The sequence below is a fragment of the Pseudomonas sp. Root562 genome (assembly GCF_001427125.1).
In the GTDB taxonomy this organism is placed as follows: domain Bacteria; phylum Pseudomonadota; class Gammaproteobacteria; order Pseudomonadales; family Pseudomonadaceae; genus Aquipseudomonas.
The window spans coordinates 1-57671 of the sequence record NZ_LMGK01000021.1 but is presented as its reverse complement, the minus strand read 5'-3'; the positions used below and the strand labels follow the sequence as shown (position 1 = coordinate 57671).

The window sequence follows — 57671 nt, the reverse complement described above, 5'->3', positions numbered from 1 at the left end:
TGACCTACACGCAATTCATCACCCTCGTTGCGCTGTGGGAGCAGGATGACCAGACCGTTGGCAGCCTCGGCGAAAAGCTGTTCCTTGAATCCAACACCCTCACGCCGATTCTGAAAAAACTGGAAGCGATGGGTTATTTGCTGCGCCAACGCGACCCGGAAGACGAACGCCAGGTGCGGATCAGCCTGACGAAAGAGGGACGAAAACTGCGTGAAGAACTGAGCGAGGACGGCTTCCCGCAAACCGGTCTTGATCCTGACGATTTCGTGCAAATGCAGCAGGCCATTGTGAAGCTGCGCAACAACCTTATCCGCACGACAAAAGATCGTCACGAGGCTGAGTAGACGACAACTTCAAGCCTGACAAAAAAAGGCACTGCCGGTAATCGACAGTGCCTTTTTTCGTACCGCCAGAATGCTTCAGCGCGACAACATGAAGGTGTCGTACTCGAGGTCTTCCAGCGCTGTGGACAATCGATGCAGCCCCAACAACACGCACACCAGCAGCGAGAGAGTAAAGCCGTAGCCAAAGAAGCTCGGGCCAAGGTGCATGCTCAGTAGCGTCAAACCGGCGTTCAACACGGCGAAGATCACGCACAGCTCCAGGACCACGGCGCGCTTGTCGAGGTAGAAGAACACGTTGAGCAACGCCATGAACACCACCTGGATGCTCACGCCGATAAGGTCAATGTAGAACAGCGGCAGGTAATAGCTGGAGATGCCCAGCCAATCCAGCAAACGCGGAGCAAACAGGAACAGCAGTACCACGGTCAGCCCCTGCACCTTGCAGATTTCCAGCAGGCCTTGGCGAATGGACAAGGTCATCTCGGTCTTCAGCGAACTGATGTGCTGCAGGGTCTCGCCTTCGCGGATAGCCCGGAACAGCCGGTCATACCACTCGGCAAAATCGGTTTCGATGCGCACCAGAAACACCGCCATCCCCGGAATGATCGCCAGGTATGCGAGGAAGATCGGCAAGTCGTACAGGATTGACGCCCGCAGTGGACCTATCACGACGTTCGAGGTGCCGGGGTTGAACCAGAAGATGAATTTGTCGATCCAGATACCGAAGTTATAGAAAAACCCGGTCACCAGCAGGCTGACAAACACGTGGCGCCGATCAAGAAAATCGAAGGCCACCAGTTTCTCGGCCCGGTATTCGCGCAGGATGTCGTAGAGAAACAGGAACAGCAACGTACTGTGCCCGATCAACAACGCCAACAGCAGGCCCGCTATGCCCAGGAAGCTCAGCAGATACGCACTGATGACCATCAGTGTGTAGCCCACCAGCATCACCAGCAGGATGCGGTTATAAGCTTTCATCCCCGAGAGGAAGATGATCACCATCCACAGATTGCACAGCACCACGAAGTTCGACAGCACCAGCAGCCGGTACATCAGCGGCTGGTCGAACAGCACGCTCAGCACGACGATACCCAGGACACCGGCACCGATGGTGACCATCAACAGCACGCCCACCAGGTTGGGCAGGATCTGGTCGTGCTTGTTCTCAAACAACCGGTCGGAAACGAACCGGGTGAAAAACAGCTGCAAGCCGCCCGTAATGATCAGCGAACTGGCCATCAGGTAGGTCACCGTCACCAGGAACTGCCCCACCAGCGTATTGGGCACGACACGGCTCAGGCTGATGATACCCACCAGCATCACGCTGATGATCGACAGCACCCAGGGACCGGAGCTGATCAGCCCGGCATAGACGTAGGCATGCAAGGTCGCGGTATAGGAATCGCGCGACAGGATCTTGCGAAGTTCGAAGCCAATCCCGGCCATTTAACTGTTCTCCATGGCGGCTTGATACAAGTCGCGATAACGCTGCAGCATCAAGGCTTCGGTGTAGTAACGGTTGACCCGCAACAAGCCGCTGGCCTGAGCCGCCTGCCAGCGTTGCGGACTGCGCAGCAGTTCGAGGATGGCCACGCTGGTGGCCTGCGGGTCGGCAATGGCCACGACTTTGCCGGCCAGGCCCAGGTCGCGGTCCTCTGGACTGCCACCTTCGATCATTTCCCGGCACGAGCCCACGTCACTGCTGACCACCGGCGTACCGGCAGCCCAGGCTTCGAGAATCACCAGCGGTTGCGCCTCGCTGATCGAGGTCAGGACCATCAGCCCGAGCTGGGGCAGGATCTCCTGGATGCGCTGGAAGCCAAGGAAATGCACCTTGCCCTCCAGCCCCAGGCTGGCCATCAGGCTGCGGCATTCGCTGACGTATTCCGGGTCTTCCTCTTCCGGGCCGACGATCCAGCCTTCGGCCTCGGGCATGGCGCTGATCACGCCGCGCATGGCCCGCAGGAACGTCTTCACGTCCTTGATCGGCACCACACGACCGATCAGCCCCACCACCGGGGCAATGCCGGGCGCACGGGATTGGAGGGCGGTGGTCCACTGCGGCAAGTCGATGCCGTTGGGAATGACCTGGGTACGGACCGGGTCGGCGCCGTCCTTGATTTGCCGCTGGCGGTTGCCGTCATACAGCGAAATGATGTTGTCGGCGCTGTTGTAGGTCAGTTGGCCGATACGCTCGAAAAAACGCACCCACAAGGTCCGGATATAGCCCGAGCCGGCATCAAGGCTGCGGTTGAGCGCCTGGCCGGAGCTCTCGGCGATCCAGCTGGCCTGGGCCAGGTCGATCTTGCGTTCCTTGGTGTAGATCCCATGCTCGCTGAGCAGGTAAGTGCAGTTCCAGCGCTGCTTGAGGATGCACCCCAACAACCCGGCGTAACCGGTGGAAATCGAATGCAGCACCCGCGCCCGCGGCATCCGGCGCGATGACTCGGCGAGCATCAGCAACGGTGACTGCATCGAACGCAGGGTCCAGAAATAGTTGATGAACGACGGGTCGGCGCAATGCAGGCGATAGCCTTCGCTCAACGCCTCCCAACTGGCACGGCTGCGCAGCACGTCGTCGAGGGTCAAGTGGCCTTGCGCGATACACTCGAGCAGGTTTTCGCCCAGTGCGGGCTCGGGCGCGTCCGGGTGATGCAGGAAGCGATACAGGTCTTCCAGTGTTTGCAGGTCGGCCTCGCGCGGCGTGCCCCGGGTATTTGTCGTATGGGTCGCGTCCTCGAGGAACACTTCCTCGATGTGCAGCACGTTCGACGGTACTTGATAGCGGCGTTCGGGATAGGCTGAACGTTGCCCGCCGATGAACATTACCGAGAACGTCAGCTCCGGCAGGCCGAGGATCATCTGGTGAATCCAGCTCGACACGCCGCCACGCACATAAGGCCAGGTACCTTCGAGCAGCAGGCAGATGTCGGCGATCGGCGCCTCTTCCTTGTGACTCATGTCCAGCTCCTCACCAGATCAGCGAAGGGGGGTCGCTGGCGGGTTTTCTCGGGAAGGCTTGCAAGCAACCCCGGAATTTCATGGTAGCGACCGGCCTCGAAAGCCAGTTCGGCGTGGAACGGCAGAATCTGCGCCGCGCCCATGCCGTTTTCCTGGGCCTGGGTCAGCAACACTTCGGCGCGCTCGATGTCGCCGCGTTCCAGGGCAATACGCCCGGCCAACAGAAACAGCTCACCGCCCTCACCCGCCTGCAGACCTTGTTCGGCATGTTCGCTGGCCTGGTTGAGGACGTGTTCGAGCACACTGCCCTGCGCCAGCCCCAGGTACGCCAGCTCCCAATACCAACGCGCCAGGGTGCCATGCAGCACACCGGCGGCCTTGGTCGAGGCGCCGTGCAGTTGGCCGAGGGCAATCTGGATACGCAGGTTGATGTCGCTTTCCTGCTTGTCGAGCATTGAGTAGGCCAGCAGCCGCACATCGTCGCTCGGGTCGCCCAGTGCCAGTTTGAGAATCGGCACCGCTTCCTTGCCAGGCATGCGTTTGGTGGCCAGCAATGCAGCCAGACGTTGATCCGGATCCGGTGCATGACGCAAGACATCCTGCAAACCGCCATCGGCGAAGATCGGCGAATGCAATTGCATCTGCGCCCGATACGGCAGGCTCGGAATGCCCACCGCTTGCCAGGCCTGCTTGTCGCGTTTGCGTGGCAGGTACAGCGCCGGGAAGATCGCCGCGACCACGCCCACGGTCCCGAGCACCGGCACGAAGAACGCCAGGCTGAAAATGAACAGCGGGCTCCACGGCAGGGGCGAACGGTAACGCGCCGGCAACAGCAACCAGACCGCGCCACACAACAGCACGCTGGCCAAACCGTGAGTGAGGGTGAACACCAGCAATTGGTGCGCCTCGGGCGCGTCGACCCACAAACTGGCCCAACTGCCCGCCTCTAACAACAAGGCTCCGCTAAACAGCCACTTGCTGATCATTCAGACCACACTCGTTGAACAGGAAGTTACGCAGCCCGTTGTGATCATCAGGCTCCAGGTTGAACGGCATGACCCGCACGCCGAGGCTGTCCAAGTCACTTTCAATGCCGAAGTGTTCATGCACCAGCAGGTTGATACGCGACAGATAGCCCTCGGTGCCTTGCGGACTGGTCAACGGCAGAAGCACCAGCAGCAACTGGTGATCGCGGTTGTTGCGCAGCGGCAAGTGCAAATCCAGACCGCGCTGGCTGCGTTCCAGCAGGCGCGTCAGTTCTTCGTTGGAACGGGTCATTTCGAAGGCGAACAGTCCGGCAGACAACTGGTGCTGTTCGACGTCGACCAGTGAACGCTTGAGTTGCAGTGTGAAGTGCTGCGCGTCGGCATCGACCAATTGCAGCACTTGCACGTCACGCAACAGCAGGTCGGCGATGTGACCGGCCAACAGCGCCAGCAGGCTCAGCGTGCGATCCTGGAAGGCAAAGAACGGCATCTGTCGCACCGCCAGCACCGCCAGCAGACGCCCTTCGGCATCGATCAACGGAATGCAGGCCTGCAGCGACGAGAATTGCGCCGAGCCACCGGCATCGATCAATTCCTGACGTACGCTGACCAACTCACCGCGCTCCAGGCACAACTTGACCAGTCCGTCCTCGGTGTCCAGCGAGCCCATGACGCCGATGGTTGCCAGCGGCGCCGGCAACACTCGCTCACCGCGCTCGTCGACTCGATACAACCCGGCCACCCGCAGCGCGCCGTACTGTCCAAGCACGGCAACGATCGGGTCGGCCAATGCCGCCAGGGCATCGCCATGCTCGGGCATCACCCGCAGTTTTTCGCGCAGGCCCAGCAGCGAGCTGCGCAAGCTCTGGTCGCTACCCGCCACACGCTGTTCCAGGCGGTCATGGGAGACCCGCAAAATCTGATGCGCACGGGTGAACTCATCGAGACGGTACTGACGATAATCGTTGGCCATCTGCAGACGCTCCAGGCGTCGCTCCCACAGATCGCGCACCTCGCCCACCAGCATGCCGCATACCAGCACGCCGACTATCCACGACGGCTCAAGCTGCGCATAGCCGGCATGGCCGCTGTAGCGCAGGGCGAAAACGGCCAGAACCAACAAACCGGCGCTGAGCAGGCCGCGCACAAAACCGTAACGCACACCCAACAGCAGCGGCGCCAGAATCGGCCAGGGGAACCCGCCGTGCATCTGCATCGGGTCGTCCGGGGTCAACCAGAGGCCGAGGCCGATGACCAGGCCGGTTACCAGGAACGTTTCCAGCCAAGACACCGGGCCGCTGGCGCGAGGCGCCAGGCTGTAATCCATGTGTGGAGAATTCATTGCGATCACTCGAACGTAAGGGCGCCAACAAGTTTGTCGAGCACCTTTTGCGCGGTACCCGCGAGGCTTTCACGAGACCAACCGGCACGCGCGCCGCTTTTGCTCCAGAGCACCCGGCCGCTGTCGGCATCCAGCACGCGCAGGCTGATGCCCACCGCCGGTTCGCCGTCCAGGCCATTCTTGTACTGCCATTCTTCGACGCTACCGGCGACCACGTAATCGAGCTTCTGCTCACGCGCCCAATCCAGGGCACCGGCCAGACGCTCGTTATCGTCCATCAGCGCTTGCTCACCCTGAGTGCTGGCTGGGTAAACCCGTGGCTGCAAGCCATGGCTGCTGAGGACGCTGAGCAGGATTTGCTCGCTGCGTTCACCGGCCTGCGGCGTCTGCGAATAGTTGACCATCGGCACGATGCCCCACTGCGCAGTGCGCGGCAGGCTCGGGCTGCTTTCGTCGGTGAAACTGGCACAACCGGCGACGACCAGGACCGCCAGCGCCAGGCTCAGATTACGAATTGCTTGCATACGTTTTTCTCCCGTAGAAATTCCATGATCAGCGTCCGAAACGCACGCCGTAGCTCACACCCAGTGTTCCGCCGGCCTTGCCGTCCCCGCCTTGTGGCGCGGATTGGTAGCCGAAGGTCAGGGCCAGTTCGTCGTCACCCAGCACTTCAACGCCGATCCCGGTATTGATGCCGTAGTTGAATGTTTGATCGGTCCATTGCCAGCCTGCCGTCAGGTCAACCAGCCAGGTGTACTGCGGCCTGGTCCGCACCAGCGCGCCAGGTATGCCGCGACGCCAGGAGCTGCCGACATACAGTTGGCCATAGCGACTTTGCAGCAGGTCGCTGGCGGTGACGGTCTCGATATCCAGTGGATTGATCGGGTCGGGCAAACCGGTATCAGGGTCGAACGTCTGCACAGGCGCGGCTCTGATGACCGGGCCACCAAAGTTAGTCGACAGGTAATCCAGCGACTTATCCTTGACCCGATTCTTCTGGTAGTCGACACCGCTGCGCACGGTCCAGTTGGGACCGGCGAATTCCAGCGTGTGGTTGTACTCCATTTTCAGCGCATGGCCATCGCCCAGATCGTCACCGGCCCGGGTGGAAAACGACCGCTGCGCGACTTCCCAACTGACCTGATCGCGGGCTGTCAAACTATGGCGGCCACCCAGATACACGCGGTCCTGTTGGCCGAAGGCGCGCATCAAGCCGCTGTCTTCGTTCTTGCGATGCCAGTCGACGCCGGTTTCCAGTTCATCGCTCACACCCAGCTGCCAGGTCCGGGACAGGCCCAGGCCGTTGCGGTCGTCATCGCTGCGCTGGCTGGTATCGGCGAACAGTTTATAGCTGCCGTCCTCCACCGCACGTTGCAGGGTCAGGGCGGCGTTACGCTCCTCGCCGATGCGCGATGATTCGATTTCGTCACCACTGTAGTCGCCCTGCTCCAGCTCAAGATCGGCGTACCACTTATCGCCCAGGTTGTGCGCAATCTCCAGGCGTGGCGCGTTGAACTCCAGGCCGCCGAAGTCCTGTTCATGCCACGACAACTGCGCACCTTGCGGCGTGCGTTCGTGGATCTCCACAGCCTGGCGGCGCAGCTGTTCGCGCACCGCTTCCGGCTGCTCATCACCGAGCGCCGTCAGGCTGGTGTCGAGGGCTTCATTCAGGCGACCCAGACGACTGAGGGCCTGAGCGCGTTGCGCCGGGTTGAGGTCGCTGCTGGCCAACAACGTTTCGACCTGCGCCTTGTTGCGGCTGCGCAGAGCTTCCTGAATCTGCTCATAACGCTCGACCTTCAGGCCCTGACTGCGCGCCCAAGCCAGCCATTGGTCTTTTTGCGATTCCTGATTGGTCGCATCAAGACGCGCCAGCAAACGCTCAAACCACAGTTGCAACATCGCCGGCGAGCCGTCCTTCCATTTCAGGACTTCCTGCTGGGCCTTTTTCGGTGAATAGCTGCTGGCCATCAAACGCAACCAGGTGCCGTAGCGTTGAGACGACGGCTGCAGATTTTCGCCTTCGGGGCTGCGCAGCAGCTTCAAGCGCAGACGCTGGGCCGCATCCTTATAGCCGGCACTGTCCAGCGCATCGGCGTAGGCCGCTTGCACCAGCCAGTCCTGAGGACTGCTCTTGAGGTACATGCGATACCAGGCCAACGCTTCGCTGTCGCGGCCGAGCATCTGACTGGCGCTGGCGAATGGCAGCCACAGCAGACGGTCTTCGCGCGCCCGGGCTTTCCATTGGCTCAGCAAAGGCTTGAGTGCGGCGGTGTTGCCCTGATCGACGTACAGCCACATCAGGCGTTCGCGGAACAGGTTGTCGTCAGGGAACCGCGCGAGGCCTTCCTGATACAGGCGCAGCGCTTCGTCGGTCTGGCCCTTCTGCACTGCCAATGCACCGCGTACTGCCAACACTTGAGACTGGCCATAGGCATCAGGGTATTGCTCGGCGTCCTTGAGCAGCGACTCCACTTGCGGCCAGTCCTGCAATTCCTGGGCTTGCTGCAAGGCCTCGACCAAACGCTGCTGGTCGTGGCTGCGTTGCCAGCTGGCGACCATCAACTGCAGAGCGCGCTGTGGATTGCTGGTTCGATAAAGGGTGATCAACTGACTCTCGTCGCCGCTGTTGAGCGAGCCCTTGAGCGTCAACAGCTTCTCGAGCGACACCTGCAATTCATCGTCCCGCTCCAGGTCCCAAGCCAGCGAGGCCCGGGAACGCCAGTAGTTCGGATCAGTGATGGTGCGGTTATCGACTTGCAACACTTGCCATGCCGACGTGTTATCGAACAACTTGAGATAGGTATCGACCCAATCGACGCGCTCGGTGGTGGTCAGCGCAAAACGTTTCGAGTAGTCCTTGTAAACGTTGGCCTTGGCTGCATATTGCCCGGTGTTTTCCAGGTTTTGCAGCAGGCGCGTCCAGGCCAGGCGATGCTTGGGGTACTTGCGCAAATACGTGCGCAGCCAGGCTTCAGCCTCTTTTGGCGTACCCCGCGATTCGTGACCGTAGATCAGCGCATCGAGTTCGATGTCGGTCAGCGCACGCTGCTCCATGATCTCGGCAAGCAACGGAATCGAGCGGTCGAAGTCGAACTGCTGGCTGGCCAGGCGCCAGGCGTGCTCACGGGTTTGCGCACTTTCGCGCAGCTTCAACAGACGAATCCAGTAACCGAGCGCCGCTTCGTTTTCACCCTGCCATTCGCCGAGGTGGGCCATCTGCTCAAGCAACTGCACATCTTCGGGATGTTTTTCGAGCAGTTGCTGGCCACTTTCCCAGGCGCCCGGCAAATCGCCGAGGGCCAGACGCATGCTGAAATCCTTCTGCAGGATCTGCGGGTTGTCCGGTTGCAGGATGCGCCACTGTTGCAGGAAGCGCTGCGCCAGATCGAAGCGCTTGCTGGCGACGGCTACATCGACACCCTGCTGGACCCAGGCCGAGTCGGTTTGCGGGTTGATCAGCGAGTCGATTTCATCTTCAAGCACCTGCGCAGCCTGGTCGCCCTGACCGGAAGCCAACAGGCTGTTGTAGGCCAACTGGGCGTACTCACGACGCTCGCCCGCCTGATCAGTATCCTTTCTCAACTGCAGATAGATTTCTGCGGCGCGCCCCGGTTGCTCGCCCGCCAGGTACCATTGCGCAGCGGACTTGAGCGCCGCGCTGCGCTGCTGCGGGTCGCGAGCAGCAATTTCTTCATAGACACTGGCGGCAAACGCCGGTGCCTGCAAGGTCAGTGCGAGCTTGGCCAGGTTCTGCAATTGCGGCAATGGCAGCATCCGGTGATCGAAGCTTTTCAGACGCTCGACCAAGGCCTGCTGGGTGATCAGGTCACTGTCCTTGGCCGCTTCCAGCGCATCCAGCTCGAGCCGGTAATACGCCTGCAATTGCAGGTTCGGCTTGGGCCAATTCTCCAGATGCTGGCGGGCCTTGGTGTAATCACCGAGGCGAATCAACAGGTCGACCAGTTGCAGACGCAGGTGATCGTCTTCCGGGTGAGCGGTCAGCAGCAGTTCGGCATAGTTGGCGGAAACCGCATCCGGTTCGCGGCCGTCAGGCTGGAATACTTCTTCACGCTGGAAGGTCGCCCACAGCAGACCGCCCACGGCAACCGCCACCACCGCCAGCGCCCACGGGTTGAGCAGGCGGCTGTTTTTGCTCGCTGAAGAATTAGTTGCAGAAGAGCTGACCATTACTCACCTGCTTCATTGGTAATTGAAAAGTCCACAGACCGGCCGATGCCTTGCCTGCAAAACGCTGTCCATCCACTTCGACCCGGCAGGCACTCGCCGACCGTACCGAGAAGGTCAGATCAAACTGCCCGGCAAACGAAAAACTCACGCGTTGATCATCCAGGTACTGCCAACTCAGCAGAGGCAAATTGGCTTCCTCCAATGCCGGGCGGCTGTCCCGATCAGGTCGCAGCACCAGCAGTGCCCGGTCGCTGCTCAGTGCCACATAGCGCCCTTGCGGTATGTCTCGAACACCGGCAATGCCTTGCGATCGCAGCAAATCCGGCCAGCCCATTTGCGGGTCCAGGCGCACGGTGCGCAATGCATCCATGCCGCGAATCTGCCAGTTGCCATCGGCGGTCCGCGCCAGGCTGGCCTGATACAAGCCGTGCAATCGATCGATGTAGTCGCTCATCCACAGCGACATCGGCTGTTGGTCGCGCATGTAGCCGTAGATCTCGTGCATGGCCTTGATCGAAGCCTGCTTGGTGCTTGAATAAAAGTGGTAGTAAAGGTGCAGGCCACGCAGGCGGCGCGGGCTGTCGGTCAGCTCGAAGGTGTCGATCACTTCGCGGAAGCCGTAATACGGACCTTTCCACAGGTTGGTGTAGAGGTTCTCGTTGATGATCGGCGCGTAGTACTGCAAACCGCCCTCGGTAGGGCGCAGTAGCGGGTTCAACCCGGTCAGCGACGGATCGGCCTTGGTCATCATCGTTTCCGCGCCGTTGACGTTTTTCAGACCGGCATCGTAGGCAATCTTCAGCGTCGCTGCCGAAGGCAAGGCGTCACCTGGCCAGAACACCATTTTCACCGGTTTTTCCGGAGTGGTGAGCTGCTGGTTGATGTAGTCGCGGGAACCGACAACCTCGCGATAAAAATCAATTTTGTCGTAGCCCGCAATAGCCATGTTCAAACCATATTCCGGTTTGAAATTCTCACGTTTAGTGGCCTTTTCCGGCTGCATGAAAAACGGATGGCTGAAGGTGTGGGTGGCCACTTCGACTTTCGGATTGGCGAAGATCTCGCGGGCGATGGGCTCCAGTTCGCGTGCCAGGTGCGGGAACATGCCACGTGGCGAAATTTCACCCTCGACGATCGACACCGACGTCAGGAACGGGTTGGGCTTGATGTAGTCATCCAGCGTGTGACGGCCGGCATATGGCGTGCCACGCACTTCGGCGCGGGAGGGAAAGCCATCGCCGTCGATGTGTACGGTGGCGATTCGACGGCCGTTTTCTGTGGTGGTGTCCGGCCGTGGTTGCTCAGGCAGACGCAGGCTTGCCTTGAGGAAAGCGAAGGGGTCGAGAATCCAGCGACTGCGCTCGTTGTTCACCTCAAGAATGTAGGGTGCCAACGCCAGACCGCCCCAATCGCCAATGACGACCGGGTCGAAGGTTTGCCCTGCAGCATTGCTCAGCGAAAGTGCCGGTGTCGGCCCCTTGGGCAATACCGAGACCGCCGTCAGGTCACGGGATCGGGGCTGCATCGGTGCTTCAAAAGCGCCGAGCAGCGCCTTGTCTTGATGAGTCACTGTCAGTGCTTGGGTACCCGGCGGGGCTTCTCGCTTCAGGCCCATGCGCTTGAGCAGAACCTGGTCTTCAACCGGCAGGCCGGAGAAAAAAACCACCGGTACCTGCTCGTCCAGACGTGCGCTGATGAAACGGTTGAATGCCGGAGCATCTTGCGGCGAACCGCTGGTCATCCACGTAATCACACCGGCATACAAGCCACTGAAGCGATAATCCGGCATGGAGCTGCTGGCAGGCAGGTAGTCAACGCGATAACCCAGGTATTCGAGCAGCCCGCCCAGATAGGTGTGACCGGCGTTGTTGGCCAGGTCACCTTCGCGCGGGTCGTAAACCAACGCGACACGCCGCGGCTGCACTTCGATGTTGCTGATGCCCATCGAATTCAGTTCCGGGGTGCTGATGAAAGGAATGAAACCTTCATCGCGCAAACGCTTGGCCAGCTTGCGGGCCTCCTCGCGTCGTTCCGGTGGCAAATAGTCGATCGCCACCAGTGGAATGCCTTTGGCACGCAACGGTTGCAGCTGGCCCAGCAGCCATTGGCGGTCCGCCTCCGGCACTGGACGGTATCGTTTGGCGGATGCGTCCCAACCAGCGTAGAGCGACTCGAAAGCTACCGCTGCAGCCACGCCGTCAAGCTCCGGCAGCACTTCAAAGCCACGATTGAAAAACAGCTTCAGCTTTGGCTGCTGCTTGTGCAGTTCCCGCAGAAAACTGGCAAGGCCGGCACGCTGGGCTTCACGTGATGCCTCTGGCAGTAGAGTGAAACTGTCGAGAGTATCGAGAAAAAGTCCGCCATAGCCCTGGGCTTGCAGCTGCCTGGCACGGCCGAGCAAATGTTCGCGCCAGGCCGGTGCCGTGAGGTCCATGACCTGGCTGTTCCACGAGTCGTTTCGCACCGGAGAGACAGCCTTGTCCAGGCCAGCCTTGGAGATATCCGCTTTTGAACCGTCGAACTCGCCCACAGACATATAGGCAAACGGTTCGCTGCCCAGCTTGCGCAACGTTTTGACATCGTTCGCCGTCATGTGCCCGGGTTCGACGACAGCCCAGTCAAACTGCGCCAGCTCAGAGATCGGCGGCTCGTCGGCATACCAGAAAGTCACGCTTGAGGGAGGCGTCAATACCGCGGCTTGCACGGCGGGGCCACTCACACACAGCGCCAGAGCGGCTAACAGTCGCTTGGCGACCGAGCGGACACGCGTCCTGCGAAAAACGATTTCCATAACTCACTCTTGAAATGACGGATCAGTACTGCTTGAACTTCGGGCAGCTTAAGCCGACCGAGTTACAAACTGCGGATGAGTTGCGCTAGACCGTTGCCGATGGAAGTCGGTTCCGGAAGATCAAAGCGCTCGAGCAGGCGAGCATTATTGGCGCGCGAATGGCGAATGTCGCCTTGACGTGGCGCCTGTTTGTTTACCGTCAAAGGATTGCCGGTGGCAACCCCCAGTTCAGCGATCAAATCATTGAGGCTGGTGGAACGGCTGAGGCCAATGTTCACCGCTCCAGGACGCGGCTCACTGGTCTCCACGGCTTGCAGCAGGATGCTCACCAGGTCCAGGACATAGACGAAGTCGCGGGTCTGCTCACCGTCACCGAAAATCGACACCGGCAGTTGCTTCAACGCCCGTTCGGTGAAAATGCTGATCACACCGGAGTACGGCGAGGACGGATCCTGGCGCGGGCCAAAGATGTTGAAGAAGCGCAGGATCACCGGCTCCAGGCCGTGCTCACGGCGATAGAAATCCAGGTAATGCTCGCTGGACAACTTGTCGCTGGCATAGGGTGTGAGTGGCGATTTTGGCGTGTCTTCGTCGATCGCCGAACCTTCGCCGTTGTTGCCGTAAATGGCAGCACTGGAGGCGAACACGACGCGCTTGATACCGGCCTTCAACATGCTTTCACAAACGTTGAGCGTGCCGACGAAATTGCTTTGGTGTGTACCGACCGGATCATCCACCGACGCTTGCACCGAAGCCACCGCCGCCAAATGAACGACGGCACTGCAATCGCGCATCGCTTGGGCCACTGCGGCACTGTCTGCGACATCGCCAACCACCAGGTTCAGGTTGGCATTGTCCATCGGCAGGTTACTGACTTTGCCGGTCGACAAGTTATCCAGCACTCGAACCTTGTAACCCTTGGCCAGCAACGCTTCTACAAGGTGCGATCCAATGAATCCCGCTCCGCCAGTAACCAGTACGCGCTCAACGAACATGAAATTTCTTCCTGAAGATTCAAGCGGACGCTCCTTTTTGAAGCCCGCTGACGGTGTAGGCATTTGTATCGTACTGCGGTTGCGAACCATGGGGAACTGCCCAGTCACCACCGACATTTTTATGGCGCAAGGCCATCAAAACGCGGCAGATAATGGGAGATCCCACGGACACTGTCAATAGCTTGTCTACTTTGCCGCCGTACGGCAAATAAAAGCGCGATTCCGTCATTTTATTGACGACACAAATCGGATCCATTCGGACAAACGTACCCACCCGCTCGTGCGAATCAGCCAAACGTCACAGCAAACGGTGCCGCAGCCTGTTCAATGGCACCGACGACATGTGTTGCCTGTTCTCGATACTGAGGATAACGCGCAATCACCACCTCAACAGCGGCGAGCATTCTCTGAATGCGCTCCCTCGGCTTTTCGATTTCGCAGTTTTGTGCAAACTCAACAAAAATACAGGCGCCTAAAGCGCAGAATGATTATTTTGCGAAAAGCCCTTCTACACTCAATCGGCAAAGCCACTCTCCCCCGCCGAACGAGCCCACATGAGCCTCCTCAAAGACCGTTTCAAACAAGGCAGAGATGCGCGCAAGAAATGCCCCCGCAGTGCCCACGCGACGTCGGGCAAAGCCAAGCGCGATCCGATTCCGCTGATCAAGGCATCGAGTGAGGGGCGGATCAAGTCGCTGGTCGAGTTGCGTTACGGGCGCATGCTGGAGTCGCCGTTCACCTTTTACCGTGGCAACGCGCTGTTGCAGGCGCATGACCTGGCAGACACGCCTGATATGGGATTGGTCTCGCCGATCTGTGGTGATAGTCACCTGATGAACTTCGGTGGTTTCGCCACACCCGAACGCAACCTGCTGTTCAGCGTCAATGACTTTGATGAAGTTCATCCAGGGCCATGGGAGTGGGATGTAAAGCGTCTGGCCACAAGTTTTGTGGTGGCCGCCCGCGACTTGCGCCACGGCAAATCGGTCGAAGATTCGATCTGTCATGAGCTGCTGGGGGCCTATCAGGAGACCATGCTCGAGTGCGCCGAACAAAGCACCCTGGAGACCTGGTACGAGGCCATCACCTACGGCGATTTGCGTGAACAGGCGAGCAAAAACACCCTGGAACACGTGCAACGTGCCATCGACAAAGCCGAACATCGTACCCATGCCGAACTGCTGCCGAAAATCAGCGAACGCGATAACCACAGTCGCCTGATCATTCGCGATGATTTGCCGGAAATCTTTCACCTGCACAACAACACCACGTTGCTGGATGCCGACGATGACTGGTTGCGACTGTCTGACTGGCGACCGTTGTTCGACACGTTCATGCGCGACTACCGCGGCACGCTGCAAGCCGACCGCCGTGAATTGTTGTCACGCTTCACCGCTCAAGACATGACGTTCAAAGTGGTGGGTGTCGGCAGTGTCGGCACCCGTTGCATGGTGGCGCTGTTGACCGACGAACAGCAATTCCCGCTGTTCCTGCAATTCAAGGAAGCACGCCGTTCCGTCCTCGCCGATTACGTGAGAGCCAAGTCGCGGGTCCGCCATGAGGGGCAGCGCGTGGTCGACGGTCAGCGCTTGATGCAATCGGCCAGCGATCTGTTCCTTGGCTGGACCACCGGCCCCAGCGGTCGTCACTTTTACGTGCGTCAGTTACGCGACATGAAGGTTTCGGCCGAACTCGAAACGTTTGATGCAGAGGCTTTCGCAGCCTACGGTCGACTTTGCGGTCGCGCCCTGGCCCGCGCCCATGCCAAATCGTCCGGATACGCCGCGCAGATCAGCGGCTACATCGGCAAGGGCGAGGCGCTGGCCGATGCACTTTACAAATATGCCCAAGGCTATACCGAACAGAACGAGCGCGACTTCGAGGTTTTCCAGCAGGCCTGCCGCAAGGGTCGTTTGCGTGCGCGATCGGAAGCCGATTTTGCGGCGGATCATTTGCCCTGACCGTCCAGAGATATCTGGCCCGTGGCGTTCCTCCAGATGAACTTTTCTTCACCCCGCCTCGAAGCCACAACCTGTACATTGGCCTCGCTCATTCAAGAAACTACGGTTTGCCCGCCCTCCCGCGGGCTTTTTTTTGTTTGATCAAATGAAGCTGGCAGCGCCTGACCATCCTGAGCGTCACAGTGGTTTCGACCTAACCTACCCGCACATGCCGAGCATTACTCGCAACGCCATGACAACCGCAGGCCAGTCGATGGCCCTGCAATACGACCGGAATGCCGTTCATACGCCGACGCGGATGCCCTTCGACGAAGGCAAACTTGCCCAGATGCAGCGGACACTTGGCCTTATCGCCCAACACCGCTGGAGTTTTTCCATTGAGGGTATGCGTGCCGTCAAGCTGGCAGGAAATCACGGTGCCGCCGCTGCTGGTGGCGTCGCCCAGGCAGATGGGATGGCTCATGTTCTGGATACGCCGCCGTTAGGGGCGCCGAACTTGAACGGGTCGGCACCTCGGTTTTCGCGGTTCTTTTCTTTGCGCGCTTCGTCCGGCGGGCGGATCATTTGCACGGTCAGGCTGCCGTCCTGACCGGCGTAGACCACCGCGCTGCTTCCGCCGTCCAGGTAACTGGCGATGGTCGCCAGGTTGATTTGCACCAGCGCGCCACTGACCCCGGTATTGCCCAGGCGCCGACCGATGTCGTAACCCTCGTCGACATTGCCCAACTCGATACCGTGGCCGTCGGTATTCAGGCCATGCAAGGCAATGGTCAGGGCAATTTCAGCGTCGCGGTTGTCGGTCGTGTCGTAGAACACCCGGACCGGTTTCTGCCCTTCAGGCAACGTATCCACGGCTTGCAGCCAGCCGGCCTGCAAAGCCTTGGCCTGCAACGCCGGTTTGAGCCGCTGGCCGTGTTCATCCTGCATCGAAACCTTGATTGGTCGGTGCAGATAACCCAGCACCGGCGCGGCGTCGAATTCTTTGACCTGATGCTGGGCCCAGCGGATGGGTAGCCAGGGCGAGGGTTGGAATTCTCCCGGCCCGCGGTTGCTGATGGTTTGCCAGAGGGTGGGAAGTTGGGATTGCCAGTAGGCGGTGGACATGGTGGTAGGAGTTAACGAGGCTTTAGCTCCCTTGGCGCGCTGTGCAGCTTCATACCACGGCATAAATGCTCTATCACGATCCCAGTAAAACGCCCACAGCTTGCCCAAGTCAGTGTCTTTGTTCTGGTTGTCCTCACGTTCATGGGTGGCATAACGACGAATGTAGCGATCCACCCGATCCGAACGGGTGACCAGCAGCCCAGTCATGCTTTCGTAGATGGTGGGCACGACCTGGACGCTTTGCAATCCTGGAGTACCGGGCTTGCGATAGACATCTCGTGTCACATCACCGTCCCGGCTCGCGATCAAGGCTTGGGGCACTTGGGGGTTGTCATCAAAGAACTGGAACAGTCGCTCGATCATGCCCTGCGCGTGGGTGGTGCTTTCATCGTCCTGCCAGAGAAACTGGGTAACCCCAAGGGTCGCCTTATTACGGCCTGTGTTGATCAGACCGGCGGCACGATAGCCTTTCTCATAGGGGTCTGGTGGACCCAACGCAAATACGGGAATCGGCCAATACGCCACCGACTCGCCCGCCGAATGTTTGAATGAAACTCGGATTTTGATATCTCTGGAGTTTTCTCTGGATCTTAGTGACGCCTTATAGTCCTTGGGGTCTCGAGAATAAATCGAAGCAAAGTTGTCGTTTTTCTTTTTGATGAATTGCCAGATTTCAGACTGATGATCCTGATGAATCGCAAGCCCCACGCCTCGTATTTCCAAAGCATAAGTCCGCGCTTGGGTGGCCTGCCGCTCGGCGATTTGTTTCATGACGTCGGCTTTGTAGGCGGCCAGCCCCGCCCGTTCACTGGCCACGGCTTTCCCCCACCAGTGAACGCTGAAAACCAGCAGTAGCGGACCTAAAATAGCAGCGATACCCCAACGCATTACCGGGTTGATGTCACGAAGTTCCACGTCAGATAACTCGTACGTTCAAAGCAATGCTTGCCAAGGCATGACAACCGCAGGCCAGCAGATGCCCCTGCAATACGACCGGAATGCCGTTCATACGCCGGCGCGGGTGCCCTTCGACGAAGGCAAACTCGCCCAGATGCAGCGGACACTTGGCCTTATCGCCCAACACCGCCGGAGTTTTTCCATTGAGGGTATGCGTGCCGTCAAGCTGGCAGGAAATCACGGTGCCGCCGCTGCTGGTGGCATCACCCAGGCAGATGGGATGGCTCATGGTTTGTTTCCCGGCATACGAAACCTGAACGGGTCGGCGCCGTGGGTTTGCTGGTTTTTCGCTTTGCGGGCTTCGTCCGGCGGGCGGACCATTTGCACGGTGACGCTGCCGTCCTCGCCGGTGTACACCACCGCGCTGACGCCACCTTCCTGATAACTGGCAATCGTGGCCAGGTTGATTTCGACCAGGGCGCTGCTGACGCCGGTGTTGCCCAAGCGCCGACCGATGTCGTAGCCCTCGTCGACATTGCCTAACGCGAGGCCGGTTCCATCGACATTGAGACCGTGCAACGCAATGGTCAGGGCGATCTCGCCAGGGGTGTTGTCGGTGCTGTCGTAAAACACTCGTGCCGGTTTCTCACCTTTGGGCAGGGTTTCCAGTGCCTGCAGCCAACCTGCTTGCAGGGCTTTGGCCTGTAATGCGGGTTTGAGCGGTTTGCCGTTTTCGTCACGCATCGGGACTTTGATCGGGCGGTGCAGGTAGCCCAACACCGGGGCTTTATCGAACTCCTTGACCTGATGCTCGGCCCAGCGCACCGGTAGCCATGCGGAGGGTTGGAATTGGCCGGGGCCGCGGTTGCTCAGGGTTTGCCAGAGGGTGGGGAGTTGGGTATGCCAGTAGGTGGAGGACATGGTGGTAATAGGACGAATATGACCTGTAGTGCCTTTCGCACGCTCACTTTCTTTATACCAATCAAGAAATGCATCATCTCGACTCCAGTAGAACGCCCACAGCTTGCCCATGTCGGTGTTTGTGTTCTGGTTGTCCTCTGAGTCTTGGGTGGTAAAGGGGCGAATGTAACGGTCTACCCGATCCGAACGGGTGAGCAGCAAGCCAGTCATACTTTCGTACACCGTTGGCACGGCATGGATATTTTGCAGACCCGGTGTGCCCGCCACGCGATAGCCGTTTCGAGTGACATCGCCGTCTCGACTCACGATCAGTGCCTGGGGCACCTGTTGATTGTCGTCAAAGAACTTGTATAGGCGCTCGATCATGCTCTGGGCATGAGTGGTATTGCCCGCGTCCTGCCAGAGGAGCAGCGTGACACCCAAGGTAGCGGCATTGCGTCCGCTGAGAATAGTGTTTGGGGCTCCGGCATCCTCAGGCTGCTTGGGTGGTGCTATCGCAAATACCGGAATTGGCCAGTAGGCCACTGAGTTACTGGCCGAATGCTTGAACGCAACGCGTATATTGATTTTTTGAGTGATCTCTCGAGAGCTCACTGAAGTGTCGTAATCCTTCGGATTTGTCGAATAGATCGAAGTGAAATTGTTATTGGTCTTTTTGATTTCCCGCCAAATTGAGGACTGATGCCAATTGTCGACTGCGAGTCCAACTCCCCGTATTTCCAACGCATAAGTACGCTCCTGAGTAGCGATGTGTTCAGCTCTTTCGGCTGTGACTTTTGATTTGTAGGCATCCAATTCTGCCTCTTCGTAGGCTTCGGCCTTACCGAGCCAGTGGAAGCTGTAGATCAATGTCAGCGTGCCAAAAATACTCGCGACTCCCCAACGCAAAAAGCTACCCACTTCCCTGAGTTCCCTATTTTCGACTTGTGCCATGTAGTTGATGAACAGCAAGAAACCGAGCCAAGTGGCTATCAATATCCCCGCCGTCCAGAGATAACCCTTCAGGCGTGGCCGCTGTGATTTGTCCTGCCGGCGGTCCCTCATGGGTGTACTCCTTTTCCCATTGAAGCCATCACCAGTTGCGGCGGTGTCAGCGAAATCATTTCAGTTGAAGGAAACTTGCCTTGGTCGTAATACAGATAGTCGGCCTCGACCAAGGCTTGGGCCTCTGCGCTCAGTCGCGACCAACCTTCCATTTTCATGACTTTATCGAATCGCTCCTCATCTAGTTTCCAATCCGCAATCGCCACCAACACCTCCCGCATCACCGGATCATCCAGACACCTGGCCTGCCCAATCGCAATGTCCATCGCCGTCACCCAGCGATGGTTCTCCGGGCTGCGCAATACCGCCGAGTGATAGCTGTTGTCAGTCCATTCCTTCTGGTCAACCTGCATGCGTGCACGGATTTCGTTCGGGGTTTCCTCACGGTAGATGCGGTAGTGGTCCTTACGATTGAGCATCGGGTTGCCGGACACCGGCGTCTGGCGCAGGGCCCGGGTCTGGTCGTCGGGCTCTTTGCCGTGATTCCAGCGAACCAGCCCATCGTCCAGGTCGAGTCGCTGGTCACTGTTGGTCACATAAATCCATTTGAAAGTGGCACCGGGGTTGCCCAATGCCGCGTTTTGCGACACCGCATCCGGTCGATCCTTTCCGGCCTGATGGCTAGACCCCGTCACGGCTTCGCCGCCAAACATCTGCGGTGCATGGGGTGGATGCAGTTGTTCGGCGTTGATGGTGCGTTGCTGGCCTTTGCGGATTCCGGTTTGCGAGGCTAGCGCTGCGACCGAGCCGCCACCGGGATAGCGCGGCTCGCCTTCGACGCGGGTGAAGTCCGCCTGCGGCGGCTTGCCCACCAGTACCGGCTCACCATCACGCAGGCGCCTGGTCCACAGGCGTTGATAGAAGCGCATGGATTGCAGCGCGGTCATGGCCGGTTGGCCATCGGGCAACGCGTCCGGCACGCCGTACGTGCCGATGCCTTGCACATCATCCAGTGCTACGGTGGTGTCGTCCGGGCAAAAATACAGATAAACCTTGCCGCGGTTGTCGCGCTCGGGAAACACCAGGGTGTTCCCGTCTGCGCCCAGACGCTCGCCTTGTTCGGGTGACCAGCGCGGCCCCGTGCGACCGCCATAACCCGGTACGCCATAGCGCACGGCGCTGAGGGGCGGTTGCGTATGGGGGGATTGAGTGGTGTGTTGCACGATGTCGAACAGAGTTTGCAGGGTCTGCGAATTTTTCGGGGTCGCACTCGGCAGTACCGAGTAGGGCGAGGCCACCATGATTGCGCAGTCGGCACAGCGTTCACCGCGATCCACCAGCATGGCCTGGGCGAGCAAGGTGATCAGCGTGCCCTGGCTGTGCCCCATGATGGTGATGGTTTCATCGGGTGAGACGCGGCGAATCTCGCTGACCAGCATCGCCAGCCGGGTCGCGGCCAGCACGAAATACCTCCGATGCGGCGCCTTGCCCATGTACAGGGAGTTAGGCATGGTCGGTTGAACCCAATGGCGCAGCCATTTGCCGAACCCTTCTTCGTACATCTCCAGCAAATTGTTGGTGGCGTTGGCGAAAAATCCGCCGCCTTTGGCGAAGTGACGATCCAGACGGTTGTCGAATCGGTCCAGGAATTGATCGCGCAAGCGAGCCGGATCGCCATTTTTATCGCGTTTGATTTCGCCGGATTCGGCCCGGTAGCCCCAATAAAACGGAATCAACAGGCTGCGGGTCTTGGGGGCCTCTGTATCGCGCTGGTAAAGATAAGTATCCGGATCGTCGAGTATTTGCCCCTCGTTGTCCTTCCATTCCTTCCTGGGCGTACTGTTAGCCTCGTTGTACTTGGCCCCATACCGCCCCGCCTTCAGATCCTGCCGATCCAGCCGCTCGTTAACCCCTTGGCACAACCCGATTTCCACCGACTCGTAGGATGCCCCGGGGTCATTCACGCCGTGCAGGAAAATCACCACGCCAGGCAGGTCTCGCGGCACCGCAATGTTGCGATCCGTCGATCTATTGGGCAGCAAACGACTCGTGCCGGTGGCGATCACTGTGTTGTCCGTATGGCTCATGCTTTCGATATCCTTTTGAAATCATGTTTCTGTGTCGATCACTGGGTCGACACTTTGCTTAGCTTCCGTCGGTACGGTTGTCTGATCCGACGCTGAGGTCAGAAGGGCCTGCTGAGTCGGCCCCGATACTGTTCGGGCCCGGGTTCGCTGCCTGTTGGGATGAATGGCGAAAAACCTCGAGATTGGCGAGTAGCATCTCTGTTCGCTGGAGCAACTCGGTTAAACCCTCGGCACCTGTGATGCCTTGCACCAGGCTGCCGTCCTCCAGGGCGATTTTGTAGGGTTGGCCTTGAACGATGGCGCCTGGATCATCTTCGTAGTGCAGTCGATGCCGTTGGTCCGCACCGTCCCGACCGAAAACTGGAATGGCAGCACTGTCGGTTTTCGGCCCCACCCAGTCATGCTCGCCGGCATGCACAACGGCCTTGCCTTGAGTGCCAATCTCGACGCCGCCACCGATCCTGATGTAGCTGCCGTCATCGGCCACCAGGCGGATGGTGGGGGCGGTGATGAGCACTTCGCCTTCGGCCGCCGACAGGTGCAGGTTCTTTTGCGCGTTGAGCACCATGTCGTCGTCCTGGGCCTGCACCAACACCTTGCCGCGATTGGCGATGGCGCTGATGCCCTCGTCCTGGGCGAAGGCGCTGATGCCTTTGCCGGCTTGCAGGCGCATGGCCGCGCCGCTGCTCAGCTGCAAATGGTCCTGGGCGGTGGTGTCGTGGTTTTCACCGGCGTAGTGCACCTGCGAGCGCGGCGTGGCACTGGCAATGCCGGCTTCAGCCGCTATCGCGACCACCGGTTCGCCCGGACTGTTGCTGGTCGGTTCAGGCCATTGACTCAACGACTGGCGCAACGCCTCGATGCCCTGGGTGTCGATCTTCGGGCTGCCACGGGCAGCGGCGGTCTGGCCGAGGGCCTGGAACAGTTCGCCGCACTCGGCCAACAGCTTGAGCAGTTCTTCGCGGTCCAGTTGTGAGCCCTGCGCATCGTGGCGAGCGTAGGTGGTCAACAACAGCCCTTGGGCCGCCCGCAGGGCAATCGCGGCATCGCTGCGCAGTTCGGCGCCCTGGCCGCGTGGCTGGGCCTTGCCATCGGTGCGCGGGGTGACGAGCTTGCCCAGGTTCAGCGCGGTGGCCTGATGGGTCGTACCCAGTCGGGCGCGCAGCGCGCCGGGTGTATCGTCGAAGAGCAATTCGTTGAAGCCCTTGCCCTGGTGCTCCCGGGTCTGGATCCCGGATAAGGTTCGATTGCCCGGCAGGCCCGAGGCGTTACTGAAGTGCGGCGGAAAATGGTCGGCGTTGTAGAGCACCGACGTCACCAGCGGCCGGTCGATGTCGCCGCCGAGGAACGTCACCAGCACTTCCTGACCGATGCGCGGCAAAAACTGGTGGCCGAAGCCGGTGCCGCCACTGGGCATGGCAACCCTTAGCCAGGTGGTGCCTTGTGCGGCATCCTGTCGACGCTGCCAATGAAAGCGAACCTGCACACGCGCCAGCTCGTCGGTGAAAACCTCCTCACCTTCCGGACCCACGACAATGGCAGTGAGCGGCCCGGAAATCGTCGGTCGCGGGGTAATGATCGGTGGGCGAAAGGCAATCTTGTGGCGGATGCAGACGAAACGGTTGTCGTAGTTCGCCGGTTGATCCGTCAGATAGTTGTTGCGGCCTTGGTGCTCCACCTTGAGCAGGAGGAACTGGCGATCATCCACGGGATCAGCATCGTGATCGAAGTGCTGGGTCAGTTCGAAGGTGTAACCCGGCAGCAGGGCGCGGCAGTTGCTGGTGCCCTCAAACGTCTTGCCTTGCACTTCCATGGCTTCGAGTCGATGCCGCACCAGCGCCTCGCCATCTTCAGGCATACCGTGGCTGTAATGACCGGGAAAGTCGTATATTTCATAGGCAGGCACATCGCCCTGGGCGTTGAGGCTGGGCATGCTGACCGGCAGCGGATTGCGCGGTTGCCGGTAGTCGAAGGTCTGGATGGCCATCTGGCCGGACTGCAAGACCCGCTGGCTGCTCCATCGGGTGATCGAGTCGGCGGTCTCGGTGACCGCCGCGCTGTGGTAGCGGATCCGCGGTTGTTGTATTAACGGCTCAAGGTTGCGGGAGTGGTCGGTGATGATCAGGCAGTGTTCTTCCTTCGTGTGAGCGAAGTAGAAGAACAGCCCTTCACGTTCCAGCAGGCGCAAGACGAAATCCAGATCGCTCTCGCGGTATTGGGTGATGTAGCTGTGGGACTTGAGCGGCTGCTCCAGACGGAACTCGAACCTGGGCAGCACGCCATAGTGGGCGAACAGCGTGCGCAGGATGTCTTCGATGCTCTGCTCTTGAAAGATCCGCGAGTCGACGCGTCGGGACAGCATCCACAGCCAGGGGCTCAAGGTGGCTGAATAACAAGCCAAACCACCATCGCTTTTCTGCAGGCTGAACCGACTGATGTAGCCGTGAATGTAGCGCGCCTCGCCAGTCGCCAATTCAATGTCGAGCAGTGCGGGTTGCCCGATCAATGACTTGAGTTCCAGGCGGGCATCCTGACTGAGCAGCGACAACTCGAAACTGAATAACGTCGACAAACTCTCAGTACCGGAAAAGCTTTCGAGCAGCAGTTCTTGCTGGCCCGCCACCGGGGATGTGAACCTGATGAGACGCCGGTTCTGTGGCGAGAATATTTTTGTCAGTTCCATTAACAAGCTTCCTGCGTCCTGAACAACCGGTGTTCGCCAACCGTAGCGCTCCTGCTACTGGCGAACCCCAAACACGGGAATTAAGAGGCTTTCGAAATAGTTTGTATGTAAGACGCTTCCTTTTTTACGAATTCTGAACGACGGATTTGAACGCGAAGGCTATGCCAAGGCGTATCTGAACATTGAGGGACGATGGCAGGATCACGCCTCGGGTGACGCGTCCTACAGACGCTCAGAATGAGCTGAAAAATCCCACAGGTTTTTCAGGTTGGCGGTCGGAAGTGGGCTCTCTAGTCTTTTGTTGTCGCTGAAAAAGTCAGTGATCGGGTGTGAGAACCCCGGCAACTTATGGTCATCCAGTGTCAGTAATCGCATAATCGCCGCCAGCTAATCTGCTGGCCGTGAATGCGTTATGGCGGCTGTGTGCGGGCAGACTTCGGTCTGGCCGGGTGTCCATACCGGTTTTCTCACCCCGTACATAGCTGCCACCTCTTCGCCGCGTGAGAAACGGAAAGTGGTGGCCTCAGCAAGAGGTATGTCTATGGACAAGCTAATCCCCGATCCGCCCTTCGAAACCGAAAAGCCCTACAGCCCAAGCCCGTTCTTCACAGTCCTTCCGGACATCAGCACCGAAAACCTCCTCGTCCACGCCTGTGAGTCATTGGCCTCAGCCAGTGTCATGACCAATGATTTCGCCACCTTCCTGACCGGCACTCAGCGCAACACCGCATTGGCCATCGCGCAGATCATCATGCTGGCGGAACTGGCGGTAAACCGGGCGCTGGATAACGTTGATCCGCAGGTATAAATCTGCGCCACCGCATAATTGTTCGTGCACAAAAGCTGCGAACGGCATCAATCCAATGTGGGAGCAACGTCGCTCCCACATTGGAGCTGTGCGAACCGTCTCAACCAATAGGCTGAGACTCAGCCACCACTCTCGGTTCTTCGACCTTTTGCAGCACCGGCATCTCCAGTAGCGCCCGCCCATAAAACGCCAGCGCCGTCAGCAGGCAGGCGAGCCACACAACTATCCCGGCCCAGAACGTGTGGGACATGTAGTGCCAGCCCTGCAGCACCCGCGTGGTGCCGTAGACGAATCCCAGCGCCAGCGAGCCGTACAGGATTGCCTTGGAATAACGCCAGCGATAACGCCGTGCCACGAAGTACAACGCCAGCAGGGTGAAGCCCCCCGAAGCATGCCCGCCCGGCCAGCAGCGACCGTCACCGGCGACCTTCAGCAAATCGAAGTTTTCGTACCACTCCTTGTGCTCGATCTTGCCGCCGTACTGGGTGGTTTCAATGGGGCAATACACACTGGTGTGGCCCTTGAGGTAGTGGATCAAACCGGTGCTGATGGAAAACGCGAACACTACGTAGAGAAAATCCCGTCGATGCTTGCTGGCAAACCGCAGCACTGCCGCGACTTTTATTTTTTCCAGAAACGCGATGATCTTCGGATGTTTTTCCGCCTTCAGGCGCGGCCAGAGGAACGACAGCAAGGCGCCCACGATGGCGATTTCGCCGGTCCAGTTCGGAATGATCCGTGCCCATTTATGCGTGATCTTTTCGAACAGATGCACATGGTCCAACGGGAATGTTTGCGTTACCGGATCAAAGAAAAGATTGCTGAAGGCGATGTCGATGCGGGTCAAATCGAACGTCAGGAACACCAGAACCGCACAGGCCAGCGGGATACCGAAGTTGACCGCATAAAAGCGATAACGGGAGAGTGAATTCATTGGATTGTCACCGAGCGCCAGTCCGAAGCATCGATCAGGCCGAGCATGCGTGGCGCTTGATGTTCTGCCGCAGTGATGAACAGCGAGGCGCCGTAACCCGGGGTGGCGTTCGGCTGTTTGAGGTCTTTCTCCAGTTGCACCATGCATTCGCTGTGCGTCACCAGTATCAGATTGCGCCCCGCGACTTTGTGCGCCAGCGCATCGCGCAACATGGAACCCTTGCAGTCGACCAGCCAGTCGTCACCGCTGCTGACCTTGTTGAACATGTACCCAGCCGTTTGCGCCGTGCGCAGTACCGGGCTGTTGTAGATGTCAGCGCTGTCGAGCCCCAACTGGGCGAACCGCGCACCGACGGCCAGCGCAACGCTGCGCGAACGATCGGTAATGCCATCGTTACCCATCAGGCAAGCGGCGCGGGAGTGATCGCAGCGTTCGACATGGCGTACCAGCACAATCAGGTCGCCCCTGGCCCACTCCGACAGCATCGCCCGGGCACCGGCGACATTGCCGTGAGCCAGGTCCGGCACGGCGGCCGGCCGTAACAGAAACACCGTGAGGGGGATCACCAACAGCGCCGAGGCCAGTACCACCGCGGCATTGCGATAACGGGCAAAACCGCTCAAATCGATCGAGCGGTTTATTCCGAACAGATTCAGTCTCAATTCCACATCAAGCCGCCTCGCCGGCATGCAACCTTTGATTCAATGCGGCGAAGGTAAATAGATTGGCGTCGGCAGCCGGTGAAACGCATGTGAAAAAAACCTTGTTACACGATCCCTCCGACAAAATCCTTTCAGCTCTCGCGATGGCTGCCGATACAGTCCGTCTACACCGCATGCTGGCCCCCAAAAACAACAATCTTCCAGCCAACCGACGATCGAGAAACATTACGTTCCTGGAGGAATTTTGATGAATAGCTGGTTCGGCAATATCAGCGTGAACCTGAAACTGGGCCTGGGGTTTGGCCTGGTACTGGCCTTGACCTGCGTGCTCGCCCTCACCGGCTGGACCAGCCTGGGCAGCCTGATTGACCGCAGCAACTGGATGAGCGACATCACCCAGCTCAACGCCGGCCTGACGAAGCTGCGCGTGGTGCGCCTGCAATACATGCTGGCCAACGGTGACGAAACCACCGCACAAAATGTGCAAACCACCCTCGACGCGTTTTCCGCTCAACAGCAAGCTTTGCTGGTCAAATTCAAGAGCCCGGAGAATCTCAAGCTGCTCAGGGAGCAAGGTACTGTCATCGATGCCTACAAGACATCGCTGAATAAAATGCGCGGTGCTTATCGCGCCGGCAACAGTGCGCGTGACGTCATGACTGCGAATGCAGAAACGGCCAACACGTTGATCAACGACATCAACACCCGCGTGCAACAAATGCCGTCGAGCGAGCAACGCTTCGAACAGTTCCAGGCCATCACCGCCGCCAAAGAAGCCTTCCTCCTGGCCCGCTACGAAGTGCGTGGCTACACCGCCACCTCCAACGCCGAGACCGAGCAAAAAGCGCTCGCCCAACTCGACTCCGCGATCACCAGCGTGAAGTCCCTCAATGCACACTTCGCCGACGCGCAACCAGATGAACTGCGTCGACTGGAAACGGCACTCGGCAACTACCGCAACGCCTTGCAGGCTTACAAAACCGCGAACAGCGATATCGTGCAAGCGCGCAAGGAAATGACCGACCAGGGCGCAGCCATCGTCAGCCTGAGCGAGCAGCTGTATCAGATCCAGCTTGACCGTCGTGATGCCGAAAGCGCCAAGGCCCGCACCCTGCAGCTGGTCAGCACGCTACTGGCATTGCTGGTGGGCATCATTGCCGCGGTGCTGATTACCCGGCAGATCACCGGCCCATTGCGCGACACCCTGGCGGTGGTCGATCGCATTGCCAGTGGCGACCTGTCCCAGGACGTCAAGGTCACCCGCCGCGACGAACTCGGGGTTTTGCAACAGGGCATCGCACGCATGGGCGTGACCCTGCGCGATTTGATCAGTGGCATCCGCGACGGCGTCACCCAGATTGCCAGCGCCGCCGAAGAGTTGTCGGCCGTCACCGAGCAAACCAGCGCCGGGGTCAACAGTCAGAAAATCGAGACAGATCAGGTCGCCACCGCAATGCACGAGATGACGGCCACCGTGCAGGAAGTCGCGCGCAATGCCGAGCAAGCCTCACAAGCGGCTGCGGCCGCCGATGGCGAAGCCCGCGAAGGTGACAAAGTGGTGGGCGAGGCCATTGCCCAGATCGAGCGACTGGCCAACGAAGTGCTGCGCTCGACCGAAGCCATGAGCGTGCTGCAACAGGAAAGTGACAAGATCGGCAGCGTCATGGACGTGATCAAGGCCGTGGCCGAACAGACCAACCTGCTGGCGCTTAACGCAGCGATTGAAGCGGCCCGCGCCGGTGAAGCCGGGCGTGGTTTTGCCGTGGTGGCCGACGAAGTCCGTGGCCTGGCCCAGCGCACGCAGAAATCCACCGAAGAAATCGAAGGCCTGGTGGCCGGCCTGCAGAACGGCACCCAGCAAGTGGCTGCGGTGATGAACAACAGCCGCACCCTGACCGACAGCAGTGTCGCGTTGACGCGCAAGGCCGGCGCATCACTGGAAAACATCACTCGCACGGTGTCGAACATCCAGTCGATGAACCAACAGATTGCCGCCGCTGCCGAACAGCAAAGCGCCGTGGCCGAAGAGATCAGCCGCAGCATCATCAACGTGCGCGACGTCTCCGAACAAACCGCTGCGGCCAGCGATGAAACCGCCGCCTCCAGTGTTGAACTGGCACGATTGGGCAATCAATTGCAGGCGATGGTGAGCCACTTCCGCGTTTGACGCCGGGTCAGCGCTGAATCAAAGATCCATTCGCGAGCTTGCTCGCGATGGGGATCTATCTGTCACTGAACATTTTCAAACACTGATCGCATTGGTAAACACCAACCGATTGCCAAACGGATCGGTCACGGTCATGTCCTGGCTGCCCCAGGGCATGGCCTGGATGTGAGGGCGGGCGAAGGTGTATTCCTTGGCCAGCAGTTGTTGCTGGAAGGTTTCCAGTTCATCGGTTTCGATGCGCAGGGCCGAGCCCGGTGTCGCGTCGCCGTGGTGTTCGGACAGGTGCAATACGCATTCGCCGCGGGAGACTTGCAGGTACAGCGGGAAGTTGGCTTCAAAGCGGTGTTGCCAGTCGATCTTGAATCCGAGGAAGTCGACGTAGAACTCAACTGCCTTGATTTCATCGAAGATCCGCAGGATCGGGGTGGTTTTGCCGAAGCTCATCGAGTTGCTCCCAGACAGAAATAGCCCACAGTGTAGCCGGGCTGTACGTCAGCAATTCGGCTTGTTGAGGGCATTCTTTAATCTCAATGTGCCATCACTGTGACGCATTGCTCGAATTGCCTTTAAAACCCGTCGCGCAAGTCACCTTCCCGCGCCAGAAACCGCCCTTCACGTCGCCCGTTGGCTTGACCGTCCCGGTAACTCAGGACGCCATTGATCCACACCCCTTCAATGCCTTCGGCCGCCCGTTGAGGATCGTTAAAGTCGGCGACATCGCGAATGGTCGCGGGGTCGAACAGCACCAGGTCCGCCCAATGGCCCTGACGAATCTCGCCGCGCGCCTTCAAGCCGAATCGCGCCGCCGACAACCCGGTCATTTTGTGCACAGCGGTGTGCAGCGGGAACAGGCCTACGTCGCGACTGAAATGTCCGAGCACCCGCGGGAACGCCCCCCACAACCGAGGGTGCGGGAACGGGTCTTCCGGCAAGCCGTCAGAACCGACCATCGACAGTGGATGAGCGAGAATTCTGCGCACGTCGGCCTCGTCCATCCCGTAATACACCGCACCCGCGGGTTGCAGTTGGCGGGCGGCATCGTGCAACGGCAGGTTCCATTGCGCGGCGATGTCGATCAAGTCCCGCCCGCCCATTTCCGGGTGCGGCGTCGACCAGGTAATGGTGATGCGATGGGCATCGGTAACTTGCTTGAGATCCAGCGTCGAAGAGCTCGCGGCATAGGGATAGCAATCGCAACCCACTGGATGGGTTTTGGCGGCCTGTTCGAGTGACGCCAACAGTTGCGGACTGCGACCCCAATTACCCGCCCCTGCACATTTGAGATGGGAAATGATCACCGGCGATTTCGCGTGGCGGCCGATTTGGAACGCCTCATCCATGGCTTCCAGCACCGGTTCGAACTCGCTGCGCAAATGGGTGGTGTAGACCGCACCGAACGCCGTCAGCTCTTCGGTCAATTGCATGACTTCGTCGGTGGAAGCCGAGAAGGCGCTGGCGTAGGCCAGGCCGGTGGACAAACCCAACGCACCGGCTTGCAGGCTCTCGCGAAGCTGCTCGCGCATCGCGGCGATTTCTTCGGGCGTTGCCGTGCGAAACAGGTCATCAAGGTGATTGCTGCGCAACGCGGTATGCCCGACCAATGCCGCGACGTTCAACGTGGTGTTCGCCGCTTCGACCGCCGCGCGGTAGTCGCGGAATGTGGGATAGACAAACGCAGCCGCGCTGCCGAGCAGGTTCATCGGGTCCGGTGGATCAGCGCGCAAACTCACCGGCGAGGCGCTGATCCCGCAGTTGCCGACGATCACCGTGGTCACGCCCTGGCTGAGCTTGGGCAACATCTGCGGTTGGCGGATCACCACCGTGTCATCGTGGGTATGCACGTCAATGAAACCCGGCGCCAGCACCTTTGCCGCCGCGTCGATCTCTTCACGGGCGCGGGCGTCATGCAAGTCGCCGATGCGCTCGATGCGCCCGTTCAGGATCGCCACGTCAGCCGGGTAACCGGGGCTGTTGCTGCCGTCGATGACCAGGGCATTGCGGATCAGCGTGTCGTACATCATGTCAGTCTCCCAGCGGCAGGTGATCGTCGCCGCCGCGGTAATCGTCCAGGGCGAGTTTGATCCGCCGCAGACGTTCTTGATTGTCTTGAGGGTTGGCCAGTGCGAGTTCGGTGGCAAGCACATCAATGGCCAGCAGCATGCCGTAGCGTGCCGCCGTGGGCTTATAGATGAATGAAGTTTCGGCGCTTTGCAGCGGCAGGACGATGTCCGCCAATTGTGCCAACGGCGAATCGCTGCGGGTGATGGCCAGGACGCGTGCGCCGTAGTTGCGTGCCAGTTCTACCGTTTCGACCAGCTCCGGCGTGATCCCGGTCAGCGAACAAACGATCAGCACATGGTCGGGGCTCAGGCTGGCCGCGGTGACCCGCATCATTACCGCGTCGTGGCACACCGCAATCGGGTAACCGAGGCGCACCAGGCGCACTTGCAGTTCATCGCTGCACAAGGTCGAGCAGCCGCCCATGCCGAACGCGTGAATCATCCGCGCCTTGCCCAGCAGTTTGACGGCATCGGTAAAACGCGACTCGTCAAAGGCTGCCAGGTGCTGGCGCAAGGTCGATTCGATATCACCGACGATCTGTCCGTAAAACGCCGACTGATCCGGTGTGCCCGCCGGGTCGAGAAACCGGCTGCCGACGCCGTTGGCCTGGGCCAGTTGCAAGCGCAGGTCACGCAAGTCCTTGCAGCCGACCGTGCGGGCAAACCGCGACAAGGTGGCGGTGCTCACCTCCGCCCGCTGCGCCAGCTCATCGAGACTGGCGGACGCGGCGAACCCTACGTCGTCGAGCATCAGCCGGGCGATGCGGCCTTCGCCGGCACTGAAGGAGTCCTGACGGGCGCGGATCTGGTAGAGGATGTCCATGACGGGCGACTCCGGTTAAATCAGGTAAGAAAGGCCAACGGTCAGACCAAAAGCGACGAGCGAGATCAATGTCTCAAGCACGGTCCAGGTCTTGAAGGTCTGGGTGACGGTCATGTTGAAGTATTCCTTGATCAACCAGAAGCCACCGTCGTTGACGTGGGAAAAAATCACCGAACCCGCGCCGGTGGCCAGCACCAGCAACTCCGGATGCGGATAACCCAGGCCGATAGCCACCGGCGCCACCACGCCCGAGGCAGTGGTCATGGCCACGGTGGCAGAACCTGTGGCGATGCGCATCAGTGCGGCGAACAACCAGCCCATCAACAGCGGTGACAAATGGAATTCATGGGCCAGGCCGACGATCTGGTCGGTGACGCCGGCGTCCACCAGAATCCGGTTCAGGCCGCCACCGGCACCCACCAGCAGGGTAATGCTGGCTGTCGGCGCCAAACATTCGTTGGTGAACTTGAGGATCGATTCGCGGTTGAACCCTTGGGCCAGACCGAGGGTCCAGAAGCTCAGCAATGTCGCCAGCAACAGCGCGATCACCGAGTTGCCGATGAACAGCAGGAACTGGTTGAAACCCGTACCCGGCGTGGAAATCAGGTTGGCCCAGCCGCCGATCAGCATCAACACCACCGGCAACAGAATCGTCGCCATGGTGATGCCGAAACCCGGCAGGCTGTCGCGCGGTTCGCGTTCGAGGAACTGGCGCTCCAGCGGGTTCTCCGCCGGCAGCTGGATGCGCGGCACAATGAATTTGGCGTACAGGGGACCTGCGATGATCGCCGTCGGAATGCCGATCGCAATCGCGTAGAGCAAGGTCTGCCCCACCGACGCCTGATACACCTGCACCGCCAGCATCGCCGCCGGGTGCGGCGGCACCAGCGCGTGGACCACCGAGAGCCCGGCCACCATCGGCAAGCCGACCATCAGGATCGACACGCCGACCCGTCGCGCTACGGTGAATGCAATCGGCACCAGCAACACAAAACCGACTTCGAAGAACAGCGGCAATCCCACCAGGAACGCGATGCAAACCATTGCCCAGTGCGCGTTCTTCTCGCCAAAACGGTCGATCAAGGTCCGCGCCACCTGCTCGGCGCCGCCGGACTCGGCCATCATCTTGCCGAGCATCGTACCCAGCGCTACCACCAGCGCGATGTGCCCCAGGGTCTTGCCGACGCCGGCCTCATAGGCCCCCACCACACCCGACGGCGGCATGCCTGCCACCAGGGCGAGGCCGATGGAAATCAGGGTGATGACAATGAACGGATTAAGCCGGTAACGGGCGATCAGAACGATCAGAGCAATGATGGCGATGGCGGCATACACCAGCAGCCAATAGCCGAAGGACAGGGTCATGCGCTACTCCTCGAGAGGGTCACGTCGAAATATTTGTGAAACTCATAAAACATTTCGAGGCGCGATTATCAAACGAGGTGAAATTAATTTTCGTGAAGAGGTAAGAAGTGTCGCTCACGGATATGCCGTGTCGCGAATACTGAAAATCGAGCAGGTGGATTTTCATGACCCGACTGATCGTTCCCACACTCTGCATGGGAATGCAGCTCGGGACCCTCTGCGTCCACTGCGAAGCCGAACGCGGAGCGTCCGAAGAGGCGTTCCCACGCGGAGCATGGGAACGATCACAGGCGGGTCTCAGTCGTGATGAACCCGGGCGCGTCGGTCGTTCCCACGCTCTGCGTGGGAATGCAGCCCGGGACGCTCTGCGTCCACTGAGAAGCCGAACGCGGAGCGTCCGAACAGGCATTCCCACGCGGAGCATGGGAACGATCACAGGCGGGTCTCAGTCGTGATGAACCCGGGCGCRTCGATCGTTCCCACGCKCTGCGTGGGAATGCAGCCCGGGACGCTCTGCGTCCACTGCGAAGCCGAACGCGGAGCGTCCGAAGAAGCKTTCCCACGCGGAGCATGGGAACGATCACAGGCGGGTCTCAGTCGTGATGAACCCGGGCGCGTCGATCGTTCCCACGCGCTGCGTGGGAATGCAGCCGGGGCGCTCTGCGTCCACTGCGAAGCCGAACGCGGAGCGTCCGAAAAGGCATTCCCACGCGGAGCATGGGAACGATCACAGGCGGGTCTCAGTCGTGATGAANCGCTCTGCGTCCACTGCGAAGCCGAACGCGGAGCGTCCGAAAAGGCATTCCCACGCGGAGCATGGGAACGATCACAGGCGGGTCTCAGTCGTGATGAACCCGGGCGCRTCGATCGTTCCCACACTCTGCGTGGGAATGCAGCCGGGGCGCTCTGCGTCCACTGCGAAGCCGAACGCGGAGCGTCCGAAAAGGCATTCCCACGCGGAGCATGGGAACGATCAGGCAAGGGGGTCTCAGTCGTGATGAACCCGGGCGCGTCGATCGTTCCCACGCTCTGCGTGGGAATGCAGCCGGGGCGCTCTGCGTCCACTGCGAAGCCGAACGCGGAGCGTCCGAAGAAGCGTTCCCACGCGGAGCATGGGAACGATCACAGGCGGGTCTCAGTCGTGATGAACCCGGGCGCGTTCGCTCTGCGTCCACTGCGAAGCCGAACGCGGAGCGTCCGAAGAAGCGTTCCCACGCGGAGCATGGGAACGATCACAGGCGGGTCTCAGTCGTGATGAACCCGGGCGCGTTGATCGTTCCCACGCTCTGCGTGGGAATGCAGCCCGGGACGCTCTGCGTCCACTGCGAAGCCGAACGCGGAGCGTCCGAAAAGGCATTCCCACGCGGAGCATGGGAACGATCACAGGCGGGTCTCAGTCGTGATGAANCACTGCGAAGCCGAACGCGGAGCGTCCGAAGAAGCGTTCCCACGCGGAGCATGGGAACGATCACAGGCGGGTCTCAGTCGTGATGAACCCGGGCGCGTCGGAGCAATTTCTTGCAACGCTCGGACAAATGCAGCACTCGCAGATGCTTGCCGGCCTTGTTGTAGCGCTCGCGCAGAGTGTCGAGCGCGGCGATGGCGGAGTAGTCGACGAAGCTCAAATGACGACAATCGAGCGTCACTTGCGCCGGGTCGTTGGCCGGATCGAATTGGTTGAGAAATGGCGTGGTCGAGGCGAAGAACAACGTACCGTGGACCCGGTAAAGCTTGCTGCCGTCGCTCTCCAGATGACTGTCGGCGTACAGCTGCCGGGCCTGTTGCCAGGCAAAATTCAGCGCCGCGATAATGATGCCGCACAGCACGGCGGTGGCCAAATCGGTGAACACGGTAATCACCGTCACGGCGATGATCACCAGCGCATCGTTCAGCGGGACCTTGTTCATCACCCGTAGCGAGGCCCAGGCGAAGGTCTGTTGCGACACCACGAACATCACCCCGACCAATGCCGCCAACGGAATGCGCTCGATCAGCGGCGACAGGAACAGGATGAACAACAGGATCGACACCCCGGCCACCACCCCGGACAAGCGCCCGCGCCCACCGGAGCTGAGGTTGATCACTGTCTGGCCGATCATCGCGCAGCCGCCCATTCCCCCGAATACGCCGGAGACCATGTTGGCTGCCCCCAGCGCCACACATTCGCGGTCCGGGTAGCCACGGCTCTCGGTGATTTCATCGGTGAGGTTGAGGGTCAGCAGGGTTTCCAGCAGGCCCACCAGCGCCATCAGGATCGCGTACGGCGCGATGACGCGCAGGGTTTCCAGGTTCCATGGAATATCCGGCAATGCCAGCGTCGGCAGACCGCCGGCGATGTGCGCCATGTCGCCGAGGGTGCGGGTCGGCAAGCCGAGCAGATACACCGCCAGGCCCACCCCCAGAATTGCCACCAGTGCCGGCGGCACGGCGCGGGTCAGGCGTGGCAGCCCATACACGATGGCCATGGTCACGACGACCAGGCCGACCATCATGTACAGCGGCGTACCACTGAGCCAGCTTTCGCCATTCTTGAAATGCTCCAGCTGCGCCAGCGCAATGATGATCGCCAAGCCGTTGACGAAGCCGAGCATCACCGGGTGCGGCACCATGCGCACCAGTTTGCCCAGCCTTAGCAAACCGAACGCCATCATGATCAAACCACCGAGCAAGACCGTGGCCAGCAGGTACTGCACACCGTGTTGCACCACCAGCGCGACGATCACCACCGCCATCGACCCGGCAGCGCCGGACACCATGCCCGGCCGGCCGCCGAACAGCGCGGTCAGGGTGCAGATGATGAATGCGCCATAAAGCCCCATCAGCGGATTGAGATGGGCGACCAGGGCGAAAGCGATGCATTCGGGCAGCAGGGCGAAAGAGGTGGTGAGTCCGGCCAGGGCATCGGCGCGCAGAATTCTTGGTTTCATGGGGGACCGCATACAGGGCAGCAAAAAGAGTGTGCGGATGTTACGGATGCACATTCACAAATGCCATCGCGGGCAAGCCCGCTCCCACAGATTCTGCGTCGCTCACCGGTTGCGTGACCACACAATACCTGTGGGAGCGTGGCTTGCCCGCGATGAACGATGACGCAGTCCAAACCAGAAAAGAGATGCCAGGCCTATTTCAGTCGTTGAAGTTCGTTGAGGCATAAAGCGCCAGCTTGCCCTGGATAAAATCCAGAAAGCACTGAATTCGCAAGGCCAGTTGCGAGTTGCGGTAGTACACGGCATTGATCGGTTGGCGATAGCCGCTGTTGAACTCTGCCAGCAACACTTTCAAGCGGCCGGCACGAATGTCTTCGATGGTCATGTAGTGCGACAGGCTGGCGATGCCCTGCCCTTCCAGCGCCAGATGGCGGATGGTTTCACCGCTGGAGGCGCTGAGCGCCGCCTCGATCGGCCAGCGATCGCCATGCACATAACGCAACGGCCACTGGTTGAGGCCTTCGTTCTGGGTGAAGCCCAGCAAGGTATGGGCGGACAGGTCTGCCACCGCGGTCGGCGTGCCGTGTTTTTCCAGGTACGCCGGGCTGGCGACGATGTGCAACGGGCTGCAACCGAGTGAGCGCGCGTGCAGGGTCGAGTCCGCCAGCGTGCCGATGCGGATGGCGATGTCGGTACTTTGCTCCAGCAAATCGATGATCAGATCGTTGCTGTTGAGCTCAAGCTGGATGTCAGGGTAGAGCCGCCGGAATTCATCGATGTAAGGCACGATGGCGTGCAGCATGAACGGCGAGGCCGCGTTGATGCGCAAACGCCCGGACGGCGTTTGCTGGCGCGAGGACAAGCGCTCTTCGAGCTCGTCCATCTGATCGAGAATCAGCTTGGCGTGTTCGAAGAAATACTTGCCCTCCTCGGTCAGGTCCATGCGCCGGGTGGTGCGGTTGATCAGCGTGGTATCGAGCTTGGCCTCCAGCCGCGACAGCGTGCGGCTGACCGCCGACGGGGTTTGCCCGACCTGCTCGGCCGCCGCTGAAATCGATCCGCACTCAATCACGCAGACGAAAATCTGCAACTCATCGGACCTGGCTTTCACGTTTGCCCCTCATTCAAAAACTGGCTTGATAGTAGCTGGATGCGGGGCAAAAGGAACCTCAGGCCTTGAGGCCGAACACCTCGGTCAAATGCTGTTCATAACGCGCCACGTCACCTTCGATGTTCGGGCGTTTCATCACGTCCACGCTAAGGAAGGTCGGCAAACCGCTCATGCCGAGGAATTCGTTGGCCTTGTGGAACGGGAAGTACACCGCGTCCACACCTTTGCCTTCGAAGAAGTCGGTCGGGTCGTCGAAGGCTTGCTGCGGTGCGTTCCAGGTCAACGACAACATGTATTGCTTACCGTGGATCAAACCGCCGCTGCCGTACTTTTGCGACGCATCGGAACGGGTGCGGCCGTCGCTGGCGTACAGGCTGCCATGACCTTCGGTAAAGACTTCATCGATGTACTTCTTTACGGTCCACGGTGCGCCCATCCACCAGCCAGGCATCTGGTAGATGATCACGTCGGCCCAGAGGAACTTGGCGACTTCTTCAGCCACGTCGTAGCCCTCGTCGATGAACGTGGTTTTCACGTCCACGCCGCCACGGTCCAGCACGCTTAACGCAGCTTCATGCAGGGTGGTGTTGTAACGGCCATCGGAGTGGGCAAATTTTTTGCCGCCGTTGAGCAACAGAACTTTTTTCATGGGAGGTCTCGGGAAGGTCAGGAATCGGATGGCGGCAGATTAACGATCTGCCTCGCGCGGAATAAGCGCTCATTGCACAAAATTCATTTGACCCAAACGCACGAATCAACAAGAGATTGTTGCCTTAGACTGGCGCCGATTCTGACCAGAGGACCTCCTAATGAGTGAAATCCAAGGCTTCATCCTGCATGCCAAGACCCGCCCGGAAAAATCCGCGGCCTTCGAAGCGTTTTTCAGCGACCACGTAGAAGCGAGTCGTGCCGAGCCCGGCTGCATCGAGTACCACATGCTGCGCGACAAGCAGGACCCGACGCTGTTCATCTTCTATGAGATCTGGCAATCACAGGCCCATCTTGACGTGCACTCGAACCTGCCGCACATGAAGCAGTTTCTTGAGCAGCGCGATGAGTACCTGGAGCGGGACTTCGAGATCCGCGCCATCGAGATGCTCAGCCCGTCGTCCGCTAGCCGCTGATCAACAAATGGCCGCCGAGCAATCCGAGGCCAATGAAGAACACACGCTTGAACAGCACGGCGCTGATCCGCTGACGCAGCCATTGCCCGAGCATCATGCCGAGCACCGCAGGAATCAGCACCAGCAGCGACGCACTCAACTCGCCCCCGCCCAAAGCCCCGCGCCACAGTAACCCGCCGGCCAGGGCGAGGGTCGAGACAGTGAACGACAGGCCCAGTGCCTGCACCAGTTCATCCTTGCTCAACCCCAGTGCCTGCATATACGGCACTGCCGGGATCACGAAGACGCCGGTAGCCGAGGTAATGACGCCGGTGACCAGACCGCAGAGCGACCCCAGCCAACGTTCGTTGCGACTCCCCACACGCAGGGTTGGCAGAAACAGACCACTCAAGGCATACAGCATCAACGCCGCTCCCAGCCCCCGCACCACCCAGTGCCCACCGGCCATGCCGATCCACAGCGTGCCCATGCCGGTGCCAAGGAAAATCGCCAACAACATCGGCCATAACCGCTTGACCAACCCCGGCAGATGCCCTCCGAACGCCAGTTGCCAGAGGTTGGTCAAGGTGGCTGGAATAATCAGCAGAGCCGCAGCTTGCGACGGAGCCATAGCCAGACCGAGCAAGCCCATGGCAACGGTAGGCAGGCCGAGGCCGATCACCCCCTTGATCATGCCGGCCAGCAGGAAGGTGGCGATGACCAGCAATGAAAAGGCCAGACCGAGGTTTTGGTAGAACGTGACGAGCGTATTCATGGGGCTATCCTGAGCCCGGATTGGCCAGTTGAAAATCTGCCATATACTAAGGCTGCCTCTTGCCTGGCAAGAGCCTGAAAAATTGATCGCGCCGACTGACGCCTTCGCGGGCAAGTCCGATCCCACATCTGATCGCGTTCGCCCGGAACACCCCGGCCACCTGTGGGAGCGGGCTTGCCCGCGATGAGGCCAGTCCAGACAACGCATAACCGGCGGCTACCCATGCACTTCGACCTCACCGACCTGCGCCTCTACCTGAACATCCTCGACACCGGCAACATCACCGCCGGCGCCACGCGCAGCCATTTGTCCCTGGCAGCGGCCAGCGCGCGAATCCGCGCCATGGAGTCGTCATTGGGCACCGATTTTTTGCAACGCGGTCGTCGTGGTGTCACGCCAACACCTGCCGGAAAAGCCCTGGCGCGGCATGCCAGGGTTTTGCTGCAACAGGCACAGCGCATGCAACAGGACCTGGCCGAATACGCCAACGGCGTCAAAGGCCAGGTCCGATTACTGTGCAACACCACGGCAATCACCGAGTACTTGCCGGAGTTGCTCGCCGACTTCCTGCGCGAACACCCCAATCTCGATATCGACCTGCAAGAACTGCCCAGCGCACGCATCACCCACGCACTGCGTCAGGGAGCGGCGGACCTCGGCGTTGTCTCCGATGCAGTGGATACCACTGACCTGCAGACCTGCGCGTTTCGCGACGACCCGTTGGTGCTGATCATGCCCCACGAACATCCCTTGGCACAGGCGAGCTCAGTGAGCTTCGCCGACACGCTGCATCACCACTACGTCGGGCTGAACGCCAATAGCGCACTGGCGGTGTACCTGGAGGAACAGGCGCTGCACGCAGGTTCACGCATGCAGATCCGCATCCGCGCCGATGGCTTCGATGGCGTGATGCGCATGGTTGCCCGCGGGGCGGGACTGGCGATCGTACCGCTGGCCGCAATCGAACGCGCCCCCATCGGACCGACCTTCAAGCGCCTCGCCCTGCAAGAACCCTGGGGCCAACGCAAGCTGTTGCTTTGTGCCCGGGACTTCGCCGCATTACCCGGCTACGCCAAGGCCCTGCTGCATGCATTGACGCTCTCCTGAGTCGTCGAACGCTGTGCGTTTCTGGACAGCTCAGTGTCGAGCACAGACAACTGAGCAAGGAACGGGCGCTATAGGGTGCGACTTCAGTTCCAGTACCCACTGCCGGAGTCATCATGACCGCACCGATTACCGTTCTTCGCGACACTCACCCGCTGCCCGTGCTCGACGCCTGCAAATGGGAAAAACTCGAAGGCGACCCGCACACCGTCAACCTGAACGCCTACACCAGCGAAGACGGCAGCAAGATCATGGGCACCTGGATCTGCACGCCGGGCAAGTGGTATGTGGACTACGTGAAATGGGAGTACTGCCACTTCCAGGAAGGCTACTGCATCATCACCCCGGAAGGCATGGCGCCGATCCACCTGCGCGCCGGTGACATTTTCATCGTCGAGCCAGGCATGAAAGGTACGTGGGAAGTGGTGGAAACCGTGCGCAAGTATTTCGTATTCGCCTGATGGAAAAAACCGGGAGATCACCCGACGTGATCTCCCGGTCAAAAAAACCTGCAGGGGCAATACCAAACCTGTGGCGAGAGAGCTTGCTCCCGTTCGGCTGCGTAGCAGTCGTGAAATCAGCAGGCACGTTTTAGCTGAAACTGCGCATTTGCCTTATTTTGGGTCCGCTGCGCGAACCAGCGGGAGCAAGCTCCCTCGCCANAGCAGTCGTGAAATCAGCAGGCACGTTTTAGCTGAAACTGCGCATTTGCCTTATTTTGGGTCCGCTGCGCGAACCAGCGGGAGCAAGCTCCCTCGCCACAAAAGTCTGCGTAAATAAGTGAAATGGGAGTACTGCCAAGTATTTCGTATTCGCCTGATGGAAAAAACCGGGAGATCACCCGACGTGATCTCCCGGTCAAAAAAACCTGAGGGCAATACCAAACCTGTGGTGAGGGAGCTTGCTCCCGTTCGGCTGCGAAGCAGTCGTGAAATCAGCAGGCACGTTTTAGCTGAAACTGCGCATTTGCCTTATTTTGGGTCCGCTGCGCGAACCAGCGGGAGCAAGCNTCCGCGTAAATAAGTGAAATGGGAGTACTGCCAAGTATTTCGTGTTCGCCTGATGGAAAAAACCGGGAGATCACCCGACGTGATCTCCCGGTCAAAAAAACCTGCAGGGGCAATACCAAACCTGTGGCGAGGGAGCTTGCTCCCGTTCGGCTGCGAAGCAGTCGTGAAATCAGCAAGCACGTTTTAGCTGAAACTGCGCATTTGCCTCATTTTGGGTCCGCTGCGCGAACCAGCGGGAGCAAGCTCCCTCGCCACAAAAGTCCGCGTAAATAAGTGAAATGGGAGTACTGCCAAGTATTTCGTGTTCGCCTGATGGAAAAAACCGGGAGATCACCCGACGTGATCTCCCGGTCAAAAANCAAAAGTCCGCGTAAATAAGTGAAATGGGAGTACTGCCAAGTATTTCGTGTTCGCCTGATGGAAAAAACCGGGAGATCACCCGACGTGATCTCCCGGTCAAAAATACCTGCAGGGCATCACCAAACCTGTGGCGAGGGAGCTTGCTCCCGTTCGGCTGCGTAGCAGTCGTGAAATCAGCAAGCACGTTTTCCTGAAACTGCGCATTTGCCTTATTTTGGGTCCGCTGCGCGAACCAGCGGGAGCAAGCTCCCTCGCCACAAAAGTCCGCGTAAATACGTGAAATGGGAGNCTGAAACTGCGCATTTGCCTTATTTTGGGTCCGCTGCGCGAACCAGCGGGAGCAAGCTCCCTCGCCACAAAAGTCCGCGTAAATACGTGAAATGGGAGTACTGCCAAGTATTTCGTGTTCGCCTGATGGAAAAAACCGGGAGATCACCCGACGTGATCTCCCGGTCAAAAAARCCTGCAGGRCAATACCAAACCTGTGGCGAGGGAGCTTGCTCCCGCTCGGCTGCGAAGCAGTCGTGAAATCAGCAGGCACGTTTTAGCTGAAACTGCGCATTTGCCTTATTTTGGGTCCGCTGCGCGAACCAGCGGGAGCAAGCTCAATCAGCAGGCACGTTTTAGCTGAAACTGCGCATTTGCCTTATTTTGGGTCCGCTGCGCGAACCAGCGGGAGCAAGCTCCCTCGCCACAAAAGTTTTCGTAGCATCCGTTATTGCGGCTTGCGATAGCTGTTGATGATCGCCGAGAAGTCATTGCCACCTTCCCCACGCAGACTCATCGCCTGATACAACTGTTGGGCCACCGCGCCAAGCACCACTGGCTGGTGCGCCTGTCGCGCCGCTTCCGTCGCCAACCCCAGATCCTTGAGCATCAACTCGGCACCAAAGCCGCCGGTATAGCCACGTGACGCAGGCGCCGTTTCAACGATGCCCGGCCACGGGTTGTACATCTCCGAACTCCAGCACCGGCCAGTAGAACTGTTGATGATGCCCGCCAGCACCTTGGTATCGATGCCCAAGGCATCGCCAAGTGCCATGGCTTCGCTGACGCCAACCATGGAAATTCCCAGCAGCAGGTTGTTGCAGATTTTAGCGATTTGCCCGGTGCCGACCTCGCCACAATGGACGATGTTGCGGCCCATCTGAGCGAGTACCGGTTGCAGGGTGGCGAACAGTTCCGGGGTGGCGCCAACCATGAAGGTCAGCGTCCCTGCCGCCGCACCGCCGGTGCCGCCGGAAACCGGCGCATCGGCCATGGCCACACCCTGTTTGGCTGCGGCGCTGGCGACGTCCCGCGCGGTCTGCGGATCGATAGTGCTGCAATCCACCGCCGGCACACCTTTGCCGATCCCGGCCAGCACGCCGTCTTCACCCAGCCACACGCTGCGTACATGCACGGCCGCTGGCAGCATGGTGATCACCAGTTCCGCCCCGTCAGCCGCTTCGCGGGCCGAAGCACTGATGCTGCCGCCCAGTTGCTCCAGCTCTGCCAGCACGGTTTTGTTCAGGTCGACCATACGCAAGGCATGGCCAGCCTTGATCAGGTTGCGCGCCATCGGCGCACCCATGTTGCCGAGACCGATAAAAGCGATTTTCATGTCCGGCTCCTCAACGCAAATTGATCGTGGTGTTCACACCGTCGTTGACGCTGTCATCATCGAACCAGCGACTGGTGACGGTCTTGGTCTGAGTGTAGAACTGCACCACTTGCTTGCCATACGGACCGAGGTCACCGAGCTTGGAGCCGCGCGATCCGGTGAAGCTGAAGAACGGCACCGGCACCGGAATCGGGATGTTGATACCGACCTGGCCAACATCGATTTCAGTCTGGAATTTACGCGCCGCCGCACCGCTCTGGGTGAACAGGCCAGTGCCGTTACCGAACGGGTTGGCATTGACCAGGGCGATGGCTTCATCAAGGGTGTTCACTTCCAGCACCACCAGCACCGGGCCGAAGATTTCCTGGGTGTAGATCTGCATGTCAGTGGTCACGCCGGAGAACAGGGTCGGGCCGACAAAGTTGCCTTTTTCGTAACCCGCAACCGAGATCTCGCGACCGTCCAGTTCCAGCTTCGCGCCTTCCTTGATGCCGCTCTCGATCAGATCGAGAATCCGCGCCTTGGCTTTTTTCGAGATCACCGGACCGACGTCGGTACCCGGCTCGCTGCCGGCATTGACCTTAAGCTTCTGCGCCAGCGCCTTGAGGTCTGGCAGCCATTGCTTGGCCGCGCCCACCAGCACCACCACCGAAGTGGCCATGCAGCGTTGACCGGCCGCACCAAAACCGGCGCCCACCAATGCGTTCAGCGCTTGTTCGCGATTGGCGTCCGGCAGCACCACAGCGTGGTTCTTGGCGCCCATCATCGATTGCACACGCTTGCCGTGTTTGCCGGCCAGGTCGTAAACGTGGGTACCGACGGCGGTCGAGCCGACGAAGGAAACCGCTTTGATGTCTTTGTGGGTGCAGAGCGCGTCCACCACGTCCTTCCCGCCATGCACGACGTTGAGTACGCCAGCCGGAACCCCGGCTTCGATGGCCAGCTCCACCAGCAGCATGGTCGACATCGGGTCCTGTTCAGACGGTTTGAGCACGAAGGTGTTGCCGCAGGCGATGGCCATCGGGAACATCCACAGCGGAATCATCGCCGGGAAGTTGAACGGGGTGATGCCGGCGCACACGCCGATGGGTTGGCGCAGGGTGTAGGTATCGACACCGCCTGCGACGTTTTCAGCGAACTCGCCCATCTGCAGGCTGCCGATGGAACAAGCGTGCTCGACCACTTCCAGGCCTCGGAAAATATCGCCCTCAGCGTCGGCAATGGTTTTGCCCTGCTCGGCGCTCAGCACCACGGCGATGCGCTTGGAGTGCTCGCGAATCAATGCCTGGAGCTTGAGCATGATGCGCATCCGCGCGCCGATCGGTGTCAGCTTCCAGGTCTGAAAGGCACGGTGGGCGGCGTCGATGGCGGCATCGACTTCTTCGGCGGTGGCAAACGGCACCTTGGCCAGGACTTGCTGGGTCGCCGGGTTGACGATGTCGTGCCACTCGGTGGACTTGGATTCGACCCACTCGCCGTCGATCAACAGCTTGACCTTTTGTACGGTGGTGTCGTTGGGCGTGAGCGATGCGTTCATGTGGGTCTCCTGGACGTTGTTTTTATCAGGGGAGCCAAGGCGAAAAGGTCGCCTTGAGATGAGGCGTGTGCCGCGATTTGTTTATCGGGCTGTTTTTGGAGTATAGATGTGCAAACTTCTAATAAGAACGCACATAAAAGCCGGTCCATCATGCAAAAAAACATCACGTCCTTAGGCTCGCTGAACTGGGATGACCTCAAGTTTTTCCTGGAAGTGGCTCGGACCCGCAAGGCCAGTACCGCCGCCAAGCGCCTGGCCGTCGACTACACCACGGTGTCGCGACGCATCAGTTCGCTGGAAGCCTCATTGGGAACTCTGCTGTTCGAGAAATCCCGGACCAGTGGCTTTGTCCTGACCGCTGAAGGTCAGCGTTTGCTGGGATACGCCGAGGCAATCGAAAGCACGCTGCACATGGCGTGCGAACAGGTTTCAGGGTCTGGAGTGGCGTTGTCCGGGCATGTGCGCATGGGCTGTACCGAAGGTTTTGGCAGCTTCTTCATCACGCCGCAGTTGAGCCATTTCGTCGACACCTACCCGGCGATCTCGGTAGACATCCTGCCGCTGCCGCACTTCATCAGCCTGTCCAAACGCGAAGCCGACATCGTCATCGCCCTGGAACGCCCGGAGCACGGCCCCTACGTCTGCTGCAAACTCTGCGACTATCGGTTGCAGCTGTACGCGACACAGGAATACCTGGATAAACACCCGCCGATCCGCCGTCCGACCGACCTGGCCGAGCACTCGTTTATCAGCTACGTCGACGACCTGGCGTTCAGCTCCGAGCTGCTGTACCTGGCCAACGTGCTCCCGGGCGCCAGCGCCAACTTGCGCAGCACCAGCGTGATCGCGCAGTTCGTGGCAGCGCAACAGGGACGATCACTGGCGATCCTGCCCTGCTTCCTCGCCGCTCAGGATCCGCGCTTGCTGCCGGTATTGCCGCAGGAGATCAACATCACCCGACAATTCTGGATGTACTGCCGCGAAGACCTGCGCAAGCTCAAGCGGATTACCCTGTTGTGGGATTACATCCGTGAGGTAACGGAGCTGAATGGCCCGTTGTTATTGGGTGAAACGCGGGAGTTGCTGTTTAACGAATGACTGGCCGAGGCCTGTGTCATCAATCGGCACTGACCACAATCGATACCCGTCGATTTTCAGTACGGCCGGTGGCGGTGTCGTTGGATGCCACGGGCTCGCTGCTGCCAAGGCCGCGCAACTGAATGTTTTGCTGCTGCATGCCGGCATCGGCCAGAACGGTTCCGACACTTTTTGCGCGGCGCAGGGACAGTTGTTCGTTGTAGGCTTCTTTACCCGATGCGTCCGTATGACCATCGACTCTTACGCGCTCTATCCCGACGCCCAATAGCGACTTGCCAATGCGCTCGACAATCTGCGTGCTCTGCGGATTCAGGCTGTCAACATCACTGCCGAACAGCACTTTGCCAGACAGGCCAAATGCCCAGCCCTCATCGGTCAACTCGAAACCCTGCTGTTTCAAGACCGCTATCTGCGCCGGTGTCAGGCCTTTTTGCGGTGCAGTCTGGCAACCGCTCAGTGTCAATGCGGCCAGGATCAGCGGGAGAGTAAAAAGTCGAAAGGATCGGGAAAAAAATGAAAACACGGTACGAGCTCCTGAGTTAAACGTCGGCGACAGGGTGCTCCGACCCTGCCGTGTGCTGGGCGCCTCGGGCGAGGCGCTTGGCTTGGTACATCGCTTCGTCCGCTGCGTTGAGCAGCGTACCTGGGGTAACGCCATGATCGGGGTACACGGCGATACCGATACTGAGTGAGGTCTGTGCCTGGTGATCACCCGGTAACAGAATCGGCGCCTCCATGCTGGCAATGATCTTGTCGGCAATGCGCTCAGCGTCTTCGGTGGTGTGAAGTGGCGTCAACAGTACCGCAAACTCATCGCCGCCCAGGCGTGCCACCAGGTCATCTTCGCGCAGTTGGGCGCGAACCCGCTTGGCCACAGCCACCAACACTGCATCGCCAGCGGCATGACCATAGTTATCGTTGACTTCCTTGAACCGGTCGCTGTCGAGAAACAGCACAGCGACTCGCTCGTCGAGCTTGTTGGCATTGCGCAGCGCGCGCGTCAGCCGACCTTCGAAAAACGCCCGGTTCGGCAAGCCCGTCAGACTGTCATGACTGGCCTGGTGAGCCAGGGTCTCGTTCTCGTTCTGCAGATGGGTCTGCCAGGATTCAAGTTCATCGAGCAAGGCATTGAAGTCGCTGCCAAGGTTATCGAGTTCGGCAATGGTTGCGGCAGGTACGCGCCGATCGAATGCCCTCTCACTGCGAGCAGCATGAGCAACAGAAGCCAGGCTGCGCAACGGGCCGATGATGCCGCGAAGTTGTCGACGCGCCAGATAGAGCGCGACCCACGCACTGATGGCGGTGCACAGGACAATACCCACCAGACCACTGAGCAAGAAGCGCATCAGGCTGCCGCCATGCCCGATGAGCACAATGCTGCCAATCTGCCGATCCTGGTGAACGATCGGCATGTTGATCGGCTTTTCCAGAAAAACCTTGGCCAACTGCATTTCGAGGTCGGACAGCAAACCGGTTTCCGGTCGCTGCCAACGAGCAAGCAGCCGACCCTGCATGTCCAGAACCTGGGCGTCAGCTACCTCTTCGGTGGAGGCGATCAGGGCCAATGCCTCTGTGGCCGCGGATTTGTCATTGAACACCACCGCAGCTTCCACGGTGTAATTGATCGAGCGTGCGATCAAATGCAAGTTGTGATCGGCGTACACCCGCAAGGCCAAAACGCCCAGCAGCGTCAGTGAAACGCTGGCCATCGCAACAGCCACCAGCGCGACGACCAGATGACCGCGACCGATGACCGAGCGCAGGGTCGGACGAGTCCCCGGTTTGAACAGGCTCATGTCGCCGCCGGTTTGCGACGGGACAATTGCAGCACGCTCGGATGAATACGCACTCCGCTGCGGGCAACCGAGTCGAGGTTGACCTCGAAAGACACCTGATCGTCGGTGACGCGCAGACAGAAAAGACTGCCGACCGTGCACTGATCATCGCTTTCGCTGATGCTCAACACCGGGCGCCCTGTAAGCGAGGCGAACAGCCGACTGCGTTCGTCACTGGTCAGTTTGCCGATGTATACCGCATTGCATTCACCTGCGATGGACGGGTTGTCCGCCAAGAGTCGTTGCACCGTCACGGGCCGACCTGTCGCCTGGGTCGTGCCTTTGACCAGATCGTCAGTGTACTCAGTGGGGCCAACGACACAGAGGCGCAGTTGCGCAGGCTCGACCGGCCAACGGGCGTAACTGAGAATTCCCAGCACCACCTGAGTCACTGACTCGGCACGCTGGTCGGCCATGCTCGACGGGGTTTGCGGCTGAGCGAAAGCGGCAGCCGACAGCAAGCTGAGAAGCCCGGCGAGCAGTGCTTTTTTGCAGTCAGCGATACGCTCTGTCGCCCGGACAGCCACCTTCATGCAGGGATACTCTTCGATCGTTACCAGATGATGCCGCAACGATAGCATAGCGGCGTAACGCCAGCGAGGCCGCGCATTACGGCACTTCGGACAGTGTGCATAGCCTCGCGCCGCTGCTTTCAATCCGTCGTATAGCTGCTCTCTTTCAGCTCCAGCATCAGCCCACTCAAACGCTTGACCTTGCGCCTCACCGCCTCTTCAAACACGCCGGCGCGCGGTTCGATCAATGTGAACCAGTCCTTGGCGCGAGTGATACCGGTATAGATCAGCTCCTTGGTCAGCACCGGGTTCAGCGCGTCGGGAAGAATCAACGCAGTGTGGGCAAATTCGGAGCCTTGGGACTTGTGCACAGTCATGGCATACACGGTTTCAACGTCATTGAGCCGACTCGGCAAGACAAAACGCACACCGCCCTGGCCGTCGTTGCGTGGAAACGCCACTCGAAGCACCTGTCGACCAGCTTGCGGCCCCTCACGTTCGGGAAGCTTGAGTGCAATGCCGATGTCGCCGTTCATCAAGCCCAGGCCATAATCATTTCGGCTCATCAAGACTGGTCGGCCTTCGTACCACTGCTGGTCACTGTCGATCAAACGCGCTTTGAGCAGTGCATCAGTGACTCGCTGGTTCAGCCCCTCCACGCCCCAAGGCCCCTTGCGAACGGCGCATAACAACTGAAAGGCATCGAAGGCTTGCAAGACCTGTCGGGCCCAGTCGATCCAGCGCGGATCATCGTATGGACGATCAAGCGCCGGCCGTTGATTGCGCAGCAGGTTCAGATAATGCCGGTAGCCTTGTGCGCCCTCACCATGGCCCTCGAGCAACAAACGCTCCAGCGCCCGGTCCTGTTCATTCTTGAGAGACAGGCTGAATACATCGTCGTGGCTGCGTACCGTCAACAGCTTGCGCGCTTCCTCCGGCTGTTGCTGGTTCACCCAGCGGGCCAACTGGCCAATACCACTGCCCTCGCCGAAGCGCCGCGAGTGACGCAACATCACCACTTGCTGGGCGAGTGGATGCGTACCCTGGGTGTCTTCCTGCAATCCGCTGGTGTCCAGATTTTCGCCACTGACCGCCTCCAGCCATTGGCGTGTCTGCGGGCTATACCAGCCAGCCTCGGCATCACGGCACAGATCGCCCAGCACTGCGCCGGCTTCCACCGACGCCAGTTGATCCTTGTCCCCCAGCAGTACCAGACGAGCATGCTCCGGCAGTGCATCGAGCAGGTTGGCCATCATTTCCAGGTCGATCATCGACGCTTCGTCCACCACCAACACATCCAGTGGTAAGCGATTGCCGGCGTGGTGGCGAAAATGTCGCGTCCCCGGACGACTGCCGAGCAGGCGGTGAACCGTGGTGACATCGGACGGAATTTTTTCGCGAATGGCGTCGGTGACTTTCAGTGTTCGGACTTGCTGGCTGATGGACTCCGTCAACCGCGCTGCGGCTTTGCCGGTCGGTGCGGCGAGACGAATGCGCAACGGCTTGCCAGCCTCGACGGCCGGAGCCTGGAGTAACGCCAACAAGCGTACGACCGTTGTGGTCTTGCCGGTTCCCGGACCACCGGTGACGATACTGAAAGCGCCGCGAGTGGCCAGGGCACAGGCAAGTTTCTGCCAGTCGATGACCTCCCCCGGCCTGGCTGGGCCGAACAAACCGGTGAGACGCTCGAACAAATCCTCCGGTGCGGCCTCATGCGCCGCCAGGCGCTCGCGCAGTGAGTTGTCGATACGCCGCTCATAAGCCCAATAGCGGCGCAGGTACAGACGCTTGCCCGATAACACCAACGGCCGTGTCTGCACGCTTTCTCGTTCGTCGGCGGCCAAGGCAACCAGACTGCTTGCCGCCAGAACCTTGCACCAATGGGCGCCATCCAGCGCTTGCAGTAACTGTGAAGGCAGCAACATCACACCACTCTGAAGATCGCCTTCCGGAGGCAACGACAGGGCGAAGTCAGGCTCTTTCAATGTCTCGAACAGGTCCAGACAAACATGCCCGTGTCCCAATTGATGGCTGGTCAACGCGGCCGCCAGCAGCACCAATGGGTCATCATCCGGAGCCAGCTCATGAAGAAAGGCCACGAAGGCTTTATCCAGTGCTCGCAGCCAGCCACGCTCGACCCAACGAGTCAGCAGCAACAACAGATCGTCCGCACAATTCAGAGGCGCCAGGTCCGCGAAGCTGTCCGCCGCCAATGAAGTGGGCAGCAAATCGGCGAAGGTGCGGCTCATAGCAATACTCCCTGTTCCCACGCGGGTTCTGCCTTGGGCTCCGGTTTACCCTGAAACATCCGGTCCAGCCGCTCGATCAATTCTCTGGGTGGCCGGGCAAAATAAACGCCACGACTGGATGCCCGCGTCCCGCGCAGGAAAATGTACAACGCACCGCCGACATGCCGATCGTAATCGTAATCAGCCAGCCGGGCCTTGAGCTGACGATGCAGGGCCAACAGGTACAACACGTATTGCAGGTCATAGCGATTGTCGAGAATCGACTGCTCCATGGCCTGCTCGGTGTAGGCCAGGTCGTCGACCCCGAGCCAGTTGGATTTGTAGTCGGCGACGTAATAGCGGCCATCGTGTTCGAACGTCAGGTCGATGAAACCCTTGAACATGCCATTGAGCAACACCGGCTCGGCGGCCACTCGGGCCACGCCGTTGTGCGTGTACTGGCGCACCAGCGCATCGAGCTTGAGTACATCGACCTTGTGACTGGCAAACCAGAATTCCATTTCGACCTGATACTGGCTCAACTGCTCGAAAATCACCGGCGCCTTTCCCGCACCTACGGGCAGCGGCGATTTGAGCAGATGCACAAGCCAGTCACTCAGCGTAGTGATCCAGCCTTCCCAGCCACGCCGATTGCAACGACGGGCAATCGCATCTTCCACCGTTTGTGGATTGGCAGAAAAACCTTCATCGCCAGCCCATTCAAGCAAACCATGAAGGAAAGTGCCCGGGTTCGGGCCGCGAGGGAATCGATGAATATCGGCACCGCCGGCCGCCATCTCCCGGGGTGCCTGCGGATCGAGGCGTTCGTCATCGAACAGCTTCTGCGCCTGCGGACTCTCGGGCGCCTCGTCTGTCCCCACGCTCAGGATGTCGCTGATGCGCAAGGCGCTGTAAGAGGCGATCCACCAGTTCTCGGCCGCCTTGCGTAGCGGGATCAATGGTGTGAGCAATGCAGCTGTGTTCAGCGGTGGATGGTAATGCTCGCTGGTTGCTTCCGGCATTTCGCTACAGCTGATTGCGGCACAGTCCTGTTGCAGCTCTCGCAACCAGATGCTCAAGCCCGCCGACTCGCTCAATGAACTACCGCCGCCCAACAGATATCCCAGTGCCGACAAGTGCAGTACCGAGCTGTTGTTACTGCCGCGCTTGAGATCCGCCACGCCCAACCAGCACGCATGTTGCGCCCGGGTCAGGGCGACATACAGCAAGCGCAGATCTTCTGCCAGGCGTTCCTGATCGGCCAGGGCGATCAGTTCAGGCGTAGGGTTCAAAGTGATCTGGGCCTTGCCCGTGGCATCGTGGTAATGCAAAGGCAGTCGACTGCCATCCACCGGTTTTGCCGAGCAAATGAACGGCAGGAACACCAAGGGATACTCAAGCCCCTTGGACTTGTGAATGGTCACGACCTTGACCAGTTGCTCGTCGCTCTCCAAACGCAGGATCTGCTCTTCGCCGGCTTGACCGGACAACGCCAGATGCTCGGACAAGTGCCGGATCAGGGCCTGCTCACCGTCCAGTTCGGCGGCCGCCTGTTGCAGCAATTCGGACAGGTGCAAAAGGTTGGTCAACACCCGCTCGCCGTCGCTGCGGGCGATTAACGTCTGGGGAAGCCGGAAGTCGTGCAGCAAGCGTCGCAGCATCGGCAGTACACCCTGCTTGCGCCACAACTCGCGATAGCCACGGAACTGCATGACCCGGGATTCCCAGGCCAGTTCGTCCTGGTTCAACTGCTCAAGGTCCGTCAATGACAGATTGAGTGTGATGCTGGCCAGCGCGGCACGCAGCGGACGTTCGACATCGGGCTCGGCGCAGGCTTTCAGCCATGTCAGTACGTCATGCGCTTCCTGTGCAGCGAACACCGAGTCCTTGTCCGACAAGTAGACACTGCGCACACCGCGGGCAGTTAGTTCGGCACGCACGGCCTGCGCTTCCTTGCCATCGCGCACCAGAATGGCGATGTCCGCAGGCATCAGCCCTACCAGATCCCGATCGTCACGTGCGAAGCCTACACGCCCCTGTTGCCCGCCATTGAGCAAGGCGGTGATTTCACTGGCGCACGCGGCGGCCAGTTGTTGACGGTAAACAGCACCAGACAACGGTTGCTCGGCGGACAACTGCCAGATGTTCAGCGCCGGGACGGTTTGCCCATTGCTCTGCAGAACTTCCTTGCGCCCCTGCGATGCCACAGGCTGGAACGGCACCGGATTTTCACCATTGCCTTCACGGAACAGAAATGCCCCACGCCCCGATTCGCGCGACTCGGCACAGTCGAACACATGGTTCACTGCGCGGACCATGCCATGGCTGGAGCGGAAGTTGGTGCCCAGGGTATGCAGGCGTCCGGTGGTTGCCTGTCGCGCGCGAAGATAGGTGTAGATATCCGCGCCACGGAATGCATAGATCGCCTGTTTCGGGTCACCAATCAGGAACAGCCCGCTGTCGGGACTATTGTCTTCAATACGATAGATGCGCTCGAAAATCCGGTACTGCACCGGGTCCGTGTCCTGGAATTCGTCGATCAACGCCACGGGGAACTGTTCACGGATCAGGGTCGCCAACCGTTCACCGCCATCTGACTGCAACGCCGCATCGAGGCGCAGCAACATGTCGTCAAAGCCCATTTCCGCGCGGCGACGCTTTTCCTCCTCGAACCGCGTGCCGACCCAATGGGCGGCGTGTTGCAGCACAGCGGCATCTGGCGTCGGCAAGTTGTCGAGACAGGCTTTCAACCCGGGCATGGCGTCCAGTCCTGGATGATTGGGGACCTCACCCTTTTTCCAGGCCTCGGCCATACCTTCGGGGGTCAGTCGAGTGAAACCGGTGCCGATGTCCAGTTGCTCAAGGGTTTCATCGTCGGCCCAGGCTTTGATCTTTTCGAACCAGGGTTCGAAATAACGTGCCTGCATCTTGCGTCCGTCGACACTTTTGCTGACAACCCCTTCGTGGCAAATCATCAGTAGCTCGTCGGCCCACTGACGCCAGGGCAGCTTGAGTTCGACCAACGCAGCCCGGCGCTCTTGCAAACACTCGGTAATCAACTCGGCGGGAGCCTTGCCTTCGACGTTGTCGCGCTCGCTGGCAAACAGTCCACGAACCTGCGGTAGCAAAGCGGCTGGCCCGCCCCAGTTGGCGCGTACCCAGTTCAGCGCATCGCCCTGCATCGGGTAGCAAAACAATCGCCAATAGTCACGCAACACTTCGCCCAACAGGTCGCTGTGATCGGTTTCCAGTGTTTGAGTAAAAAGACTGCCGCTGTCGAATGCGTGTTCACGCAACATGCGCTGACACCAGCTGTGAATGGTCGAGACCGCGGCTTCATCCATCCATTGGGCGGCAATGTCCAGGCGATTTGCGCAACCGGACCACTGCTCTGGCGGATACTGGTCACGCAACTCGGCAATCAGGCTGTCGGGCGACGGTGTTTCATCGCGGAAAAATCGAGCGGCTTGCGCCAACCGGGTTCGAATGCGCTCACGCAACTCTTTGGTGGCGGCATCGGTAAAGGTCACAACGAGGATTTGCGGAGGTAAAAGCTCACGTCCAAACCCGTTGGACTCCACGCCATGGCCAAGAACCAGGCGCAGGTAAAGCGCAGAAATAGTGAACGTCTTGCCGGTCCCGGCGCTGGCTTCGATCAACTGACTGCCGCGTAGCGGGAACGCGAGGGCGAGCGGTGTCTGGGTACTCATGAGCGCCCCTCCTCGGTGGACAAGGAACGCCAGGGCGCCTCCAGCAACGGTCGATAAAGCGCGTCACACCAATCGGTAAACGTCTCATCGGCGACCAGCGCGTCGTAGTCGGCGAACTGACGAACGAGCGCCACACTTTCACGGCGTTCCCCATCAGTGTTCACGCCGTCACCTTCATAGGCCTTGCGCGCTGCCGCTTCGGCTTTGACCGGGTCACTCTGACCCAGCCAGGCAAAGGCTGTTTTCACTGCCACAGGAAGTGGCTGACGCATGCCTGACTGCCAGGCCAGCAACAAGTCCCCCAGAATGCGACGCGCGGGTTCCGCATCCATTGGAGCGAGCAGCAGACTGTCATCACTGGCCACCAGCGCGGTGGTCATCGACAAACCACTTGCGCAAGCGACCAAATGATTGACCCAGGGTCGGATCAGGCGATGCCATTTACGAGACTTGATCGCCCCAATGCTGTTGGGGATCGTGGTGATGGACAGCAAACCACCATCAGTCCGTTGATGCAGGCCACTGAGCCAACCTTCGATACGCAGGGCATGCAACTCCAGGTTCACCGGCAGTGCGCTGGTGAGTCGCGTTGGCCACAAGGTCAGCAACTGCTGATAGCGTTGCAGCAAATCCGGCAACGGCTCGATCAATTCCCGTTGAAGGCACTGACCGAATCCTGCCATTGGCAGCAGACCGCCGTTTTGTAGACGCCGGGCTTGTACCTCCAGCGCCTGATCGCTGTTTTCCAGGTCTGCCAGTCCCGCTTCCAGCAGACTGTCGCTGAGGCTGTATCGCTGCAACGCATCCAGGACAAATGGTTCCTCATCCGCCAAAGGCACTTGGGCCGACTCAAAGAACACCTTCAACCGCTGACTGAAAAAATGTCGTACAGGGTTGCGCAGGAAATCCTGCAGTTGACCGAGACTGAGTGGTTCATCTTGCAAGTGGGCATCAAGCCGCTCGATATCAGCCGATTGTTCCGCAAATTTATGCAGCACCTGCCATTCGCTGGCGTAACTGAACAGCTCATCGCCCTCATGAAAGTAGCGGGCGCTGAAAGGTTGTAGAGGGTGTTCCTGCGTGATCGCTTCGAGCAGGTCTTCACTATCCTGGGCCAGTCGCCAACCGCTCGCCAGGTGATCACGCAACTGACCAATCAGTACCGACGCTGGGCGCTCGCTGTTGTCGCGAATGCTGCGGCCGACCCAACTGATATAAAGCTGATCACGGGCCGACAACAGCGCCTCCAGCAGCAGGTAGCGGTCGTCTTCGCGGCGCGAGCGATCGCCGGGGCGGTAATCACTTCCCATCAGGTCAAAGTCCAGCGGCGGTTGTGCACGCGGATAATCACCGTCATTCATACCCAGCAAGCAGACCAATTTGAAAGGGATCGCTCGCATGGGCATCAAGGTGCAGAAGTTGACAGCACCGGCCAGAAAGCGTTGAGACAATCGCCCTTGATCAAGCCCCGCAAGCCAGGCTTCACGGACGACAGTCAACGGCAAATCGTCTTGCAGGCCTACCGCCTCGCAGTTCTCAAGCCAGGCTTCACGCAACTCTTCAAGCTGAGTCAACACGTAGTCGTCGTGCTCGTTACTGGCCTGGAAAAACAACGACACCAATGCCTGCAGCCGCAAACTCCACTGCTGGGGTGATGCCGGCTGCGTCAGTTCCCGGTGCGCAATTTCCAGCGCATCAAGCAGCGCAACCAACGGGCCGATGAGTGCAGCATCAAGCCCGCCGATCTCGTCATAGGGCTCGATGCCTTCACAGGCACTGGCGCTACCGACGGCATACCCGAGCAACATCCGCCGCAGACCAAAACGCCAACTGTTTTGCTCAAGAGCTTGCGGCAAGCCGAGACCGGCACGTTGCTCGGCATTCATGCCCCAACGAATGCCAGCTCCTTCGATCCAGCGGTGCAAGGTTGGTAGATCGCGCTCCTCTACTCCAAACCGTGCGCGCAATGCAGGAACATCCAGCAGATCAAGGATCTCGCTGACCGGGAAACGGCTGTCAGGCAGCTTGAGCAAATGTTCGATAGCGATCAGTAATGGATCACGGCCACGCTGGCCCTGGTCGGCAAGCGTGAACGGAATGAATCGCGGGTCTTGTCGCTCCAGCTGACCAAACACCGCGCGAATGTGCGGTGCATAACTGTCGATATCCGGGACCATGACAATGACATCGCGAGGGCGCAATTGTGGATCGGCACTGAAACGCGCCAGTAACTGATCGTGCAGTATCTCTACTTCTCGTTGTGCGCTATGGGCGATGTGAAACCGGATGGATTGATCTGCATCCAGATCTACAGCCGGCCAGCGTTCACGGGTTTCATTCAGGGGACGTAACTCGAGGATGTCGTCCTGCAACTGATTGAGCATGTTCAGCGGCTGGCTGTCGCTGAACAGATCGATGCGGCCATCACGAAAGGCCGAACGATAGCTGTTGGGGTCGTCGTAGCTGTCCAGCAGGTTGATGTAGTCTCGTCCTTGCTTGCCCCACGCCGCCAAGAGTGGATGGGCATGTTGATGAAGCGTTTGGGAGTCGAGGACAACCGGCATTCCGCTTTTGCGTGCCTGGCGCTTGTATTGATGCCGCAACAAGTCCTTATCGGCGACGATGTCGGCCCAATGGTGGCGACATGGATTATGAACGCACAGCAGAACCTGACTGAAACGGGCCAGCCCCGCCAATGCTTCCAGGGCTTGGGCCGGCAGAGAAGAAATCCCGAATACGATGACTCGTGAAGGTAACCCGGGTGGGGCCACATCGAGGCTGTTGATACGCTCCACAAAGCGCTGATGGACGCCGGCTCGGCTTTGCGCCATGCCCTCTTCACCCACATCCAGCAACAGAGCACGCCACAACTGCGCTTGCCAGTAATTGGCAGCAGTCAGCGGTTTGGGCTCGCCTCTTGCGTTACGTAACTGATGCCGACCTTCCGCCCAGTCTTCGAGCCAGTCGGCGCGGTACACCTGATACTGGTCGAACAAATCAGCCAGCCGCTCGGCTAACTGGTAGCGTTTACGCAGATCATTGTCGTTGGTCAGAAAACGCTGTAGCGGTTCGAAGTGAGGTTCATTGATTAACTGCGGAAGCAGGCGCATCAGACGCCAGGTCAACGGGGATTTATCGAGCAGAGACTTGGCCGGAATTTCGTCGCGTCCAAGGACCATGCGATAGAGTTGCCACATGAAACTGCCAGGCAACTGCACGTCGATGGCGGCGGCGATTCCACAGCCGCCCATATCGTCATCTTCAGCGTCTTCAGCCAAAGCCAGCTTCAGCCATTGCGCAATGCCGTTGCTCTGCACCAGGGCAATTTCATTTTCCAGGGGAGCCAGCGGGTAGCGCCGCATCCAGCTCACCACCAGGCTGCGTAACTCGTCCAGGCGGTTGCCGTGAACCACCATAAAACCAGCACTGAGGGACGTTGCGTCCGGCATAAAGGCTTCCTTGGAAAATACAAACGCTAGGGCCGAACCTTAGCATTGTCGGGACATGCTGACAGCGAAGACGTGCCCGGCTTTGCTGTAAGAACTTTCCTGCGGACAAAACAAAACCCCAACTGCTTTCGCAATTGGGGTTTTGGAATTTAATCTTGACGATGACCTACTCTCACATGGGGAAACCCCACACTACCATCGGCGATGCATCGTTTCACTTCTGAGTTCGGGATGGGATCAGGT

At 59.7% G+C, this 57671-nt stretch carries 38 protein-coding genes, 1 rRNA gene and 3 pseudogenes (1 of these 42 running past the window's edge); 9 read left to right on the top strand and 33 right to left on the bottom strand.

What is annotated here, in order from left to right:
- Positions 1-344, top strand: the 3' portion of a protein-coding gene (locus ASD60_RS16005; RefSeq protein WP_056854943.1) for a MarR family winged helix-turn-helix transcriptional regulator. Its footprint begins 124 nt before the window's first position; the window shows 344 of its 468 coding nt (coding positions 125-468); its start codon lies beyond the left edge, outside the window; it ends in the stop codon at positions 342-344.
- Between the two features lie 75 nt (positions 345-419).
- On the opposite strand, the gene pelG is transcribed toward ASD60_RS16005, so the two are convergent.
- The 8 genes from pelG to ASD60_RS15965 all read right to left on the bottom strand — a co-directional run bounded on the left by pelG (position 420) and on the right by ASD60_RS15965 (position 13610).
- Complete coding sequence (pelG, locus tag ASD60_RS16000) at positions 420-1790, bottom strand: exopolysaccharide Pel transporter PelG (RefSeq protein ID WP_056854942.1); 1371 nt, start codon at positions 1788-1790, stop codon at positions 420-422.
- On the bottom strand, positions 1791-3305 hold the full coding sequence (gene pelF / locus ASD60_RS15995) for a GT4 family glycosyltransferase PelF (protein WP_056854941.1): 1515 nt from the start codon (positions 3303-3305) through the stop codon (positions 1791-1793).
- Positions 3302-4291, bottom strand: coding sequence for a HEAT repeat domain-containing protein (locus ASD60_RS15990; RefSeq protein ID WP_056854940.1), 990 nt, complete (start codon positions 4289-4291; stop codon positions 3302-3304). Before ASD60_RS15990 ends, pelF begins: the two co-directional genes overlap by 4 nt.
- Complete coding sequence (locus tag ASD60_RS15985) at positions 4269-5633, bottom strand: PelD GGDEF domain-containing protein (RefSeq protein ID WP_056854939.1); 1365 nt, start codon at positions 5631-5633, stop codon at positions 4269-4271. Before ASD60_RS15985 ends, ASD60_RS15990 begins: the two co-directional genes overlap by 23 nt.
- Positions 5634-5638: 5 nt before the next feature.
- Positions 5639-6157 carry a hypothetical protein gene (locus ASD60_RS15980; protein WP_056854938.1) on the bottom strand — a complete coding sequence of 173 codons (519 nt, stop codon included), beginning with the start codon at positions 6155-6157 and terminating at the stop codon, positions 5639-5641.
- 28 nt (positions 6158-6185) lie between these two features.
- On the bottom strand, positions 6186-9824 hold the full coding sequence (locus ASD60_RS15975) for a tetratricopeptide repeat protein (RefSeq protein ID WP_056854937.1): 3639 nt from the start codon (positions 9822-9824) through the stop codon (positions 6186-6188).
- A complete protein-coding gene (locus ASD60_RS15970; RefSeq protein WP_056854936.1) occupies positions 9802-12615 on the bottom strand; it encodes a bifunctional glycoside hydrolase 114/ polysaccharide deacetylase family protein in 2814 nt (937 codons plus the stop codon). The genes ASD60_RS15975 and ASD60_RS15970 overlap by 23 nt, the downstream gene beginning before the upstream one ends.
- Positions 12616-12677: 62 nt before the next feature.
- Positions 12678-13610, bottom strand: coding sequence for an NAD-dependent epimerase/dehydratase family protein (locus ASD60_RS15965; protein WP_056854935.1), 933 nt, complete (start codon positions 13608-13610; stop codon positions 12678-12680).
- A gap of 554 nt (positions 13611-14164) precedes the next feature.
- Here ASD60_RS15965 and ASD60_RS15960 point away from each other — a divergent pair.
- Complete coding sequence (locus tag ASD60_RS15960; RefSeq protein ID WP_056854934.1) at positions 14165-15571, top strand: DUF2252 domain-containing protein; 1407 nt, start codon at positions 14165-14167, stop codon at positions 15569-15571.
- Positions 15572-15764: 193 nt separating this feature from the next.
- Here the strand turns inward: ASD60_RS15960 and ASD60_RS15955 are convergent, their stop codons facing one another.
- The 6 genes and pseudogenes from ASD60_RS15955 to ASD60_RS15930 form a co-directional block, all read right to left on the bottom strand.
- Positions 15765-16034 carry a PAAR domain-containing protein gene (locus tag ASD60_RS15955; RefSeq protein ID WP_056854933.1) on the bottom strand — a complete coding sequence of 90 codons (270 nt, stop codon included), beginning with the start codon at positions 16032-16034 and terminating at the stop codon, positions 15765-15767.
- A pseudogene (locus ASD60_RS15950) lies at positions 16031-17587 on the bottom strand (type VI lipase adapter Tla3 domain-containing protein); the annotation flags it as partial. The pseudogene ASD60_RS15950 and the gene ASD60_RS15955, both read right to left, overlap by 4 nt.
- 4 nt (positions 17588-17591) lie before the next feature.
- Positions 17592-17861, bottom strand: a complete 270-nt coding sequence (locus ASD60_RS15945; RefSeq protein WP_056854931.1) for a PAAR domain-containing protein — start codon at positions 17859-17861, stop codon at positions 17592-17594.
- Entirely contained in the window at positions 17858-19537 is a 1680-nt protein-coding gene (locus ASD60_RS15940; RefSeq protein ID WP_056854930.1) for a type VI lipase adapter Tla3 domain-containing protein, read from the bottom strand. The genes ASD60_RS15945 and ASD60_RS15940 overlap by 4 nt, the downstream gene beginning before the upstream one ends.
- On the bottom strand, positions 19534-21564 hold the full coding sequence (locus tag ASD60_RS15935) for a T6SS effector phospholipase Tle3 domain-containing protein (protein WP_056854929.1): 2031 nt from the start codon (positions 21562-21564) through the stop codon (positions 19534-19536). Before ASD60_RS15935 ends, ASD60_RS15940 begins: the two co-directional genes overlap by 4 nt.
- 166 nt (positions 21565-21730) lie before the next feature.
- Positions 21731-24247 (bottom strand): annotated as a pseudogene (locus ASD60_RS15930) (type VI secretion system Vgr family protein); the annotation flags it as partial.
- Between the two features lie 142 nt (positions 24248-24389).
- On the opposite strand from ASD60_RS15930, the pseudogene ASD60_RS29935 reads away from it, so the two are divergent.
- Together ASD60_RS29935 and ASD60_RS15925 are read left to right on the top strand one after the other, a co-directional pair.
- Positions 24390-24452, top strand: a pseudogene (locus ASD60_RS29935) (30S ribosomal protein S5 alanine N-acetyltransferase); the annotation flags it as partial.
- A 336-nt stretch (positions 24453-24788) separates the two neighbouring features.
- The gene (locus ASD60_RS15925; protein WP_056854928.1) at positions 24789-25055 is read left to right on the top strand and encodes a DUF6124 family protein; all 267 of its coding nucleotides are present in this window, start codon (positions 24789-24791) and stop codon (positions 25053-25055) included.
- A gap of 100 nt (positions 25056-25155) precedes the next feature.
- Here the strand turns inward: ASD60_RS15925 and ASD60_RS15920 are convergent, their stop codons facing one another.
- Both ASD60_RS15920 and ASD60_RS15915 read right to left on the bottom strand, forming a co-directional pair.
- Complete coding sequence (locus ASD60_RS15920) at positions 25156-25989, bottom strand: phosphatase PAP2 family protein (RefSeq protein ID WP_056854927.1); 834 nt, start codon at positions 25987-25989, stop codon at positions 25156-25158.
- Positions 25986-26657, bottom strand: a complete 672-nt coding sequence (locus ASD60_RS15915; protein WP_056854926.1) for a histidine phosphatase family protein — start codon at positions 26655-26657, stop codon at positions 25986-25988. The genes ASD60_RS15920 and ASD60_RS15915 overlap by 4 nt, the downstream gene beginning before the upstream one ends.
- Positions 26658-26898: 241 nt before the next feature.
- Between ASD60_RS15915 and ASD60_RS15910 the strand changes: the two genes are divergently transcribed.
- A complete protein-coding gene (locus tag ASD60_RS15910; protein ID WP_056854925.1) occupies positions 26899-28818 on the top strand; it encodes a HAMP domain-containing methyl-accepting chemotaxis protein in 1920 nt (639 codons plus the stop codon).
- A gap of 75 nt (positions 28819-28893) precedes the next feature.
- Here the strand turns inward: ASD60_RS15910 and ASD60_RS15905 are convergent, their stop codons facing one another.
- The 7 genes from ASD60_RS15905 to ASD60_RS15875 form a co-directional block, all read right to left on the bottom strand.
- The gene (locus ASD60_RS15905) at positions 28894-29262 is read right to left on the bottom strand and encodes a glyoxalase superfamily protein (protein ID WP_056854924.1); all 369 of its coding nucleotides are present in this window, start codon (positions 29260-29262) and stop codon (positions 28894-28896) included.
- 122 nt (positions 29263-29384) lie between these two features.
- Positions 29385-30839: an N-acyl-D-amino-acid deacylase family protein gene (locus tag ASD60_RS15900; RefSeq protein ID WP_056854923.1), complete on the bottom strand. Its 1455-nt coding sequence runs from the start codon at positions 30837-30839 to the stop codon at positions 29385-29387.
- Between the two features lies 1 nt (position 30840).
- Positions 30841-31701, bottom strand: coding sequence for a MurR/RpiR family transcriptional regulator (locus ASD60_RS15895; RefSeq protein WP_056854922.1), 861 nt, complete (start codon positions 31699-31701; stop codon positions 30841-30843).
- A 15-nt stretch (positions 31702-31716) separates the two neighbouring features.
- Positions 31717-33066, bottom strand: a complete 1350-nt coding sequence (locus ASD60_RS15890) for a GntT/GntP/DsdX family permease (protein ID WP_056854921.1) — start codon at positions 33064-33066, stop codon at positions 31717-31719.
- Positions 33067-34547: 1481 nt separating this feature from the next.
- On the bottom strand, positions 34548-35993 hold the full coding sequence (locus ASD60_RS15885; protein ID WP_056854920.1) for a SulP family inorganic anion transporter: 1446 nt from the start codon (positions 35991-35993) through the stop codon (positions 34548-34550).
- Positions 35994-36192: 199 nt separating this feature from the next.
- Positions 36193-37104, bottom strand: coding sequence for a LysR family transcriptional regulator (locus ASD60_RS15880; protein ID WP_056854919.1), 912 nt, complete (start codon positions 37102-37104; stop codon positions 36193-36195).
- A 58-nt stretch (positions 37105-37162) separates the two neighbouring features.
- A complete protein-coding gene (locus ASD60_RS15875) occupies positions 37163-37753 on the bottom strand; it encodes an NAD(P)H-dependent oxidoreductase (protein WP_056854918.1) in 591 nt (196 codons plus the stop codon).
- Between the two features lie 160 nt (positions 37754-37913).
- Here ASD60_RS15875 and ASD60_RS15870 point away from each other — a divergent pair, with 160 nt between their 5' ends.
- The gene (locus tag ASD60_RS15870) at positions 37914-38228 is read left to right on the top strand and encodes a putative quinol monooxygenase (protein WP_056854917.1); all 315 of its coding nucleotides are present in this window, start codon (positions 37914-37916) and stop codon (positions 38226-38228) included.
- Here the strand turns inward: ASD60_RS15870 and ASD60_RS15865 are convergent.
- Positions 38218-38982: a sulfite exporter TauE/SafE family protein gene (locus ASD60_RS15865; protein ID WP_056854916.1), complete on the bottom strand. Its 765-nt coding sequence runs from the start codon at positions 38980-38982 to the stop codon at positions 38218-38220. The genes ASD60_RS15870 and ASD60_RS15865 overlap by 11 nt on opposite strands.
- Positions 38983-39204: 222 nt before the next feature.
- On the opposite strand from ASD60_RS15865, the gene ASD60_RS15860 reads away from it, so the two are divergent.
- Together ASD60_RS15860 and ASD60_RS15855 are read left to right on the top strand one after the other, a co-directional pair.
- Positions 39205-40089 carry a LysR substrate-binding domain-containing protein gene (locus ASD60_RS15860; RefSeq protein ID WP_056854915.1) on the top strand — a complete coding sequence of 295 codons (885 nt, stop codon included), beginning with the start codon at positions 39205-39207 and terminating at the stop codon, positions 40087-40089.
- Positions 40090-40202: 113 nt separating this feature from the next.
- On the top strand, positions 40203-40547 hold the full coding sequence (locus tag ASD60_RS15855) for a cupin domain-containing protein (RefSeq protein ID WP_056854914.1): 345 nt from the start codon (positions 40203-40205) through the stop codon (positions 40545-40547).
- Positions 40548-42171: 1624 nt separating this feature from the next.
- Here the strand turns inward: ASD60_RS15855 and mmsB are convergent.
- Both mmsB and ASD60_RS15845 read right to left on the bottom strand, forming a co-directional pair.
- Complete coding sequence (gene mmsB, locus ASD60_RS15850) at positions 42172-43059, bottom strand: 3-hydroxyisobutyrate dehydrogenase (RefSeq protein ID WP_056854913.1); 888 nt, start codon at positions 43057-43059, stop codon at positions 42172-42174.
- A gap of 10 nt (positions 43060-43069) precedes the next feature.
- Positions 43070-44596 carry a CoA-acylating methylmalonate-semialdehyde dehydrogenase gene (locus ASD60_RS15845; RefSeq protein ID WP_056854912.1) on the bottom strand — a complete coding sequence of 509 codons (1527 nt, stop codon included), beginning with the start codon at positions 44594-44596 and terminating at the stop codon, positions 43070-43072.
- 150 nt (positions 44597-44746) lie between these two features.
- Between ASD60_RS15845 and ASD60_RS15840 the strand changes: the two genes are divergently transcribed.
- Positions 44747-45694 (top strand): LysR family transcriptional regulator, encoded by a 948-nt coding sequence (locus ASD60_RS15840; RefSeq protein ID WP_056854911.1) that lies wholly within the window; start codon positions 44747-44749, stop codon positions 45692-45694.
- Between the two features lie 19 nt (positions 45695-45713).
- Here ASD60_RS15840 and ASD60_RS15835 read toward each other — a convergent pair whose 3' ends face one another.
- From ASD60_RS15835 to rrf, 7 genes are all read right to left on the bottom strand, one after another.
- Positions 45714-46217 carry an OmpA family protein gene (locus ASD60_RS15835; protein WP_056854910.1) on the bottom strand — a complete coding sequence of 168 codons (504 nt, stop codon included), beginning with the start codon at positions 46215-46217 and terminating at the stop codon, positions 45714-45716.
- 16 nt (positions 46218-46233) lie between these two features.
- The gene (locus ASD60_RS15830) at positions 46234-47490 is read right to left on the bottom strand and encodes a diguanylate cyclase domain-containing protein (protein ID WP_056854909.1); all 1257 of its coding nucleotides are present in this window, start codon (positions 47488-47490) and stop codon (positions 46234-46236) included.
- Positions 47487-48062, bottom strand: a complete 576-nt coding sequence (locus ASD60_RS15825; RefSeq protein WP_056854908.1) for a YfiR family protein — start codon at positions 48060-48062, stop codon at positions 47487-47489. Before ASD60_RS15825 ends, ASD60_RS15830 begins: the two co-directional genes overlap by 4 nt.
- Positions 48063-48181: 119 nt before the next feature.
- Positions 48182-50290 carry an exodeoxyribonuclease V subunit alpha gene (gene recD, locus ASD60_RS15820; protein WP_056854907.1) on the bottom strand — a complete coding sequence of 703 codons (2109 nt, stop codon included), beginning with the start codon at positions 50288-50290 and terminating at the stop codon, positions 48182-48184.
- The gene (gene recB, locus ASD60_RS15815) at positions 50287-53979 is read right to left on the bottom strand and encodes an exodeoxyribonuclease V subunit beta (RefSeq protein ID WP_056854906.1); all 3693 of its coding nucleotides are present in this window, start codon (positions 53977-53979) and stop codon (positions 50287-50289) included. Before recB ends, recD begins: the two co-directional genes overlap by 4 nt.
- Entirely contained in the window at positions 53976-57428 is a 3453-nt protein-coding gene (recC, locus tag ASD60_RS15810) for an exodeoxyribonuclease V subunit gamma (RefSeq protein WP_056854905.1), read from the bottom strand. Before recC ends, recB begins: the two co-directional genes overlap by 4 nt.
- Before the next feature lie 153 nt (positions 57429-57581).
- Positions 57582-57671 (bottom strand): 5S ribosomal RNA (gene rrf / locus ASD60_RS15805); the annotation flags it as partial.

Excerpts from the sequence above, each read along its gene's own strand:
- pelG (WP_056854942.1), bottom strand. The coding sequence starts at position 1,790 with ATGGCCGGGATTGGCTTCGAACTTCGCAAGATCCTGTCGCGCGATTCC.
- pelF (WP_056854941.1), bottom strand. The coding sequence starts at position 3,305 with ATGAGTCACAAGGAAGAGGCGCCGATCGCCGACATCTGCCTGCTGCTC.
- ASD60_RS15990 (WP_056854940.1), bottom strand. The coding sequence starts at position 4,291 with ATGATCAGCAAGTGGCTGTTTAGCGGAGCCTTGTTGTTAGAGGCGGGC.
- ASD60_RS15985 (WP_056854939.1), bottom strand. The coding sequence starts at position 5,633 with ATGAATTCTCCACACATGGATTACAGCCTGGCGCCTCGCGCCAGCGGC.
- ASD60_RS15980 (WP_056854938.1), bottom strand. The coding sequence starts at position 6,157 with ATGCAAGCAATTCGTAATCTGAGCCTGGCGCTGGCGGTCCTGGTCGTC.
- ASD60_RS15975 (WP_056854937.1), bottom strand. The coding sequence starts at position 9,824 with ATGGTCAGCTCTTCTGCAACTAATTCTTCAGCGAGCAAAAACAGCCGC.
- ASD60_RS15970 (WP_056854936.1), bottom strand. The coding sequence starts at position 12,615 with ATGGAAATCGTTTTTCGCAGGACGCGTGTCCGCTCGGTCGCCAAGCGA.
- ASD60_RS15965 (WP_056854935.1), bottom strand. The coding sequence starts at position 13,610 with ATGTTCGTTGAGCGCGTACTGGTTACTGGCGGAGCGGGATTCATTGGA.
- ASD60_RS15960 (WP_056854934.1), top strand. The coding sequence starts at position 14,165 with ATGAGCCTCCTCAAAGACCGTTTCAAACAAGGCAGAGATGCGCGCAAG.
- ASD60_RS15955 (WP_056854933.1), bottom strand. The coding sequence starts at position 16,034 with ATGAGCCATCCCATCTGCCTGGGCGACGCCACCAGCAGCGGCGGCACC.
- ASD60_RS15945 (WP_056854931.1), bottom strand. The coding sequence starts at position 17,861 with ATGAGCCATCCCATCTGCCTGGGTGATGCCACCAGCAGCGGCGGCACC.
- ASD60_RS15940 (WP_056854930.1), bottom strand. The coding sequence starts at position 19,537 with ATGAGGGACCGCCGGCAGGACAAATCACAGCGGCCACGCCTGAAGGGT.
- ASD60_RS15935 (WP_056854929.1), bottom strand. The coding sequence starts at position 21,564 with ATGAGCCATACGGACAACACAGTGATCGCCACCGGCACGAGTCGTTTG.
- ASD60_RS15925 (WP_056854928.1), top strand. The coding sequence starts at position 24,789 with ATGGACAAGCTAATCCCCGATCCGCCCTTCGAAACCGAAAAGCCCTAC.
- ASD60_RS15920 (WP_056854927.1), bottom strand. The coding sequence starts at position 25,989 with ATGAATTCACTCTCCCGTTATCGCTTTTATGCGGTCAACTTCGGTATC.
- ASD60_RS15910 (WP_056854925.1), top strand. The coding sequence starts at position 26,899 with ATGAATAGCTGGTTCGGCAATATCAGCGTGAACCTGAAACTGGGCCTG.
- ASD60_RS15905 (WP_056854924.1), bottom strand. The coding sequence starts at position 29,262 with ATGAGCTTCGGCAAAACCACCCCGATCCTGCGGATCTTCGATGAAATC.
- ASD60_RS15900 (WP_056854923.1), bottom strand. The coding sequence starts at position 30,839 with ATGATGTACGACACGCTGATCCGCAATGCCCTGGTCATCGACGGCAGC.
- ASD60_RS15895 (WP_056854922.1), bottom strand. The coding sequence starts at position 31,701 with ATGGACATCCTCTACCAGATCCGCGCCCGTCAGGACTCCTTCAGTGCC.
- ASD60_RS15890 (WP_056854921.1), bottom strand. The coding sequence starts at position 33,066 with ATGACCCTGTCCTTCGGCTATTGGCTGCTGGTGTATGCCGCCATCGCC.
- ASD60_RS15885 (WP_056854920.1), bottom strand. The coding sequence starts at position 35,993 with ATGAAACCAAGAATTCTGCGCGCCGATGCCCTGGCCGGACTCACCACC.
- ASD60_RS15875 (WP_056854918.1), bottom strand. The coding sequence starts at position 37,753 with ATGAAAAAAGTTCTGTTGCTCAACGGCGGCAAAAAATTTGCCCACTCC.
- ASD60_RS15870 (WP_056854917.1), top strand. The coding sequence starts at position 37,914 with ATGAGTGAAATCCAAGGCTTCATCCTGCATGCCAAGACCCGCCCGGAA.
- ASD60_RS15865 (WP_056854916.1), bottom strand. The coding sequence starts at position 38,982 with ATGAATACGCTCGTCACGTTCTACCAAAACCTCGGTCTGGCCTTTTCA.
- ASD60_RS15860 (WP_056854915.1), top strand. The coding sequence starts at position 39,205 with ATGCACTTCGACCTCACCGACCTGCGCCTCTACCTGAACATCCTCGAC.
- ASD60_RS15855 (WP_056854914.1), top strand. The coding sequence starts at position 40,203 with ATGACCGCACCGATTACCGTTCTTCGCGACACTCACCCGCTGCCCGTG.
- mmsB (WP_056854913.1), bottom strand. The coding sequence starts at position 43,059 with ATGAAAATCGCTTTTATCGGTCTCGGCAACATGGGTGCGCCGATGGCG.
- ASD60_RS15845 (WP_056854912.1), bottom strand. The coding sequence starts at position 44,596 with ATGAACGCATCGCTCACGCCCAACGACACCACCGTACAAAAGGTCAAG.
- ASD60_RS15840 (WP_056854911.1), top strand. The coding sequence starts at position 44,747 with ATGCAAAAAAACATCACGTCCTTAGGCTCGCTGAACTGGGATGACCTC.
- ASD60_RS15830 (WP_056854909.1), bottom strand. The coding sequence starts at position 47,490 with ATGAGCCTGTTCAAACCGGGGACTCGTCCGACCCTGCGCTCGGTCATC.
- ASD60_RS15825 (WP_056854908.1), bottom strand. The coding sequence starts at position 48,062 with ATGAAGGTGGCTGTCCGGGCGACAGAGCGTATCGCTGACTGCAAAAAA.
- recD (WP_056854907.1), bottom strand. The coding sequence starts at position 50,290 with ATGAGCCGCACCTTCGCCGATTTGCTGCCCACTTCATTGGCGGCGGAC.
- recB (WP_056854906.1), bottom strand. The coding sequence starts at position 53,979 with ATGAGTACCCAGACACCGCTCGCCCTCGCGTTCCCGCTACGCGGCAGT.
- recC (WP_056854905.1), bottom strand. The coding sequence starts at position 57,428 with ATGCCGGACGCAACGTCCCTCAGTGCTGGTTTTATGGTGGTTCACGGC.